Consider the following 57,671-nt stretch of genomic DNA (forward strand, 5'->3'; position numbering starts at 1 on the left):
CCCCGCAATTTTACCTACGACATCGTTGGAAATCTTGATGTTTCCTGCTTCCAGTTGTTGAATTTGCTCTGCCATGACTTATGTCCCCCTTCATCCATCCTTTATTTGTATTGTAAAGCCTCAGCCACTGCAATTGCAAACCTTGCGTATGAAAAATAACTTTCGTTTACAACCTATATCAATTTGGGTATATTAATTTAGAAAATCCATACAAGTGACAGTATTCACCAAACTTGTACATATCCTTCGATATCGAGGTGTACTTCATTGAAAAAATGGTTATCTCCCAGCTTGCTTATGGCGACCTTTGCCCTTAGCGCAGTCGCTCATTACGCCCATTGGAACGCGATCGTTCAATTCGTCATTTGCGCAATCTCTGTCGTGTTCGTAGCCGGGTTTCTCGGCAGAGCGACCGAAAGTGTAGCACATTATGCAGGCCAACGTCTGGGCGGATTTTTGAATGCCACTTTCGGCAACGCAGCCGAACTGATCATCGCCATCTTTCTCGTAAAAGAAGGTCTTTACGATATGGTGAAGGCGAGTCTGACCGGATCGATCATCGGCAATTTACTGCTTGTGCTGGGCGCAAGCCTGTTCGCCGGTGGGTTGAAATACAAAGTACAAAATTTTAATGTATCTCTGGCTGGCTTAAGCGGTTCACTGATGATTGTGGCTGTTATTGCTCTGTTTGTTCCGGCTGTATTTCTGAATACCCATGTCATTACGGATAGTGAATCGGATACGCTCAGTCTCATTGTTGCAGGCACACTGATTGTGGCATATATTGCGTGGCTTATTTTTTCCATGATTACACACAAAGACTATTTATCTGACGTAACTGAACAACAGGACGAAGAACTGCCGCATGAGCACGCCCCTGTGTGGTCCAGAAACAAATCCATCACGTACCTGGTAATCGCTACCGTTATGGTCGCCTTTGTCAGCGAATGGCTTGTAGGAACACTGGAGATATTCACGACCCAGTTCGGACTCAGCGAATTGTTCGTGGGTGCATTCCTCGTTGCCATTATCGGTAACGCGGCTGAGCACAGCGCGGCCATTTTGCTGGCGATGAAAAACAAAATCGGCGCATCAGTCGAAATCGCAGTCGGCAGCAGTCTGCAAATTGCGCTATTCGTTGCACCTGTGCTGATTTTTGTCAGCTACTTCATGGGAAGTACGATGAATATCGTTTTCACCACGATTGAGCTGGTCGCCATCGCCGTGGCTGTATTTATCGCCAAGTCTATTACCCAAGATGGCTCAACCAACTGGTATGAGGGGTTGATGCTGCTGGTTGTGTATGTTCTGTTAGGCGTATCTTTCTTCCTCGTGTAAACACCTTTCAAGGTTTTAAAATGTACACTAGGATGGTAGTGACCGCTTTTCGTTTTATTTGATCTTCTGATCACTGTTGCCCTTGAATTTTTTATGATGATATAACCCCATAATGAATTAAAATTCAAGGGCAAAGGTGAGCGCTTACGCTTCTCCAGATTCAGATGAACTGCTACGCTGCTGCTATCTCCTTTTTAAAAGACAGGTGATTCGTTCCCATTGCATATGTAAGGCATCAAAAAAAGCATGCACTCAGACTCCGCATGCTCTCATCAATTAAAACCGTCTTCCTAATTGGCCTTATTGTTCATGGCCTCATATAGAATAGCCAGGTTGCGTTCCAGCTCACTGACCAGCTGTTTACCTACCATTTCCGGAAGAAGGCCGGCGCGAACCGCAAAATCCACTTCCTTGGAAAATCCGTACATCTGAGTATCCAGCACTTCCTCATAGAGAGGGCAGTAACGGGTTGCCAGATTCTCCATCTGTACTTCAATAAGCTTCTTTATTTTATCTGCATCTTCCTGAAGCAGATTAATGGCCCTAATGTTCAATTGCTCCTGCAAATCAGATGAAGTCATGGATTCTTCCCCCCTATGTCTCAATGTCGCACAAGACGTCCTAACGTTAATATTAGACCAAATTGCAGGCTAATACAAGAACCTGACAAAAAAAGCATCCCTACAGTTACAGGTAGGGATGCTTTTGATCCAGGAATGCAGTCAGGAGGCTACCGATATGTGTAGCCCGTGCTTCTGAAACACTTCAGTGATCGCTTTCTTGGCTTCCTCCGCGTCAGGTCCGTGAACATGCAGCTCATAGCTGTGGCTGCTGACCAATGTCGTAAACAAGCCAAGTATACTTTTCACATCAATATACTTATTCTCGGAATGAAGGACGATGGAAGAAGTAAACTTGCTCGCTGTCTGTGCAATTTCAACAATCGCCGCATTATTATTTGACATAGAGATCCCTCGCTTTACTTGATTATCATGTATCATTACTCATCCATTATAATACATTGAAATCGCTTTCTCAGCAAGGAGAGATATCGTTATTTCAAGTTCTCGGGATTTAACGGCTCCAACTCGGGCAGCACAAAAATGCCATCCTTGCGGATCATAACATCGTCAAAATAAATTTCGCCGCCCCCATATTCCGGACGCTGAATCAAGACCAAATCCCAATGAATCGAAGAACGGTTGCCGTTGTCTGCTGTTTCATAGGCCTGACCCGGGGTGAAATGCAAGCTACCTGCGATTTTTTCGTCAAACAGAATATCCTTCATTGGATGCAAAATATACGGATTGAACCCAATCGCAAACTCGCCAATATAGCGTGCTCCCTCGTCGGAATCCAAAATGTCGTTCAGCCGCTTCGTATCATTACTCGTTGCTTCTACAATTTTACCATTCTCAAAGCGGAATTTTACATTTTCAAAGGTGATACCATTGTACAGCGTTTGTGCATTATAGCTAATGGTTCCGTTAACGGAATCTCGCACGGGTGCGCTATATACTTCGCCATCCGGGATATTACATTGACCGGAGCATTTGATGGCGCCGATTTGCTTAATAGAGAAATTCAGATCTGTGCCCGGTCCGCTAATCCGCACCTTATCCGTCCGGTTCATCAAGTCAGCCAGCGCGTCCTGCGCCTTATCCATTTTTGCATAATCCAGATTACACACATTGAAATAAAAATCTTCGAACGCCTCTGTGCTCGTATTCGCCAATTGCGCCATACTGTCATTCGGATAACGCAGCACTACCCATTTCGTATGCTTCACCCGCTGCTCGCTATGTACCGCATGCTGATAAATCGAATTATACAATTTCATCTTGTCTTCCGGCACGTCTGACAGATCATTGACATTTTCACCAGCGCGAATCCCGATGTAGCAATGCATTTGTTTCATCCGATTGAGGTCTATTTCAGCCCAGGTTTGCACCATTTCCTTTGTTGCATGACGAAGCATGGCACTCTGTACCTTACGATCCGTGAGCTGAACGAAAACGTTACCCCCTTTTTTGCCTACCTCATGAATAATGGCGTTAAGCAGGTCCCGCTCCGTACCGATCATTTCAACCAGCACGTTCTCACCCGGCTGTACCTCAACAGAGTAGCCTACCAGGTTTTCTGCCAGCTTTAGTATTCTGGGATCTTTCATTTGTTGTCTCTCCTTCTCTAGATCGTTCTTTTTGAACAACGGTTAATTCGAAGTCCATTGTATCATGCCCGTCCTGTTACTTGTAGCCCTCAAAAGCAACTCTGGTAATCAGAGCTTCCTCATGCCCCTCTCCATTTGCCTTCTGATGCGCAATTTTGCATTCCGACGACAACTTCAGAGGCAAGCCTGTTTGGCGGTCTATCGTCAGATGATACACAGCCTGCACCTCAGAATGCTCTAATTGGCTACTCATATCCTCACGACTCTGTGCCCATATTCGATTCAGTTTTTGCTGCACCTCTTGATTCTTCCCGTTCTGCTTCATGTGTGCTTGCAGGAGTTGAGGGTTTATGGCATCCATTTCTTTCATTAAACGCTCTTTCAACCATCGCTTGGCCGAGGACGATTCTGGCTCAATCCTCACTACCCAGGTTCCCCGCGCTGCCCCAGCCTCCATACGAATGGTCTTATTCAGTGCATTCAGTTCCTCCATCTCCTGAATGGGATTAAAACGATTTAACATCCCTACTCCATTCATAGCTATACGACCAGGCGTCACCGCAATCCATTTCCCATCCATACGAAGAAAACGCTCCTTTGTTACCCGATCCCCGGATACGCCCTGTTCGAGTGCAGCATAGCCTGACTGTTTGTTAAAAGCCGCCACAGAACCCCAATGCATGGTCAATTCATCATGATTGCTTACTTTACCATGATATGCAAATTGTTTGTTCATCAGCAATCCGTTTTTGGTTATGACACCAGCCTGTCCTTTGAACGTTAACATTTCTTTGCCCGCTATTCCTGCAACGGCTCTTTTAAAAATCTGCTCCGGCGCATTTTGCTGTTCTGTCAGTGTGCATCCACTCAACGAGTACATCACGAGCAACATACAAACTAGCATAACCCATGCTCTTTTCCAACGCATCCAATCATCCGCCCATCATGTCCTGATATAACCATTGCCCAGTAAGCAAGGGGTCGCTCTTCAGGAAAACTACGTTACTTGTACTTATCCATTCTAGTGCCGCTTATGCGACTCAGATGTCTAGATTTATTATCTTTATATCTACAATTAGGGTTTCCTGTATACAAAAGGTTATGCACAGTAAAAAAAGAGAATATTCCATTAGGAACATTCTCTATGAATTACTGACATGATCAATAACAACCCGGTTGCGCCCTTCATTTTTCGCCTCATACAGAGCCATATCCGCCCTGTAAAATAAAGATTCGATACTAATCTGCTCATCCAGCCAATTCCATTCGGCAATTCCGCAGGAGACGGTCACCTGTGGCTGGGTCTCATGTTGTACGCGATAACGAATTTTTTCCGCATATTCCAACGCCTGTTGCACCCCAAGCTGCGGCAAATAGATCGCCAGTTCCTCGCCGCCCCATCTAGCACATACATCCTCGCTGCGAGTCGCCGAACGAACAATATCGCTGACGCTTTTCAATATCTGGTCACCTGTCTGATGCCCGTATGTATCATTCACCTGTTTGAACTGATCAATGTCCACCAGAATGAGAGATCCGCAAAAATCTTTCTCCTGATGCCTCTGAATTACTTTGTCCACATAATGACGTACATACAACCCCGTTAACATGTCCATATTGGCCAGACGCCGTACCTCAGCATGCAGCATGGCATTTGTTACAGCCAAAGCGATATGGGGAGCCAGCATTTGCAGCATTTTGTAGTTATCGTACGAAAAAAAGTGAGGGAGCTTACTGGACAATAAAATAGCCCCTCTCGGCGTACCGCTGGTCTTCATAGGTACCGCCATCAAAGAATGGGAGTCGGTCATATCCATAAAATCGGAGGATACCTTCCCTTCCTTTCTGTAATCTGACACGATGACCGGCTCTCCTGTTCTGCGTATCAGCCCTGCAAACCCATCCTCACCAGAGTAACTGTGCAGCCTCAAACTTTCTACGTTGCTTGATGTGACCTTAAAGCAATTTTCCTCCTGATCGAGTTGCACAATACAGCAAAAGTCAGCCAAGAACATTTTCAATAATTCCTGCACAGCAAACTCGAATATTTCATTCAGCTTAAGGCTTTGATTCAAGCGCTGAACGAGTTCATTAATGAGGCGCAACTCATGGATGAGCACATTGGATTGCTCCAGCAGCTTTGCATTTTCAAATGCGGTGCCAGCTGTGTCTGCCATCATGGCGATCAGCTCCACATCCACTTTCTTCATGCTTTTGGCACCGGATGGAAGAATCATATGAAATACACCATATACTCCTTGCTTGCCACGTAAAGGAATGCCGATTTCGGTCATTTCTCCTTCCGTGCCTACAGGCTCATTTACAGCCATTTGACCTTTCATAAATGCACGCACACATACATCCTCGTCCCGCTCGTGCAACAACAAAGGTTTGACCTGTGGATTACGACTATGCCGATCCTGGCTCATATATAACGTGATATCCACATGCGGAAACAAGTAAGCTATGCTGCCAAATACCTCGTCCAGCACGCCTTCAACATCAATCTTGTCATGCATCCGCTTTACAATCTGAAATAAAATAGAGCGTCGCCTGCCTTCGCGGTCGCTCCGGTTCTTCATCCCGAGGATATCTTCCATAAATATATACTCAAATTTCGTATAAAAGCAGGATCTAAAATGCAAAGCTGCTGGCAATAATGCATCCTGCTCGGAAACAGAATGTTGAGCAGACAGTGTAAAACGAAGAGCAGCAAAAGCCTCATCCTTATGATGGCGGCAAAATAGAGGAACCATGTACACAAATGCAAGGCTTCCGTCCCGAAGCTTGCGTTGGCTTATTTCCATTTCTCCAGACAAGCTGCAACGTTCGACCAGCTCCAAATCCTCGTCATCATCCTCTTCCCTACCTGCAACCCGAACACCTGTAAAATTAAAAACAGCGGTATGTTCTTCATTAACCCATGATATGCCATTGCTCTGCTGCAACCAGTCTCGATATCCTTGGACAAGAAGCTGATTAATATAGGGGAAATCAAATGGTGTCATATCCATGTTTTGGAGCCAGGCAAAAGACGTATATCCTTTATCATCAAACAGCGGGGCACAGCTAGCCTGGGCTGTTTTACCGTCAAGCGTTTGCTGATCCGTTGTTGAAAAGTCCGACATATTAAGGGCGCTCCTTCACAGCAAAATTAGCTGTACCAAGACAGCGGCTATACACCACTATAGCTTATGATATGATCTATTTTACTCTTAACTTCAGAAATATGCATCCATTTTTCAGAAATTCGTCCCACTTTTTTAGTTCTAAAGCCCTATCGACAAATTCTGACGTTTTCACTCTTTTTCTCTTCTTGACATTGACCCACTATTACATATAGTATATATTAATGAAAAAGACTGTACGGCAGAACTATCTACTGTGCGGATCTTAAATTTTGGGCGTAACAGTTTGTGTCACCCTCATCTTATTTGTTGCTGACAGGACAGCGGCTGAACTTTTCTGTCAGTAGTGCGCATCACCTTGATAGGTAGCGCCGAACAAATTGGAGCGCAAAGAGAGCCCCAACTCAAATTTTAATTATGAAGGAGTTAACTCTATAATGGCACGTTACACTGGTCCTAAATTTAAATTGAGCCGTCGTCTGGGGATTTCCCTGAGCGGCACAGGTAAAGAATTGAAACGCCCTTTCCCTCCGGGACAACATGGTGCAAACCAACGGAGAAAAATCAGCAACTACGGTATGCAGCTTCAAGAAAAACAAAAGCTGCGTCACATGTACGGCTTGGGTGAAAAACAATTCCGCACTCTGTTCAACAAAGCTCAACACATGCACGGTATCGCTGGTGAGAACTTCATGTTCTTGCTGGAAAGCCGCCTGGACAACCTCGTGTTCCGTCTTGGCTTTGCTAACTCCCGTGCAGGCGCACGTCAATTGGTAGCACACGGTCACGTTACTGTGAACGGTAAAAAAGTTGACATCGCTTCTTACCAAGTAAGCCTGGGCGACGTGATCGGTCTTCGTGAAAGAAGTCGTTCCCTGTCTTCCATCAAAGAAGCTTTGGAAAACCGCAACCACTTGGCAGCTTACTTGGAGTACAATGATGCAGCTCTGGAAGGCAAATACATCCGTTTGCCTGAGCGTGGCGAATTGTCCCAAGATATCGATGAAAAACAAATCGTCGAATTCTACAACCGCTAATCCTTGTGATAGCACCGAAAAGCACCCGAACGAGGTTCGGGTGCTTTTTTTTGTGTTACTGTTGCGTGAAGCTTGCAACATTTTATTCGATCGGTATATATACCTTAATATCCAAATCTGGAAAGGAAGAATTCATCACATCGGTGATTTCAAAATCCGGTCCTTCCCTACGCTCAAAATTAGAGTTGGGAAGCCATGTGCCGTAGATATAGTTTCGTACATCCTGAACCCGGCCATTCGGACCTGAAGCGTTAAATTCGGCATACCTTCCTGATGGAATCTCCATATAGATGAAGCCCTTTGCCAAATCCTCCGCTTCTCCCTCAACTTCCTCGCCAATCACGAACGAAAATTCACCATTATCTTGAAAATAGCAAGCAATACCGTACGACATCCCCGGTGCAATTTTGTTCGGAATGCGCATAAAATGCTCATTCCTTCCAAAGTGATCATAAAATCCTGGAATCTCATTATAATGCTGCTCATGATTCAGGTTTGTTTTGTATTCATACCCTATAATCTTAATCGTATCGAGTTGCAACATCACCGGCTTATTCACATCCAAATCCCCTTTGGTGTTCTTTTGATAATCCAGAAAATTGATCTTGTGTTGTGGAGAAATATCTATATCACCGTTCCGGTATCTCCCCGGGGTGACACCAAAACTTTTTTCAAAAGCACGTGTAAACGCTTCTTGCGAACTGTACTGGTATTCAAGAGCAATATCTAATACCTTTTGATTAGACTGTTTCAGCCCTACAGCCGCCTCCGATAATCTTCTCTTCCTTATATACTGTTGAACCGTAAAGCCAGAAATCGCCTGAAAAAGCCGCTGAAAATGAAAGGCTGAAAAGCAAGCTTGCGAAGCAATTTCAGTAATTTTCAACTCCTCCCGAAGATTCATTTCAATAAACTCAATCGCACACTGTATTCTTTTAAAGTAGTCCATACGATCCTTCCCCTTACTCGTTATGGTTTGGACGTTCATCCGCCAAGCGAATTTAATAAGACTTCGTAATCCATTATGTACATTCCTGCACATGCTTGTTTGATCATTTGTGCTAAGTTTACCACGGATTTTTATTCCAATGGAGGTTGTAAAAAAGCGTTTGCCGTTGCAACAGTGATCGGAAGTTCAGCTCTCTGCACAACGTGTTTCCACCTTCTATTGAAGTCTTTCTCTGCTTTTCACGCAATTCACTTTGACCTGTTTATAACATACCGCTTTTATGAAGTGACGACACCAAAAGACAGGCTTTTTAGCATATGGGTTCATTTTGTAATTTTATGCTATAATAATGGCTGTTATAAAGGAGGAAGACTTAATGGTTGAAGAAAAAAACAATGTGTCAGAGCCAAAGCCTTCCCGCTTATGGACATACATGCGAAGGCTCGGCCGTGTCATAAAGTGGGTCGTCATCATCGGTTTTATGGGAGCGCTGTTTGCAGGAGGAGCCGCAGCCGGCTATGTAGCCTCTATTGTGAAAAGCGAGCCTGTACGCTCCAGATCCATGATTGAACAGGAAGTAGGCAAAAATGCAATTACAGGCTTCGCTTATTTCAATGACGGCTCACCTATCGGACAGCTCCGGACAGAAGAAGATCGGCGTCCTGTCACGTTTAAAGAGATTCCGCAACTCGTCATTAACGCAGTCATTGCCATTGAAGATAACCATTTTTATGAGCATAAAGGTGTCGATCTGTCGGGAACGCTTCGGGCTATAAAACAAAAAGCTTTGCATGAATCCGTACAAACCGGGGGGAGCACCCTGACCCAGCAGCTCGCCCGTCGTGTCTTTCTGAATCTGGATCGCACGGATGACCGCAAGATCAAGGAAATTTTGCTCTCTCTGCGTCTTGAGCGCTTCCTGAGCAAGCAGCAAATTATTACGGCTTATCTCAATAAAGTACCTTTTGGTAACGGGTCAAGCGGCTATAACGTCTTTGGGATCAAAGCAGCGGCCAAAGGTATTTTTAATGAGAATGATCTGAATAAGCTGAATGTGGCTCAAGCCGCCTATCTGGCAGGTCTGCCACAGCTTCCTTCCTCTTATTCGGCTTACAACGGTAAGGGCGAATTTAATGAGTCCGGCTTTAAAAGGGCAATCAACCGCCAGCACCTGGTACTCAGCCGAATGCTGGAGGAGAACAAAATCAATCAGGCACAGTATGATGAGGCGATGGCTTTTGATATCAAAAAGTCGCTCGCTCCACGCACGGTTAAAGCCTACAACACGTATCCGTATCTTATGATGGAAACGGAACGGCAAGCGGCACAGGCACTTATGTCGGTCACAAATCCGGGTCAAGCGGCCAATGCCAGTGCAGATGCCAAAACCAAGGATGATAACGACTTGCTCAAAGAAGCTGAACAGCAGCTTCGAACAGGTGGTTATATGGTATACACCACTATTGATAAAAGTATTTACAAGTCGATGCGCCAAATCGCAGAGAACAAAAATAATTTCTCATCCACAAGTAAAACTAAGGGTGACGAACAGGCAGCCGCCATTCTTATCCAGCATAGAACCGGCGCGATTCTCGGTATGATGGAAGGCCGGGATTTCCAAAAGGAACAGATGAACTATGCTACTCAAATGGTACGCCAGCCGGGATCGGCTATGAAGCCGATTGCAGCATATCTGCCTGCATTGGATAGCGGTCTTGTGCAGCCTGGCAGCATCGTGGATGATGCACCTATTATTTTGAAGGATGGCAGCAATGGGTATCACATCCCGAAAAACTCCAATAACCGCTATCAGGGGCTGGTTACGGCCCGCTATGCGCTGAATCAGTCACTAAATACGATAGCACTCAAGCTGTTTAACGAAAAAGTAGGTATCAGCAAAGCTTGGGATTTTGCCAAGAAGTTAGGTATTACCACCTTGGAACCAAGCGATAACAACGCTCAGACGGGTGTACTGGGCGGCCTGGCCCACGGGGTCACAGTCGAGGAACTGACGAATGCTTATGGTGCGATTCCAAATGGCGGTGTATTTAATGACGCCTACATGATTGAAAAGATTGTGGACTCGCAAGGCAATATTGTTTATAAGCATCAGCCTAATCCTGTACAAGCCTTTACACCACAAACCGCCTATCTGATGACGGATATGCTGCGTACAGCCGTGTCCGAAGGTACAGGCAGACTGGTCAAGCGTAATTTCAATCAAGCTGGTAAGATTCCGATTGCCGGTAAAACAGGCACTACACAATCCTATACTGATGTTTGGTTTGAGGGCTTTACGCCTGACGTCACGCTAGGTGTGTGGGTTGGTTACAAGCAACCTGTCAACAAGCTTGAAACGAAAGCACAAAAAGAGCGGGCACGCCGCCTATGGGCGCAAATCATGAACGAAGTGACCGCAAAGGATCCAGATCTGTTCCAAACTGACAGCTTCAAGCGGCCAGATGGTATTGTAACAAGAACAGCGTCCGCATATGGTTCGGATATTTACAACATTAAGTATCCACCCAAAAACAGTGAAAATGGTGTCACTCGTACCAAATATATTACCTATCAAGGTGTCAATTACATTCCACGGGACGGCACACCGGATGACATGTTGAATGAGCAGACCGTTAGTAAGCGGGAAAAACCGATTTCAGAGCTGATTAAAGAGCTCCAGCAAGCCTTTACGGTGATGAGACGACATAATTCGTTGTCCTACTATCTGCCTCAGGATGCAGATAAGGCGGCTCCTACCCGGATTGATCCGCGTAAAGACGATGGAGCCGATCCTAGTGCTCCGTCTAACGTTAGCGTAAGCTATAGTGACGGCAAAGCTATGATCAGCTTTAGCCCGAGTGGAAACAGTGATGTCGTAGGATACCGTCTATATCGTTCTACGGATGGGGGCAGCTTCCAACGGCTTGGCAAAGTCGTCATGGCTGACGGCTCCAAAGTGTTCTCTGACAGCCCGGGTAGCAGCAGCTCCAGTTACTACGTAACCGCCGTGGATGTAGGCGGACATGAGTCTGAGCCAAGCTCCCAAGCAAGTACAGCGCCTGTAGCGCCGCCTGTTGATCCTGAGAATCCAATTGTACCGGGTGAAGGAAATGGAACAGCATCGAAGCCTACGGAGCTTCCTACGGCTCCTGGGCAGCCTCAAGCTAAAGCAGCAGGCTCAGCCGTAGCACTCCAATGGAGTGCTGGAAAGCCTGCAGATGCGATTACAGGCTATAACGTGTATTACAGTGAAAGCGGTGCGGAGCCTTTTACAAACATCGGCTCCACCGCATCCACCAGCTTTCAATATAAAGCAGGCAGCAAACCGAAGGGTTGGTTCCGCATCACTTCCATGAATGCCTTGGGAGAATCAGCTCCTTCTGGAGCCGTTCGACCATAACAGCCCACAACAGAAAACAAATACTGATTATGTGTAAAAATCCACTTTATCTGCACCAACAAAAAGGGAGCCCCTCAGCCGTCACGGCTTCGGAGACTCCCTTTTTTGCATCTTTCTTGTAAAGCATTTCAATCCTCTATGGTAGACAAATCCCCTGTAGGCAGATTAAGCTCCCAGGCTTTCAACACACGTCTCATAATTTTACCCGAACGGGTTTTGGGCAGCTTTTCCTTAAACTCAATTTCACGTGGTGCAGCATGGGCAGACAGCCCTTCTTTGACAAAGCGATAAATATCCTGCTGCAAAGCCTCCGAGGGTATATAGCCTTCACGAAGTGCGATAAAAGCTTTAATGATCTCTCCCCGCACAGTATCCGGCTTTCCGATCACTCCGGCCTCCGCTACAGCGGGATGCTCCAGAAGCTTGCTCTCGACCTCAAATGGACCGATCCGCTCCCCTGAGGAATTAATGACATCATCAATTCGTCCCTGAAACCAGAAGTATCCATCCTCATCCATATAGGCAGAATCACCGGACACATACCAGCCGGAAAAACGGAAATACTCCTGAAATTTGTTCGGGTTGTTCCATATACGGTTCATCATAGACGGCCACGGCGTACGTACCGCCAAATGCCCCATTCGGTTAGGCGGCAGCACTTGCCCTCTGTCGTCCAGAATAGCGGCCTGTATGCCGGGCAATGGCTTTCCCATTGAGCCGGGTTTAATCGGCAGCTCAGGGTAATTACAGATCATTTGGCCACCCGTTTCCGTCATCCACCAGGTATCATGAATACGCTGCTTATATACCTGCCACCCCCAGCGCACTACCTCGGGATTCAGCGGCTCTCCGACGGATAGCACATGCCGCAGGCTTCCGAGATCATATTTGTCAACGATATCCTCCCCTGCGCTCATGAGCATCCGAAACGCCGTAGGAGCGCTGTACCATACAGTCACCTCATGACGCTCAATGGTTCGGTACCAGTCCTCGGGGCTAAAACGACCGCCACGAATAACATTTGTTGCCCCATTCAGCCATGGGGCAAAAATGCCATATGACGTTCCTGTAACCCAACCGGGATCGGCTGTACACCAATATACATCCTCTTCACGCAGATCCAGTACCATTTTTCCGGTATAATAGTGCTGAATCATCGCGTTTTGCACATGATACACGCCTTTAGGCTTGCCCGTTGAGCCTGACGTGTAATGAATAATCAACCCATCCTCACGACTCAGCCACTCCGGTTCAAGTTCCTCGGAGGCCGTAAGCATTTCCGATTCAAAATCAATAATCCCTTGCTCCCGTTCGTCCACATCGCCAACCACAAAAATATGCCGCAGCTCCGGAAGCTCCTCACGCTTTACGCGCGAGAGAAGTGCAGGCGTTGTCACCAGCGCCACCGCCCCGCTATCTTCCAGCCGATCCTTGACCGCCGTTTCCATAAATGCCTCAAATAAAGGTCCCACGACTGCTCCTACCTTCAAAATGCCAAGCAGACTAATGACTAGCTCAGGTGAACGCGGCATGAAGATAAAGACCCGCTCCCCTTTGCCAATTCCATATTTACGCAGCACATTACCAAACCTGTTGGAGCTGGCACGCAATTGAGTAAAGGAATAGGCTTCATGGCGGTTCGCGTCACAATACAACAACGCCGTTTTGCTGCCTCTCCCTTCCTCTACATGTCGGTCAATCGCTTCATGTGCCATATTCACTTTGCCTGATTCATACCACGTAAAATGACGCTCTGCATCTTCCCACTGAAAGCGGTTGTAAGCTTGTTCATACGGGCCCATATTGGATGTGGGAACTACAGCCTGGAGTTCTTCAATCTTCATGCGTTCAGCCTCCTCACGATATAATGAGAATAAATACAGAACAAGATAACGCTTACAAATTCAATACAAGCATGCCAATTCCTTTGTGTAACATTTGATAAAAGCGACTAATTGTGAACAATTTATGTCTAAAACAGTATATCATAGGTGAGGATGTGACGACCATCCTTTTCATTTATTTGTTTTTTTGCTATAAGTAGGGGATATGGAAACCTAGGTCATGGTAAACAAGGAGGCGCATGTATGCAGCATTTAAAACTGCACCATTTGGACACGCTGAGTCATAACGGGCAAAAGATCTTCGTAGAAGGCCCCGTATCCGTTGAACAGCTGCGTTCATTTCAAATGCATCCACAACTGGACGCCTTTCGCAAGCCAAAGGAGCAATTCGACGCGTTGGTGGATATTTCGGGACTGCCGGAAGGCAGGATTATCATCGCTCATGATGGAGGAACCATTTTCGGATACGTGACTTTTCACTATCCGGATGAGATGGAACGCTGGTCGGAAGCCGGAATGAAGGACCTGCTGGAGCTTGGAGCGATTGAGGTAGCCGACGAATATCGCGGACTGGGTCTGGGAAGCCAAATGATCCGGGTCGCCTTTGAGGATGGGCAACTGGAATCCTATATCATCTTTACGACTGAGTACTATTGGCATTGGGATTTGAAAGGCAGCGGTCTCTCCGTATGGGAATACCGTCGCATGATGGAACGTCTGATGAAAGCAGTGAATATGGTCTGGTACGCTACGGATGATCCTGAAATATGTTCCCATCCGGCGAATTGCCTAATGGTCCGAATGGGAGAGGATGTCCCCCTCACATCACGGGAACAGTTTGACCGTATCCGGTTTGTGAGAAGGTTCATGTATTAAATGTTACACCGCTAGACTTTTAACTCAAATGCTTCAGCATATACTCCACAATCCGATGGGAACGATGGGAAGATTCCACTGTGAATTCGCCAAAATTAACATGGGCAGATCCGTCTGCCTTATCAGACATAGAGCGGAGAACAATGTAAGGCACAGCGTTCATATGGGCTGTCTGAGCTACTGCTGCGCCCTCCATCTCGGTACAGGCACCGTCCAGCTCCTGATACAATGCGGCTACCAGCTCACGGCTGGCGACAAACTGGTCACCGGAAAGCACCTTGCCGATAATATAACGATCGCCGAAGGACTGACAGGCTTGCTCAGCTAGATAAACAAGATCAGGATCAGCTGCAAACTCCGAGGTATCCTGATAAGGAATGACCCCTCTGGCATAACCCAAAGGCGTTACATCCATATCATGCTGCATACACTTCGAGGAGATCACGATATCCCCAATATTTAAATCTGGATGGATCGCTCCTGCCACTCCTGTAAATATGATTTGTTCCGCTCCAAAGCTATCGATAAGGATTTGTGTCGTTACCGCAGCATTGACCTTACCTACACCAGACTTGCATACGACAACCTGTTGACCGTGAATGACTCCCTTTGTATAGGTGATTCCAGCCTTGACCGACTTACTAGCTTCAGTCATTGCAGCAAGCAGCAGCTCAATTTCTTCATCCATGGCACCAATTAGTCCATAAATTCGGCTCATCTCAAATCCCTCTTTTCTTTGTTTAATGATGTGCAATATGGACTATTTATTCACGAAAAAAGCTCCATTAAAGGAGCTTTCATCGAAATCTATCCTGTTAACAAATCTGTCTAGTCTAAATAATTAACCGATAACCGCAAAATCGTTTCATGCGGCAAAATGACGCGAGGATTTTCCACATTTTCCTTCTTCATCAGCTTGGTCAGCAAACGCATCGCTACTGCACCCAAATCGTACATCGGTTGCGCCACTGTCGTAAGCTGCGGACGAACCATGGAAGCCATACGGATATTGTCCACACTGATGACAGAAAAATCGTCCGGTACTTTCAATCCTTCATCCTGAATGCTATGAATCGCACCAATTGCCATTTCATCCGTAGCCGCAAAAATCGCACTTGGCTTCTTCTTGAGCCCCAGGAAATACTTCATTGCCTCCACACCGGACTCATAACGATAGTTCCCGATTCGCACGAGATCTTCCTGATACTCCATTCCTGCTGCTTCCAGCGCTCTCTTGTAGCCTTGGAAACGTGCATAGCCGTTCGCAGGATCCTGAAGAGTACCACTAATCATCGCGATTTGACGGTGCCCGTGGCGGATCAATGTATTCACTGCATCAAAAGCAGCGGCTTCATGGTCAATATCAACCGAAGGATAGCTGCCTTTCTCATCACTCGTAGCGCACAGAACGATAGGAACCGCAGCCGTATGAAAGGCCTGAATATGCTCGTCCGTTACTGTGCCACCCATGAACAGAAGTCCATCAACCTGCTTTTCGAGCAGCGTATTGATGACACGAATCTCTTTTTCTTTCCGCTTATCGGCATTACACAAAATAATGTTATAGTGATACATATTCGCTATATCCTCAATACCGCGCGCAATTTCTGCAAAAATTGAGTTCGATATATCCGGAATAACCACGCCAACGGTCGTTGTCTTCTTGCTAGCCAGACCTCTTGCCACCGCATTTGGGCGATATCCCAATTGTTCAATCGCTTCATATACCTTTTTGCGAGTCTGAGGCTTTACGTTAGGATTATTGTTAACTACACGGGACACTGTCGCCATTGAGACACCAGCTTCGCGAGCTACATCATAGATCGTTACCGTCAAATTCCTTCTCTCCATTGCCAATAAATTTTCAACCGAATCCTAGAACAACTAATTAGGACTATGATACGACAAAATACTACTTTATGCAACGACAGCGCTCATTCTATCTATACCAAATGATCGTGAAGCGCACGCGCAGTGATATTCGAATGGGATGTATGCCAGACAGCCTCTCCGCCCTTGATCAAAATAGCCTGCGGTGATTCATGCTGCAGATGGAGCTTGTTCGCAGCCTCATTGGACACCGGCCGGTCTTCTACTACATAAATGATACCGCATTCAATATTTTCGTTGGGAGTGCCTTGCAAATAGGACTCCAGTTCCCGATGTGCGCCAGAGCTAATCGGACAGCGCGTGCTATGTTTAAAAAGAAGCAATGCCTTGTCTGATGACGCTTCCAGCGCCGCATCTAATTGTTGAACAGTAGTCATTTTTGTCATCGTCGCCATTGGATATACATTCCTTTCCTCGTATTGTCGTATGTCCTATTCACATCCTAACAAAAAGAACATGTAAAATCCAATGGTGACCATGAAAATTTTCATTTTTTTTAGTTTTTTGTATTCATAAACACCGATTCACTGGTAAAACCGGATAATTGCACCAATCTATTCTGTACATCGTTCATCCAATCCTCATCTCCTAGACTTCTCGCATAACGATAAAGGTCCAGCAGCAGGTTGATTCGAAGCTCCATTCGCTCCTCCAAAGAGGATTGCCAATCCACATTAGGATTCCCCGCTTCCTCCAGCACCAGCTTGCGAATGATTTCAGCCAACTCGTTATTACGGGCAAAGGAAATACGCCGAGCCGTAGGCTTGCTTCCCAAATTTTGTAGCAGCTCCTTAATGTCCTTCGTCACATGCTGCAAAACCTCACTGGAGAAGCAAGAAGGGCATGAAAATACAGGAACATGTAAAATTTCAACCTTGTTCGCGTAAATCACCTTTCTCAACTCCAGCCCCATCGGTTTACCGCATTGGCATTGCTTATGCATTTAACCACCTCATTACGTAGGATCAAGCTATATGAGGATTTCATATCAGAATCCAGATATATCTATCTACTAGTCTATAAAAGATTTGTTAACTCTATAAAATTTTTCACACCCTTTTTTATTTCGACTTAGTGACCTCAAATCCTTCCACAGATTGCAGCTATGAACAAATTACCAAAGGTTTAGTGGGTTATGGAATGGTGATGCTAGTATTAAAAGAGCGAGTCAATTTATGAGAATGTGCAGAGGAATGGACTTAAGACGCTCTTTTTCTTAAGATGTATAGGTATAGATATAAAACAGCGTGTCATCAAGTGACACACGAAAGGATGGTTAGATGTCGAGACTTGCAGGAAAAAAGGTTATCGCCCTGGTAGATGAGGAATTCGAGGATCTGGAGCTATGGTACCCTGTGTACCGTGTCCGTGAAGAAGGCGCAGAAGTGCATTTGGCCGGTGCTGAAAAGGGTAAAAAATATATCGGAAAATATGGCGTACCTGCTGAAGCAGAATATGCCTTTGAGGAACTGAACAGCCGCGATTATGACGGGATTCTTGTCCCCGGAGGCTGGGCGCCGGATAAACTGCGACGCTATCCCAAGGTGATTCAACTTGTACAGGAGTTACACGCCGCCCAAAAACCCATCGGGCAAATCTGCCATGCAGGCTGGGTGCTAATCTCTGCCAAAATTTTGGACGGTTTCACCGTAACATCCACACCGGGCATTCGTGATGATATGGAAAACGCAGGAGCCATCTGGAAGGACGAAGCTGTCGTGACAGACAGACATATCGTATCTGCCCGCCGCCCGCCTGACCTTCCACCATATGGAAAAGCGTTCTGCGATCTGTTGGCAAACAACACAAAGAAATAAGGCAGTCCAATAAAATGAGCAAAAACACCTTCAAAATCACCACGTTATCCATGGTTTTGAAGGTGTTTTTTTCAAGACAGGCTTCACAGCCATTGCAACACAATTACTGCCGTCCAGGCCCGACTGAAGTACAACTGACACTAACTGCGGTCAGCTTGTCTTCGATCGCTGCGCCAGTAGACATGCTGAAGCACGCCTGGGCAACCAGCGTTGCCTCAGCTGCGGACGTGTTCAGCACACGATGCTTAACTCGCAGCAAGGACTGAGGAGACATGCTTAGCTGGTGAATTCCCAATTCCAGCCACAAGGGAATGGAGCGTTCATCTCCTGCCATTTCACCGCACACACTCACATCAATACCCGCTTGATGAGCTGCCTGTGCCGTCATACGCAGCATCCGCAGCACAGCCGGATGGTATGGATGGTACATATGGGCAATCTGCTCGTTCATACGGTCTACAGCCAGCACATACTGTACCAGATCATTCGTGCCTATACTGAAAAAATCTGTTTCAGCAGCGAGTAGATCGGCAATCATTGCTGCCGCTGGCACCTCAATCATAATCCCTTGCTGGATATGTGGATTGTAGGCAAGCCCTCTCGCATCCAAATCCGCCATAGCTTCCTTCAAGATCGCATCCGCCTGGCGGATCTCCTCCACCGATGAGATCATCGGATACATGACCTTGATATTCCCTGCCACACTGGCACGTAAAATAGCTGTCAGTTGTATCTTGAATAATTCCTTCCAATCGAGACTGATGCGTATAGCACGATAGCCGAGAAACGGGTTTTCCTCCACCGGCAGTTGAAGATAGTCCAGTGGTTTATCCCCGCCGATATCCAATGTACGGATAACAACGGAGTGGTTTCCTGCCTTTTCTGCTACCAGCCGATACACCTCATACTGCTCATCTTCATCAGGTGCAGAGTTTCGATCCATATATAAAAATTCCGTGCGGAACAGTCCAACACCCTGCGCCCCATGCTTCAATGCCGCCTCAAGTTCCTTAACAGAACTGATATTTGCTGCCAGCCTCAGTTCAGTTCCATCCTTGGTCACGGCTTCCACGGAAGCGAGCACTTGAAGCTGTTCTTTTCTGCGGCGCTGCTCCTCACGTAATGCCGTATAATGATCAATAATGGATTTCTCCGGCTTCACATAAACCTTACCCAAGTCTCCATCGACAACCATCATATCCCCAGTCTGGACAGGCAAATTGAGATTGCTCTCCAGTCCCGAAACGAGCGGGATGCCCATCGCACGGGCCATGATCGCAGAATGCGATGTTTTGCCCCCATTCATTGTCACAATTCCTAATACATAGCTTGGATTCAAGTGGGCCGATTGAGATGGAGAAAGCTCTTTGGCGACCAGAATGTAAGGCTGCGTGTCCTTCGGAAGAGTTACTTCCGGCGCACCCAGCAAATGCTTGAGCAACCGATTCCCCACATCCTTGATGTCAATCGCCCGCTCCTTCATGTATTCATCATCCAGCAGATCAAACATCGTCACAAAATGGTCAATCGCTTCCTTGACAGCCACCTCGGCTGCTTTATATTGACGCTCAATGATTCCACGAACTTCGTTCATGAATTCAGGGTCCTCCAATATAGCCAGATGCGCATCAAAAATGCTGGATTCCTCCGGTCCCACCATTTCCCGAAATTCATCCTTAATAAACTGGATTTCACTTTTGGATGTGCGTATCCCTTCATACAACCGCTCGAATTCCTTTGCGAGATCCACCGCATCCATTTTCTGCTCAGGTAAATCCCACTCCCAGCTCGGCAGGACAAAAGCCTTCCCGATTGCCACACCTGTTGCGGCGCCGATGCCTTCTATCATGTTTCTACCCCTCCAACATTCCTGTCATGCAGCACAACGGACATTACCGAGGTCTGACCTTTTTTCACTGTTTTAAACGGAGCAAAGCTCCATGACTTCACTCGATCCGGGTTCGTAATGACCATGGGGGTCACTAAAGATGGAGCTTGTTCCCGCAGCGCCTGCAAATCAAATTTGATCAGCAATTGTCCCGGTTCCACCGTATCGCCTGCTTCTACCATAGCAGTAAAATTCCCTTTTAGCTGTGAAGTATCAATCCCTATATGAAGCAGAACCTCAATTCCCTCTCGTGTAGAGATGCCCAAAGCGTGCATGGTCGGATACAGATGCATAACCGTACCATACACCGGAGACACAAGTTCACCTCGTTCGGGAACAAAAGCAACTCCGTCCCCGACCAGCTTTGTTGCAAAAATTTTGTCCGGCACCTCGTGAATCGGCAGCATTTTTCCGTGCACAGGAGCGTTGAACAACACTTGAGGTAGATCACGTTCCATAAGCTTCGCGATTTCCTCACGAATCAACTCCGAATACGTACCGAATACAACCTGTAAGTTACCCCCGCCCAGATTGATCAGTCCGGCCGAGCCCAATGCTTTTATCGCTCCGGTATCAATCAGCCGATCATTGTGGACGGTCAGACGCAACCGTGTAATGCAGGCTTCCACCCGAACAATATTTTCCTTCCCTCCAAGCGCCTCCAAAATGAGAGGAGCGCTGTAGGGAATATTGCCAGCCCAATCCTCCAGAACTGAACCTTCCTCGCGACCTGGAGTGGGAATACGGAACCTTCGAATCGCCCAGCGAAATAGCACATAATATACCAGCCCATAGGCCACCCCTAATGGAATCAACAACCAGGCGTTATGTGACAGATGGAAATTGAGTACGTAATCTATAAAACCCGCTGAATATGAAAAACCGTGATGAATATCCAGCTCAAAGGTAAGCCACATGGCTAGACCGGACATGACCGCATGAACAAGGAACAAATATGGAGCGGCAAACAAAAAGGCAAACTCGATTTGTTCCGATACACCGGTAAAAAAGCAGACCAGTGCAGCAGTCAAAAACGTCTTTTGCACCTTCGGCTTCAAGTCTTCACGCGCTTCCTGAATAATCGCCAGCGCAATGGCTGGAATCGCAAACATCATGATCGGAAACAACCCTGACATAAAATAGCCCGCCGTCGGATCGCCAGCAAAAAACCGGGGTAAATCTCCCTGCACTATGTTGCCTGACGGTGCTTTATATGTACCCAGTTGAAACCAGAATATATTATTAAGCAGATGATGAAGGCCAAAAGCCGCCAGCACCCGATACAAAATACCGTAAATAAACAATCCGAAGCCGCCCAAGTTCAATTCCAGACCTGCTATAAACTGCAATCCTCTCTGAATGAGTGGAGCCACAATCAGCATCAGTCCTGCGAACACGGCGGAGAACAAGCCAATCAGCAGTAAAACAAATCGAGTCCCTCCAAAAAATTGGAGTACCTCGGGCAGCTTAATGCTTTTGAAGCGGTTATACGCCACCCCTGAAATGACACCCAAAATGATGCCGATGAGCGTCGCGGGATGAATGAGTCCGTTTCCAAATCTCAATGTGACCTGATCATATATAGCCATACCAGCCAATGCCGCCAGTCCTGCCTGGCCTGCCTGATTCGACATGCCGAGTGCTACACCAACCGCAAACAAGTACGGCAAAAAATAAAAAATCCCACGCCCTGCTGCATTAGCCATTTCAGACACCATTGGAAATCCCCAAGCGGACCAGGGAAGGCTGCCTAGACTTAGTAATATAGCAGCAGCCGGTAACACCATCGTCGGGAGCATGACAGCCCGACCAAGCTGTTGTAAGGATCCGAGCCAATTCATGGCATTCCTCTCCTTTCTATCCCTGATGGTAAGCCGAATAAATACTTTTGTCAAAGCGATTCTCTTGCTTGATAAAAAATACTTATATACGTTTGTAGAAGTTTGAATAACTCCATTAAAATGACTTATTTAAGTTATATTTTGCTTATTTATCAGCTTGGAGCAGCGATTCCATTACCATAACCAATAAAATAAGCGAATTCACCTAGATATATCAGTATAATGGCATACATACATTATATGGATTCCTGTAAGTATAATATACGGCGCCTGACTAAACTTACCAAGCAATTGAATGAAAAAAAGCAAAGCCAAATATAGTCTAATTCCACACTAAAAACCTTCTCCCCGATGAAATACGGGGAGAAGGTTTTTCTTCATATCCAGATTATCCTTTCCGTACAGCTTGGGTTACGGAATCCTCTACCTTAATGCAGCGATCCATAATAACCGTCATTCCATGCTCCTGCGCGATGTCAGCAGCTTCCTGGCTGATAATGCCCTGTTGAAGCCACAAAACCTTGGCACCAATGGCAGCTGCCTCACGAGCAACCTCAGCGCAATACTCACTGCGACGGAATACATTGACCAATTCGACAGGCTCAGGTACTTCTTCAAGACTTGCATAGCAAGTTTCTCCTAAAATCGTTTGCCCCGCTGCCGCAGGATTAACCGGAATAATCCGGTATCCCCGCTTTTGCATAGCATAAGACACCATATACGAGGTTCGGTCTGATTTATCAGACAAGCCTACAACCGCAATGTTGCCTACCTGCTCCAAAATGCTTTTGATTTCTTCTCTTGACGGATTTTCAAAAGCCATCCTGTCTCCTCCTGTTCACTTCTAAAGCTTATTATTATTTTACCCACTCTACAGAGGCGCCAAGCGTCGTCAGATGGTCAAAATATTGCGGATATGATTTGGCAACATGATGCGCATCCTTGATCACCAGCGGTTTCTGGGCCCGTAGACCGACTACCGTCAAAGCCATAATAACACGGTGATCAAAATGCGCATTGATTTCAACGCCGCCTTCGACCCCCTCCGGTCGGCCATGTACGATAATTTCAGCCTGACGTTCCTCCACGCGAGCTCCGGCCTTGGTCAGTTCGTTCAAATAATCGGTAATGCGGTCACATTCCTTATACCGCAAATTTTCCACATTATAAAAACGGGACGTACCCTCAGCAAATACAGCAGCAGCCACCATCGCCAGCACCGCATCGGTTGCAGCATCGCCGTCAAACTCGATGGCCTTCAAACGGCCATTCCCCTTCACGACAACTGTGTCGTTCTTGTGCGTCAGCGGTACTTCCATCATACGAAGCACATCTACAATAGCACGTTCTCCCTGCTTGCTCTGCTCCTTTAGCCGATGGATGGTGACATCCGAGTTCGTTACGGCAGCCGCTGCCAGCACCGCGGCACTGCCTGGGTAATCCCCCTGCACTGTATACGTGCGCGGCTGATAAGATTGTCGTCCCGGAACACGGAAAGACATATAATCGTCACTTGCATGAATGATTATACCTGCCTCTTGGAGCACCTCCAGCGTCTGACCAATAACCACCTTGGATTTCAGATCATGCAGCACCTCGATTTCGCTGTCTTCCTCCAGTAAAGGTGTAAGGAACAGCAATGCGCTCAAATATTGTGAGCTAACCGAACCGGACACCTGTATTTTGCCGCCCTTAGCTTGACCGCCCTGGATACGAATAGGCAACTTACCTTCGCGATGGTCCACTCTCACACCCAATTGGCCCAGCGCATCAATTAGATCATCATGGGGTCGTTTACCCAATGAGTCAGGATATGTATTAACGAAGGTAACATCCGGGCATAAGGATACAACTCCCATCAAAAAACGGAGCACCGCTCCGGCATTCCCTACATTTAACTCCTTCACAGCACGAGGATGGCTACCAAAACCCGTAATGACAATTTTTTCATCATCCTCTTCCAGCACTGCCCCCAGATCAGCGATACAACGACGCATAGCATCACTGTCCTCACTGTGTGCCGGAAAATAAATGGTACTTTGCCCATCGGCGAGCGCCGCTGTGAGCAGATAACGAGTAGTGTAGTTTTTGGAGGATAAGGCCCCAATCTCTCCCTGCAGGGAAGGGGTAGGTCTAACGATAACATCCATATTGTGCATGCTCCTTTTCGATTCAAACCATCCTAGTTTACGTTAATTATACAAGCTGTAGTGTTCATTTCTCTACCAAAAAAATATACAATATTCATCTAGGTCTTTCGGAGTTTAATCCAGCAGGTCGATTCGTCTTTATCTGCCTTTAGGTTCAGCCTAATTGACAGCTTAGAGATCGCTTCGCTATCATACATAGAGAGTGTGATGTTTTGCACACGTCAATAACACACGCAGCACCCATTTTACATTAGAAAAGAGGTCCAGCCATGACGCAAATCGCCCTGATTGAACCTTCTGAGCTTCGCGCACGCCTGCAAGCAGGAGAACAACTGCAATTGATCGACGTTCGCGAGGCAGAAGAAGTAGCGGAAGGCATGATTGACGGTGCCAAGCATATTCCGCTCGGACAGATTCCGAGTCGCCTTGAGGAAATTGAACGTACCGGTGAAATTATCTTTATTTGCCGGAGCGGTTATCGCAGCGAACGAGCCTGCGAATATTTACAACAGCTCGGTTATGAAGGCTGCACTAACATGACCGGCGGTATGCTGCAATGGTCACAAGAACAGTAAAATACTGCTCACCACAAGAGACGGGATCTTCCCGTCTTTTTGTTATAACCCAAAGCTTAGACGCGGTAATGCGTTAAAATATCTTGTTCTTATCATACCACAGCGCCAAAAGATTACACAATCCTCCAGCTTCATCCTCATCCAATCAACCTTCCACGAAATCAAAAAAACGGAAGCTTCTTCTACCACAAGGGTAAAAAAAACTTCCGTTGTATTACATTTTCCATCAATTTATTAGAACCATTGGTGATGGAATACGCCTTCTTTGTCCACACGTTTGAACGTATGCGCACCGAAGTAGTCACGTTGTGCTTGCAGCAAGTTTGCTGGCAGACGCTCAGTACGATAGCTGTCATAGTATGCGAGCGCGCTGGAGAAGCCTGGCACTGGAATACCTTGAGATACAGCCACGGAAATCACCTGACGCCATGCGTTTTGGTAAGTTTCTACTACATTTTTGAAGTAGGAATCCAGCAACAGGTTTTTCAGAGCAGGATCGCGGTCATACGCATCCTTGATGTTTTGCAGGAATTGCGAACGGATAATGCAACCGCCGCGGAAGATCATAGCGATTTTTCCGTATTTCAAATCCCAATCGTATTCATCGGAAGCTGCACGCATTTGAGCAAACCCTTGAGCATAAGACACAATTTTACTTGCGAACAATGCTTTACGTACGCTTTCGATAAATTCTTTTTTGTCGCCGCTGAAGGATTCTGCATTAGGACCGCTCAGTACTTTGCTTGCTGCAATACGCTCATCTTTCATAGCTGACAGGAAGCGGGAGAATACGGATTCGGTGATCATAGACAGTGGCACGCCCAGATCCAGGGCGCTTTGGCTTGTCCATTTACCAGTACCTTTTTGACCTGCTGCATCCAGAATAACGTCTACCATTGGTTTGCCTGTTTCGGAATCATATTGGGAGAAGATGTCAGCCGTGATTTCGATCAGGTAGCTGTCCAGCTCACCTTTATTCCATTCTGTGAAGATTTCATGAAGCTCTTCAGCATTCACATTCAGGACCGATTTCAACAGGTGATAAGCCTCACCAATCAATTGCATGTCGCCGTACTCGATACCGTTATGCACCATTTTTACATAGTGACCAGCACCGTCGGGACCGATATATGTACAGCAAGGGTCGCCGTCTACTTTGGCAGAGATTGCTGTCAGAATCGGCTCTACCAGCTTGTAGGCACTTTCTTGTCCACCCGGCATAATTGCAGGACCGTTCAAGGCACCTTCTTCGCCACCGGATACGCCTGTACCAATAAAGCGGAATCCTTTTTCCTCCAGCTCCTTACTGCGGCGCTGTGTATCAGGGAAGTAGGCATTGCCTCCGTCTATAATAATGTCGCCCTTGTCCAGATGAGGCACAAGCTGCTCAATCGTGGCATCCGTTGCTTTACCAGCTTGAACCATGATCAGGATTTTACGGGGCGATTCCAGTGAGTTCACAAATTCTTCAATGGAGAAAGTACCCGTCAGTTTCTTACCTTCTGCTTCTTTGATAAGATCGTGCGTTTTTTCGGGAGAGCGGTTAAATACCGAGACGGTGAAGCCTCTGCTCTCAATATTAAGGGCCAAATTCTTACCCATTACCGCCAGGCCGATCACACCAATCTGCTGTTTTGCCATCTGGTTCCTCATCCTTTGCAACATATTTTTTATTCTATATCGCCGCTTTACCGCATTACACTTTATGTGAATCGGAACACGTGCAGTTCTATTTTAACGTTTTTGGTGTCAGAAGTGAACCCCTGTCTATTCGCAGATCAAAACACCCCATTTTCATGAGGTGTTCAGTTATACTAAATCTACATCATTATGCTTCCATCATCAGCAGTTGGCGGGATAGCGCTTGCAGGCGTTCATGGCAGCTCTTGGTTCTAATCGTATCTCTCTCTGTCATTGCCTTGAACAACTTCTCCAATTCATTATCCACTTCCATTCTGAGCAGCAGCAGTCGGGTCTCTCCCTCATTGGAAATGTACATATCCTCCATCTCCTGCGCTGACAGCACTGGTCCCTTCTGATAAATGACGCGTTGCTTAAAACCGGTAACCTCCACCAGACGAATGACCTCACCGAACAAAATATTCTCCACCAAAATATGATGGTCCTTGACTCTTTTGACAATGGCATGGCCTCGGGTGCTTCCAATCAGCTTTTCCAACCACTCAGCCAGCTTGGCATCGCGGATCACATAATCTCCGGCCAACTTGTAGTGCCCTGTACGCAATTGTTGAAAACGAAGCTTCACCAGCTTGCGCCCGGTTCTTACCGACAGCACCAGGTATGACTCATCCTCGCTCCAGTACAGCGAATACCCTTCCGATATCAAATCCTTGATCAGATTATGGATATGCCGACGGCTAAACCGGAGCTCCAGATTGCAATATTCTACCTCGCAGCCCTTGTTCACGGCATTCCCTCCTTTTTCAAGTCCGATTCAAGAAGTCCGGCTACAGCAAGCCTGCGGCTTTCCCGCTTGATCTTCCCTTGCTCTATTTTATACTTCATTTTATGTAAGGGTACTTGGTTATTTGACCTATTTTTATGAGTAACAACGCACAATCCTACTTTTGCCTTATGCGCTTGTCCCAAACCCGGCCTAAAGTCGGCCAAGCCTGCTGACGTTATGCTATAATCGGACATATTACGCCACACGAAATGGCTTAACCCAGTTACAGGAGGAAAAGGTATGACGTTCAATGGATTTACAGTAAAGGACTTTGATGTTTTTGAAATACCGGGGCTGGAGCCTCGCATGGAGGTACTGATTGAACAGGTTCGACCCAAACTGGAAGCGATTGGTGCGGATTTGGCTCCTTTCCTGACGGACTTGTGTGGCGAGCCTATGCACGTTCACGTTGCAAAGCATGCACGGCGCAAAGTAAATCCGCCCAAGGATTCCTGGGTAGCTTGGGCGGCAAACAAGCGTGGATATAAGGCGTTGCCGCATTTTGAGGTAGGGATGTTTTCTTCTCATCTGTTCATCATTTTCGCAATTATTTATGAAAGCCCGAACAAAACCACGTTTGCCCAGGCACTCAAAGCCAATCTGAGCGATGTCCGCACTAGCCTACCTGAGCATTTTTACTGGTCCATGGATCATATGGCCCCGGAAGGTACGGAGCAAAAACAAATGGATGAGAAGAATTTTCAAACGATCATTGACAAGCTGCAGCAGGTTAAAAAAGCCGAGGTCATGTGTGGTATCCGTATTGACCGGGACGACCTGCTCGTCGGTGACGGGGCTGCGCTGCTACAGACGGTGCGTTCCACTTTTGAGCGTTTGCTGCCGCTGTACCGAATGGCTTTTCCGAAAGAGTAACCAGCCTTGGCTAATCAAGCTGCTAATCAGGCTTCAGCCGTCTTTCTGCGCGGATTACGTGCCAAAGCCAGATGACAGCCGAACATGAGCAGCATTACAACTCCGCTGATGATAAATGGAGCTGTGTGTCCTGCACGGTCCCACAGCACTCCTGAAACGAGCGGACCGATGACCATACCTGAACCTTGGAGTGTCAGAAAAAAGCCCCATATCGTCGCTCGCTCGCTTTCTGGGATCAATTTGGCGAGGAACGTGTTCCATGCAGGCAAAATGAGCGCATAGCCCAAGCCAATGAGGGCTACGGATACAAACACAAGCGGAATGGATCGGATGGCGGAAAAGAAAAACAGCGTAATGCCGGCAAGTAAAAAACCGGCGTGCAGAAAGTATTCTGTTCCGAGCCGATCCACTAGCTTTCCGCAAGGAATAAGCGCCAGCACCGTCACCCCGCCGCCCGCGATCAAAAATACACTGTACAGATTCGGCGAAATGCCGAGGTCTGTCCGGGCGTACAGCGTTAATACTGGGCTGATCAGACCGATAACAAACGACTGCAAAAACAGCGCCGGGTAAATTAACGGGTTTACATCAAGTTTTGTTTTGAGAAAGTTGAGCGTTTCCTTGATTCCTACCAGTAGCTGCTGCTTTTGCTTCGCGAGACCGTCGGAGGACACCAAGGCGCTCCGTTGCAGCGCTCCTTTGTCAGCAGATTTTTTGCGTCCGGGCAGCAAAAGGGAGACCAGCAATAACACAATGCTGCATCCTGTCAAAATCATAAACACCATTCCGTAGGAATGACCATAATGTGCCATAGCGAAATTCATAACAAGCGGCCCCATTCCAGTTCCGCCCATGGACGCAATTTCCAATGTGCCCATCGCCGCACCATTGCTGTTATTTGGCCCGGACATTTCAGTCGTTCCAGTCATGACACAAGGCCAGAGCGGAGAAGTGCCCAGACCGAGCAGCAGACAGGCGACTACGAGCCACACTGGCTCTGTGAGCACGCTTAGCATGATCACCGCTACAAGTGTAAACAGCAACGCGGACGACATCGTTCCCCGGTAGCCGAGCCGTTCAGCTATCCAGCCTGCCGGTGCCCGGAACGCATTGTCGCCAAAATACTGGAGCGAAAAGGCCAGACCGATGATTCCGGCTGACAGTCCGAGCGTTTCTCCCATATATACCGGAAGGATAGCTACCAGAAGAGATCCCTTCATAAATTCAACCAGAAATACCAGTACCCATAATTCCGCAAAAAAGGGAGACCATAACCGCCGAGGATTTTTTTCTCTTCCGATTTGCTTCATCTGTCCCACATCCTCTATCTTCGTTTTTTCGTCATGAAGTCCGGGCTGCCCCCATGCTCCTCTCATTCACAAATAAAAGCACCATCAACCGCTTGCAATCCTACTTCAAACTGCTATACTCAATTTTGTTCTATTATCACTTGCCAGGATTGTCGAAATCCTGCACGAAAGGTTGTGACAACACTAATGAATCAAAGCAACACCCCGCTTTTTACTGCTTTGAAAAAGCACGCTCAGAGCAACCCGGTTCAATTTCACATCCCAGGTCATAAAAAGGGAGTGGGCGCAGATCCGGAATTTCGCGAATTTATGGGGGATAATGCCTTTTCCATAGATATGATCAACATTGCTCCATTGGACGATCTGCATCAACCTACGGGTGTCATCGAAGAAGCCCAAAAGCTTGCGGCAGAGGCCTACGGAGCAGATTATACTTACTACAGCGTACAGGGTACAAGTGGTGCTATCATTACTATGATTATGTCCATCTGCTTGCCGGGTGATAAAATTATTGTACCCCGAAATGTACACAAATCTATAATGTCTGCCATTATATTGTCTGGAGCAAAGCCTGTATTCGTATCTCCGGTCAGTGATGAAAATCTTGGTATTCACCACGGGATTACAACCAAGTCCGTACGCCGGGCACTGGAACGCCATCCTGACGCCAAGGGCGTCCTCGTCATCAACCCGACATATTACGGTGTGTGCGCCGATTTGAAAGAAATTGTTGATCTCGCTCACAGCTATAATGTGCCGGTCCTGGTCGATGAGGCCCACGGTGTACTCATTCATTTTCATCCTGATCTGCCAATGTCCGCCATGGAAGCGGGAGCAGATATGTCAGCTACAAGCGTCCACAAGCTGGGCGGTTCCTTGACACAAAGCTCCATTCTGAATGTGAATACCAAAAACGGATACGTCAATCCGCAACGTGTGCAGACGATTTTCAGTATGCTGACAACGACTTCCACTTCCTATATCCTGTTGGCTTCTCTGGACACATCACGCCGCAATCTGGCTCTTAACGGCCACGAAATAGCACAACGTGCGCTTGATTTGGCTGAATATTGCCGTGCAGAGGTCAACAAGATTGAAGGACTATATTGCTTCGGCAGTGAAATCCTTGGTACAGAGGCTACCTATGATTATGACGCGACCAAAATCACCATTCATATTCGTCATCTAGGTCTTACTGGGTACGATGTAGAAAATTGGCTGAGAGACCATTACAATATCGAGGTTGAGCTTAGCGATATGTACAATATTCTCTGTCTGGTGACCCCTGGGGATACGAAAGAGGACATTGAGATTTTGTTGAAGGCTCTGCGCGAGCTGGCCGCTATTCATTACTCTACAGGTCAGCTACATGAGCTGATTGTGAAAATACCGGAAATTCCGCAACTTTCACTCATTCCGCGAGACGCTTTTTATGGAGATACTGAAGTGGTGCCATTCAAAGAATCTGCGGGACGCATTATTGCAGAATTCATTTATGTATATCCACCAGGTATTCCGATCCTGCTGCCGGGCGAAGTGATCTCACAGGACAATATTGATTATATTGTCGATCATGTGGAAGTAGGCCTGCCTGTTAAAGGGCCTGAGGATCGAACGGTACATCAAGTGAAGGTTATCGTCGAAACGGACGCTATTTCCTAACACTCCTGAGCCGTAACAAGCTCGGAAAATCTTGTAAGCATCTTAAAAGCTTAACAAAAAAAGCCCCCGTTTGGGGGCTTTCTCATTAGCTTACAAAGTTGTAACAGCCAATAGAACCAATGCTATTCGTATTGAGCAACCAGTTCGCTGTATGCCTCTTCTACACGTTTCCATTCATCTTCGTCCTCAATATTGTAAAGCACCATTTCCTCGTTTTCTTCTTCCATACGAAGAATAATGCCGTCTGCTTCAGGATTGCCACGCTCCAGCAGGAGAGCGTAAACGTGATTTTCTACGTCAAAGGTCTCTACCAGCACCATTTCTACATCTTTGCCATTTTCATCAGTTAGCGTAAGAACCATTTCTTCATGTTCGTGGTCATGATCGTGGTTGCAGGCTTCACCGTGTTCATGTTTGTGATCACTCATGGAAATACCTACCTTCAAATTGTTTTATTTTCCCCCGTATCGTAACATGATCAAGGGTACAGGTCAATTTGTGGTATGCCTAATTTATCGCTGTAATGACTTTTTCGGACACCAGTGTATAGCTGCCGTCTTTGCTTTCTTTAATGTAGAAACCGACTCGATAATTTCCTGCTGTTTTAAAATCATACGTAAAGTCGTTTGTACGGAACCAAAAGTTATCCTTTTGTGCTCCACTGATATCCTGGGACTGAATATCTTTCACATTACCCGTTGGGTCGGTAATCGCTACCTTCACTCCGGAGATATCCGCTTTCAGCGTATCAATCTGACTGAATACATTGAATTTCACTTTGTTGCCTTTATTCACGTTGCCGAACACCGTATCCCCCTTGAACAAGAACATGTGTACATTGGGTTGGTCGAAAACAACTTTTCCACCGGACGGATCAAAACTGACAATCCCGTTAAAATCCCGAATAGGAACATATGTTTTGCCATCAATGACAACCGCGCCATCCTTCGACACCTCACCGTTAATAATCAGCTTTACTTGGTCCTTGGCGGATTCCGCCGAAATAACGGTCCCTCCCATTATCGAAAAGGCCATTACTAGGGCCATAACTTTTCTCCATTTCATCGCTAGATATCCCTCCATCATGATCTGTTAAATAACTTCTGTCTTACATTTATACCTAGCTCAGTTCCACAAGTTGCGCTAGGCATCAGAAATTGTCCAAAGTTTTTGATATGGAGTAAATCTTTAATTTCTAATCGTATAGATGGTAAGATACGACTGTAGAGGATTTATACACATTTAGCCAGGAGGGTGAAATACGAATGAGCCTGACCATACAAATGCTGGGCACAGGCAGTGCCTTTGCCAAAAAATATTACAACAATAACGCATTGCTGGACAGCGGAGAAGGCAAGCTGCTAATCGACTGTGGAACAACCGCTTCGCTGGCTCTTCACCAAATGGGCGTCCCATTGCCCGAAATTGACGCCATTCTAATCACCCATATTCACGCCGATCATGTCGGAGGTTTGGAAGAGTTTGGCTTTCAATTGAATATCCTTCATGGTCGCAAACCTGTGCTTTGTATCGCAGAGCCGCTAATTCATCTATTGTGGGAAAATACACTTAAGGGCGGGATGTCACAGCAAGGCATGATTGACAAGCTGGAGGATGTGTTTGAGGTAAATGTGCTGACGCCTGGTGAATCCACCAACCTAGTATCCGGCATCAAAGTTGAACTCATTCCTACTCGTCATATCCCCGGTAAAGAGAGCTACTCCCTGTTCATTAATGACCGTCTTTTTTATAGTGCGGATATGACCTTTGATCCAGGCCTGCTGAATCAACTGGTACACGAGCGGGGCTGTCGCAGCATTTTGCATGAGGTTCAATTACAGGGTGCAGGAGAAGTTCATACGACGTTGGACGAGCTGCTCAGCTTGCCAATCCAGCTTCAAGAGCGGATTCGTCTCATGCACTATAGTGACGATATGGAGCAATTCAAGGAAAAAGCTGGAGTCATGTCCTTTCTGGAGCAGCAGCGCGTATACAACATTGTGGAGTTGGAACGCATGGGGCAAAAATAATGCTGGATTCAAAGTGAGAAAGCAAAAAGCCGCCGGGTTTCCAACTGGAAAAGAACCTGGCGGCTTTGCCATATACTTGCGTGTAATTATGTGCTTATTGATAGAGACTTGAAATGAACGTCAGAACAAGGGTAATTGATCCAAATTATTCGTAGGATCTCCATCAGCATCGCCACGAATCCGTTTGCTTCCGTCCTTGGCTTTGAATACATTGACCCCGGCAATCGAGCCTGCTTCAATTTCATTCAGAGCCTGACTGTAATCCAAAACCCGTCCGGTAGATGTCTGAAATGACGTCAGATCACCATCACCGTTTTTACGTACTGCCGTAATTTGTTCCCGTTCTGCATTAGCCATGCTGCATCGCTCCTTATCCATAAGTGTAGTGGAGGAACTTCTACTAGCATGCACCCTATGCAGAATTATATGCATCTTTGGGCTACCAGCTAGAGCTTTTTGCGCATGCGTACATGTGGAATCCCGGCATCGTTGAAAGGTTCTTCCGAAATCGTCTCGTAACCGAGCTTCTCGTAAAACTTTTCAGCTTGACATTGAGCATCCAGTAGCGAATGCCGCAGCCCCAGCTCCCGTGCGCGTTCCTCCAGAGCCAGCAGTAATATACGTCCGTAACCTCCGGAGCGATGCTCCTTGAGAACTGCAATACGTTGCATTTTAGCTGTATCTTCCTCATAATAGGTCAAGCGTCCCGTTGCCACCATCTCACCATGATCAGAGATCAACAAATGATGTGCAGTATCCCCCAGCTTGTCAAAATGGTCAATTTCAATATCGGCAGGAACTTTCTGCTCCTCGACAAACACCTTGGTACGGATTAATATCGCTGCCTGTAGCTGTTCTTCTGTCGTCACACTAATAATTTCTGCGGCCATCATCCGCTCCCCCTTATCACTGCTTCAATTTGCAAACCCACTAAATTTGAATTATATATATAAATGGTAATGAAGTACAAGCTTATTTCTATTTTTCTACTTTACAATTATGGTTAATACATGATATTATCTAATAACCGAAGGACGGTAGCTCAGCGGGAGAGCATTATCTTGACAGGGTAAGGGTCATGGGTTCGATCCCCATCCGTCCTATACGTCAAAAGCCTTGATACTCAAGGCTTTTTTATTTGCCTGAAAATAAAAAAATCTCATAGTTAGAACTCCAAGTGACTTATTGTGTATATCCCCCTTCTCTCTTCTTCATTCACTTTATCCACCTGTTATAAAAATCTCTTCCTATCTATGAAAATGAAATAAATTCTATTCCTATCTATGAAAATGAAATAAATTCTATTCCTGATTGAAAGAGCCATTCATCTCCACAGTAGCTTTGCTGTGACAAAATTTACATTTTATAAAATTTATTGAAAATATAATGAAAATTTAATGATGTTTTCAAATAATAATGATTGAAAAACTTTTTCATTTCCATAAAATTTCTTATGTAAACACTTATATAACTATTTTTCACACAACATACTTGTTCACTTGGTTTAAAATAAGGCGTATACTGGTCCACGAATTGTTCAAGTTTTAACTAAATGTAATTTTCTAGAAAGAAGGAATTAGAAATGCGTGCTTTTCAATTGACTGAAGATGGTTCTATCGAAACCAAATTAACCGGAAAGGAATTGCTGGCTAATCCACTGCTGAATAAAGGAGTGGCTTTTACTCTTGAAGAACGGCAGCAGCTTGGACTTGACGGTCTCCTTCCTCCTACCATATTGACCATTGAGGAACAGGTTCAACGGGTTTACGAGCAATTTCAGAGCCAACCGGATGATTTGCGTAAAAATATCGCGTTAAACGATCTGTTTAACCGGAATACAGTCCTATACTATCGCTTGCTCTCCAAGCACCTAAGCGAAATGCTTCCGATTGTTTATACTCCAACGGTCGGTCAGGCTATACAGGAATACAGTCATGAATACCACAAACCCGGCGGTATGTATCTATCTATTGATAACCTTTCCGCCATTAAAGAAGCTTTTAAAAATTTGGACCTGGACCCTGAGGATATTGACCTCATCGTAGCCACGGATTCCGAAAGTATTCTGGGAATCGGGGACTGGGGAGTTGGTGGAATTAATATCTCCATCGGTAAGCTTGCTGTATATACTGCCGCTGCCGGTATTGATCCTAGCCGGGTGCTGGCAGTTGTTCTTGATGCAGGTACGAACAACGAAAAACTATTGGAAGATCCTTTATACATGGGGAACCGTCACAAGCGTGTTCGCGGAGAACAATATGACCAATTTATTGACACCTATGTTCAGACTGCACTGTCTTATTTTCCGAATGCGCTACTGCACTGGGAAGACCTGGGCAATATCAACGCCCGGAACATTATCAATAAATACGGAAGCAGTATTTTGACATTTAATGATGATATTCAAGGCACTGGTGCAGTTACGCTCGCAGGTGTTATGTCTGGTGTCAAACTGTCTGGAGTCCCACTGAGCAAGCATCGAGTTTTGGTCTTTGGTCCAGGAGCCGCTGGTATCGGTAATGCAGATCAAATTAGTGCAGCCATGATGCTGGAAGGACTATCGGAAACCGAAGCAAGAAGTAACTTCTGGGCTTATGATTACCGCGGTCTGCTTACTAATGAAACAGAAGGACTTTTCCCATTCCAGGTTCCTTATGTACGGGACGCCGCAGAATGTCGTGATTGGGAACGTGTGGAGGACGGCAAAATTCCACTTCTTGAAGTCATTCGCCGGGTGAAACCAACCATTTTGATCGGAACCTCCGGTGTTACCGGAGCATTTAGTGAGGAAATCGTTAAAGAAATGGCCAAGCATACAGAACGTCCTATTATTATGCCTATGTCTAATCCGACTCCACTGGCTGAAGCAACTCCAGAAGACTTGATCCACTGGACTGAAGGAAAAGCATTGATTGCAACAGGCAGCCCTTTTGAACCGGTAACCTATAATCATGTTAAGTTTGAAATTGGACAATCCAATAATGCTTTCGTGTTCCCCGGTCTAGGACTTGGCGCGATTGTAGTGAAATCCAAAATCATCACAGACAGCATGTTCGCCGCCGCTGCCCATGCAGTAGCCGATAGGGTCGATTTGTCTCAGCCTGGAGCTTCCCTGCTGCCGAAAATCAACGAGTTGCGTGAAGTATCTGTATCTGTAGCTGTAGCAGTTGCAAAGGCTGCGGTCCAGGATGGCGTAGCACGTCACCAGCCCGATGATATCCACCAAGCGGTTCGGGATGCAATGTGGGACTGCAAGTATAGACCGATCAAACAGAATGGCAATGCAACGGTCCTGGTTTAAGATTAGCGATCAACGACAGGTTGTACTTGCTTACAAGCAAAGTAATTATTGATTACCCGATGTCCGCCAGTCATTTGGCGGACATCTTCATTATTGGAGGCGACATCATGGCTACAGGTCATATTTTCATCATTTAGTTCCTATTTTCTTTGTCATTTTAATTGGTTATTTTGCAGGCTTGTTAAAGCATTTAACCCTGTTTCTTAGGATTATCGGCTTTTATATCGTATTGTTCGTAGGGTATCGCTTAATAGCCAAAAAAGCTCTAGCCGCATTTGCATTTGTCATCAGCTCAGCATTGTCGCTTATTTCCCTCCCCTTGCTCATTTCATTGCTTATTTAAGGGACAGAATTTTTTTCTATAAGCCTCGACGTGATGCATACATATACATGACCTTAGGGTGCCCATCCGTTACTCAACCTCTTATTTTTTAAATATTGTCCAGACAATAAAATGAATTATTCATGCCGACAAACGGTGGTTCCACAATGTTGTTTAGATGTAAGACACCGCTTTTCATTATAGATAATCCCATTTTTTCTATATGAAAATGAAAATAATATTTGTCGGTTTTTGTCACTATATTTCACTAATATGTAACTGATATTCTCCAAATTTAATAAATACCTAACATTTAGAAAGCTAATTGACGAAGTATATAAGAGATAGGTTGTAAATTAAAAATAATTTTAAATTAAAGGAGAAGAAGCACGTGAAAAATTTGAAGTGGAGCACTATGTCCTTTTTTGGCAAAAATCTATTAATTTCTTTTATCAACATCGTATTAATAGGTACTATTCTCATTACATCCAGCTACATACTCCAAAAGAATATTCTGACCACACAGTTGCAAGACCAGGTTAAGGTGTTAACCAAAAAATGGGCAAATGATGTTGACAAAGCAAAATTTCAACAAGCACTAAACGAAAAAGATTATAACGGTCCTGTTCAGCAGGAATTGCGTACATTTCTCGATTCTATTCACACACTCTATCCTAATGTTGCCCAAGCTTACATATTTGGCACAGAGCTAAAAGAAGGGAATCAAACCTCTGTTATTAGCATTCCCACAAATCTGGTTCAATCTTTCCAAGACTCAAAGCTGAATATAGGGGGAATGTACACGCTCCCTAATGAAATCACAAAAACTGTAAATGAAATGCTTCAATCCAACCTACCGGCGCTGAGCAACTTTTACACTGATGATTTTGGTACTTGGACTACCATTGCTTATCCTCTTACTGATGATAGCGGTCAAATTACAAGTGCCATTTTCTTTGACGTAGACGCAAGTTCTGTACCTGCCGGACTTCAAAAGCTGCTTATATATGGTGTTTCATTGCTCATTCTGTTCCTTGCTATTTTCTTAACCATTCAATATGTGCTGGTAAAACGTACCCTTTCCCCGATTCGCAGCTTGATGAAGGGCATTGATGAAGTGAGCGAGGGAAATCTGAATGTTAGCATCAAAACAGGCCAAGATGATCTTGGCATTATCAATCAAAAGTTTAATACCATGATCAAACGTATTAACGATACGATGGTAAAAGTACAGGATACGACGCAAGAGGTTACAGGATCAGCTCAGGAATTGCTAAGTATTAGCGAGAAAAACAGTGCGAATACGAACATCATTAACAGCAATATTCAGGAAATAACCCAAGGACTTGAATCCCAGGATCACGCTGCGCTTGAAAGCTCCCGGGCTATGAATGAAATGTCCACGGTTATCCAAACCATTGCCGAAAGCTCATCTTCCGTAGCAGATCAAGCTTATTCCATGGAAAAACGCTCGGTAGAAGGCAACCAGGTAGCCCAAAAGCTATCTACTCAAATGGATTCTATCTCCACTACAATTGAAAGAACAGTTGATTCCGTTAATGCGCTACAGAACCGATCTAACGAAATCAGTAATATTGTAAGCATCATTACAGGCATTGCCAGCCAAACCAATCTGCTCGCACTGAATGCCTCCATTGAGGCCGCCAGAGTAGGTGAGGAAGGTAAAGGTTTTGCAGTAGTAGCAGGAGAAGTGCGTAATTTGGCTGAGCAATCTCAAGAATCCGCTAGACAAATTACCGACCTTATTGGAGAAATTCAAAAGGAAATTGAACAAACAGTAGAAGGAATGAGTCTAGGCTCGAAGGAAGTTCAAATCGGGCTGGAAGTCACACGCCAGACGGGCGAAATGTTCTCGGAGATTTTGAATGCGGCCAATAATGTATCGTCACAAATTCAGGAGGTATCCAGTGCGACGGAGCAGATTTCAGCCAGCACGCAGGAAATGTCAGCAACCTCTGACGAGTTGTCTTCCACAGTAAGCAAAACAGCGGACAGCAGTAAACAAATTGAGCACACCATTGGAGAACAGGCTGAGTCGATGGCTTCTATCGTCAAAGCTTCCGACAAGCTTACCTTGATGTCCGAGGAGTTAGGAGAGCTTATTTCATTCTTCAAGGTAAATCGGAAATCCTAACGATCTACCTTCAATAAACCAACGAAAACAAAGAACCTCTATTCTGCATATTGTGCGGATTAGAGGTTCTTTGACATACTCTTACGTACTCTAGTTTATAAAGCCTTCCAGCGCTGAGGTTGGCTTACCGTCAGCCTGCCAAGCACCTTTGTTATAGCCCTGATTATAACCTGGGGTTGCAGTCGGCTCCCAATAAAATACTCCCAAGCCTTTGCCGCCCGCGATACTACGAACCTTCGTTTTGATGTCGGCAATAAATGCCTTGGAGGTTGCAGGTTCATTATATTCCATTCCGATTTCACTGATAACAATACCTTTGCCGTATTTTGCAATGAGATCATTGGCATTGGTAATCGTCTGGTTCACTTTTCCCTGCCAGTTCGAAGGAGACGGATACAGAGAAAACCCGATGAGGTCAAACTGAGCTCCATTGTCAATCAAGCCGCCAATATTCCAGGCTAAGGTGGAGCCATTATCTCCGTTTGCCAGGTGTACGATCGTTTTAGTACTGCTGCTTACCGATTTTACAGCATTATTCCCTGTATTGATGAGCCAGGCGTAGTTTTTCATGTTCACTGAGGCTTTGCCGTCTTCCCAGAGCATTCCATTGTTCGTTTCATTGCCGATTTGCACCCAATCCGGGGTTACCCCCTTGCTTTTCATCGTGTTCATAACATAAACCGTATGAGACCAGACCGCATCCATAAGTTGCGTAAATGTAAGATTTCGCCACGCATAAGGTTTGTTCTGCTGTCCGGGATCAGCCCATGAATCGCTGTAGTGCAGCGTCAGCATGACGCTCATACCCAATTTTTTAGCTCGCTGCGCCAGTTCTGCTGCCTTTTCGGCATTCATGTATCCGCTTCCATAATCTTTCATGTCAGGGTTTACCCACACCCGGATACGCACCGAATTGATCTGATAATCGTCCCGCAAAATTTGCAGTACATCTCGGCGAACCCCTTTTTTATCCTTCCAGGTCATACCTTGCGCTTCCATTCCTGCTACCCAGCTTATATCTGCTCCTTTGGCAAAAGCAGGGGCGGCCGAGACCGCACCAAATCCCGCAGAGCCAAATGGATACAAAAAGCTGGATAACAAGATCAACATCGCAAATACCATAGTCCGTTTACTTGTTTTCATAAGTCATCCCCCATCTGAATTGTGTACACCCCACTGTCTCTGACAAATCGATCCGAATCCCTCACTTGGGAAAACGACAGCCATCACACTCTATACTATTTCCGATTTGCTCCGCTCTGTCTTTAATACCTTAACAGTATAGGCATCCAATCGAACCTTTCCATCTTCCACCACATGATTTTCGAGCATATCCGCATAAATATGTCCATCCAGCCGAATCTCTTGTGGCTCATGAGTGAAATTCAGTATGAAAATATAGTCATGAACTCCATCGGTACGAATCGCCGTATTCACTCCATGCGGCAATTGAACATTGAGCGCTTTACTAATTCCTGCGCCATCAATTAAACTTTTGTAAAAATGACTGTGAAATGATCCGGTGTTGCGTGAGGCGATATAATAAGCTTTTCCCTGTCCCAAGCGATTCACCGTCAAGGCTGGGCGTCCTGCATAAAAGTCTGAACCGTATACAGCCAGTACCTCTGCCCCTTCCGTATGAATGAGATCGCACAATTCCACAGCTTCATACTCACCATGCAGATCCAACTCATTGCCTTCAACTGGCAAAATATGATTACGGTCGTGATCATGCAGCGCGTCAATCTCTTCCGACCAGATCCCAAGCGTCTTACGAAGCGGTCCCGGAAAGCCTCCAAGGAAGCACAAATCATGTTCATCCACGATACCTGACCAATAAGTTGCTACAAAAATGCCACCGCTTTCAACAAACTTTTGGATTCGTTCGCCCACACCGCTGCGCACCATATATAGCATTGGAGCTACCACAAGTTTGTATTTGGAAAAATCTGCATCCATATGAATGACATCTACAGGCACACCCTGCTCCCACAAAGCCAAATAATGTGCTTCGGCGGTATCCTCATATTTCACACCTTTATTTCGCGGCCCTTGTGAATCATTGACCGCCCAGCGGTTCTCCCAGTCAAAAATAACTGCGGTCTCCGCAGGCACTGATGTACCGATAACTTCCTCCAGTTTTTCCAGCGCAATACCGACTTCTGTCACATCCCCGAATACCCGAGTGTGCTCATGTCCAACATGATCGACGACTGCACCGTGCAGCTTTTCACTCGAACCGCGACTTTTCCGCCACTGAAAATATTGAACTGTGTCTGACCCGTGTGCCACAGCCTGTAAAGACGATAGCAGATGCATTCCCGGTCGCTTCAGCTTGCTAACATCTTGCCAGTTCGTCAAACTCGGCGTACTCTCCATTAGCATCCAAGGCTTACCTCCCTTGATTGAGCGAATAATATCATGCATCATAGCCACCTTCGCTGCTTGACGACTCTCATCACCTCCCCTATCATGCCACGTCGGATAACTGTCCCAGGATATCACATCCAGCAAATCGGCAAACTTCCAGTAATTCAGTCCTTCAAAAAACTCCATAAGATTGGTCGTAACCGGAATTTCCGGGTTGGCTGCCTTGAGCGGTACAATCTCATTTTCAATAAAATCTGCGGTCTGATCGGTCACGAAGCGTCTCCAGTCCAAATTCATAGCATGGACTTGTGTTTCACCGTGAGGGGCCGGAGACTCGATTTGGCTCCAATCCGTAACCGTGTGACTCCAGAAGGTCGACCACCATGCGTGATTAAGCTTATCCAGCGTACCGTATTTATCCTTCACCCAAACACGAAATGCCTCCTGACAATAATCACAGTGACAATCCCCCCCAAATTCATTGGAAATATGCCAACCAATGACAGCCGGATGATTTGCATAACGCTCAGCCAGCTTCGTATTCATGATACGTACTTTTTCCCGGTAGACAGGCGACGTAGAACAGTGATTATGACGAAACCCGTGCAAGTTACGGACACGGTTAGCCTCCACACGCAGTACCTCTGGATATTTTTGCGACATCCAGGCCGGTCTTGCTCCACTAGGAGTAGCCAAAAACGCATAGATCCCGTTCTCAGCAAACGAATCCAGGATACGGTCCAGCCATTCGAACGTGAATACGCCTTCCTTAGGCTCCAATGCCACCCAGGAAAAAATGCCTACGGACATCACGTTACATTTAGCCAGTTTCATCAGACGAATATCCTCTTTTAGCACCTCGGGATAATGCTGCCATTGCTCTGGGTTATAATCCGCCCCATGCAGCATACGTGGAACTCGATCACTGATTGGCGGGTATTTGATTATGTTTTGCTGTAACACTATAAATCATCTCCTTTTAACCAATGCGGTTTACTCTTTGACAGAACCAAGCGTCATACCTTTAACAAAATACTTTTGTAAAAATGGATATACAATCAGAATAGGCGCTGCACCAATAAAAATTTGCGCTGCATTCACTGTCGTTTGCGAAAGCAACTCCATCTCTTTGGGACTCATACTCATAGAACTCATATCCTTCTGAATGATTACCGTTTGCAGGAATGTGGCCAATGGATAATCCTTAGCATTGCTCAAATAAAGCAGTCCGTCAAACCATGAGTTCCAGTGAAATACCATACTAAACAAAGCAATCGTCGCAATAGATGGCAGGGATATCGGCAAAAATATACTAAACAAGGTCCGAAAATGACCTGCCCCGTCAATCAGTGCGGCCTCCTCCATCTCTTTGGGTATTCCTCTAAAAAAGTTCAACATGAGGATTACCAGAAATGTATTGACCGCTCCTGGCAAAACAAGAACCCAAAAGCTGTCCATTAGATGAATCTTTTGAATAACCATATAGAATGGAACCAGGCCACCGTTAAAAACCATACTGAATACGAATAGCCATGAATAAACGTTTCGACTACGGAACACAGATGTTTCCTTTGAAAGTGGATAAGCAGCTAAGAAGGTAATGAGTAGCGTCAAGCCAGTTCCCAGCACGGTCCGGAGAACAGAGATCCAGATAGAGTGCAGAAAAATAGGATTATTCATCGTCTTCTTGTAGGCTTCTAATGAAAATTGCACCGGCCACAGTCCAACGAGATTGGCATCTGCTGCTGATTTGGCACTAAATGATACCGCCAATACATGAATCAGCGGAACGATACACATGATGGATAAAAACACAAGCAAACAAATATTAAACACGTTGAAGATGCGATATGTCGTTGTTTTATGATACATGACTCTCCCTCTTTCAGCCTCGTGGAATCAAAATATGCGGTAGCCTGCCCATTTGTAAGCAAGTCGATAAGATACCAGAATAAGAACCATACTAATAACGGATTTGAACAACCCGATGGCGGTAGCAAAGCCCATTTCCCCATTAATTATTGCTGTCCGGTAGACGAACGTGTCAATAATATCGCCTTTTTGGTATACCAACGGATTATAAAGGTTAAAAATCTGGTCAAAACCGGCATTCAGGACATTGCCGAGTGCAAGCGTACCGACAACCACCACCATAGGAATCAGCGAAGGTACAGTAATGTGTAGCGTCTGTCTCCAGCGGCTTGCCCCATCCATCTCGGATGCTTCGTACAACGAAGGATTAATGCCCGCCAATGCGGCGAGAAATACGATGGTGTTGTAGCCAAACTCCTTCCATATATCCGACACAATGACAGTAAAGCGAAACCAGTTATTATCTCCTAGAAAAAAAATGGGCTGGATCCCGAAACTCCCGAGAATACGGTTCATAAATCCATCTGTAGCCAACAGGTCAACCAAAATCCCACCCAAGATTACCCACGACAGAAAGTGTGGCAGGTAGACCAGTGTCTGAATGGAACGCTGAAGTCCAACCTTGCGGATTTCATTGAGAAGTATAGCAAAAACAAACGGAATCAGTAGATTGAAAAACATCTTTAATACTGCGATAATGAGCGTATTCCAGACGACCTGAAGACTGTCTTCCCTTTGAAACAAAAATCGAAAATTGTCTAGTCCAACCCACTCGGAACCGGTTATGCCGAGCCAAGGCTTGTAATTTTGAAAGGCCATCACAATGCCGCCCATCGGAATGTAGCTAAATACAATTAAGAAAATGATGGCTGGCAGCAGCATAATATGAAATGGCCACGTACGTTGCAGACTTCTCATTGCAGTTCCTCCTGTAACTCTCATGTTATACTTCAATTATAGAGACGTTTCCGCTGTCCCGACAGTTCAAAAAACCAACATACATGGCACAAAAGCAATCATTTTTTAGTCTCACCATGGGAGTGAAAGTATATCTCGTATTCATAAAGATAACGCATACATTTTTAATTGATTCTGTTAATCTGTATTAAAAAGGCTGCCCGTTTGGGCAGCCTTCCTACCAGTTTTAACTGTTACTACTTTTCAATGCTTTTATACCATTCGTTCACTTCATTTGTAATTTGTTCGCCTCCGGCAGTCTTCCACGTCTGCACGAAGGTGTCAAAGGCCGAAATCGGCTGTTTACCATAAATAATTTCATTGAAGGTCTGGTTTTCGATTTTGTCCAGATAGTCCTTTTTGGCCTTCATCGTTGGTGTAGTAGGCCCCGTGAACTGATCCTTCATGGAGATGTCCTTTTGTTCCATCAACACCTTGGCAGCCGCAGGAGTACCTTTCCCGTAATTAACCATTACATCCTTCTCTAGACGGGTCTTCGCTTCCCCGCCGTTAGCCAAGCTTAACAAAGCTTTCATTTGGGCATCAGGTATACGCGCACCATCACGAACCAGCAAATAACGAACAGAGTTTACATAACCTCCTGCTATTTTGTCGATAGGCAACAGCTTTCCACTCGCATCCAAATCATAGTCGTAGCCTTTAAACATCCCGTTCGCCAAATCCCCTTCCGGTTTGACATTTGCAAAGTGATCAAACAGGTAATTTTGATAGGTGAAAAAAGCTTCAGGATGCTGCATTTGTTTGTTGATCAGTACGACACCATTGGTGTATTGCGTACCGTGCCGCATGGCTTTGTTGTCAGGCCCCACTGGGATCTTGATCGGCTTCCATACAGCGCTCTTCACATTTTTCACCGTATCCTGGAGCGGCCAGCCACTCATCCAGTATGGACCAGGAATCATACCTGCTGTTCCCGCGACTGTGGGTTCTTTCGTCTTATTCTCATCCCATAATGCTGCTTCCTGAGGGATATATCCCTTTTTAAGCCACTCGCTAAGCTTTTGTAAACCCGGCTTCATGCCAGGCTGCACGGAGCCATATTCCAGACTGCCGTTCGTACCTTTGTTCCACTGTTGCGGGAGTGTACCGTATGCCCCGAAAATCCAGGACGGGTCACCCATCCAAGTGTTCATGGACTTTTTGAAACCGATGCTGAGCGGAATAACTTTGTCCGGAGACAATCCATCCGGATTTTTGTTTTTAAAAGCATCCATCACTTTTTCCAGTTCATCCATCGTCTGAGGGGCCTTCATGCCCAGCTTGTCCAGCCAATCCTGTCGTACCCACAACACATAGTCGTGATTATAGGCGAAATCAAGTACAGGAATACCCATTTTTTTGCCATCCCGACTATACTGGTTCCATACGTTCGTATCCTGATTCATCGCTTGCTTCCAGGAATCCGAAGCATACTTATCGAATAACGGACCCGCTTCTGCAAACATGCCGGAATCGATCATATCCTGCGCCAGTTGCTCATTCTCCGTCCCCAGTACAACGACGTCCGGCATCTCCTGACCTGAGGACATAGCCAAACGCAGCTTGGTGGCAAATGCACCATTCGTATCCGTGACAGACCAGAGTGATTTAATATTAATACCGAATTTCTCTTTAGCCCATTTCGTCGCAACGTTATTTTCGATAGATTCACCATTTTTAAATTTTAAGGCGGGATCTACACCCCATACCGTGGAAATTGTGACTTCCGGATTGTATTTTTCTTTGTATACGTTTTCAGTTTTAGCTGTGCTATTGGTATCTCCACCACTCCCTGTACCAGAGCAGCCCACAAGGCCAACTCCTAATACCATAGTTGCGGCGAGCAACGACAACAGCTTTTTTTTTGAATGAACTCGCATATTGTTCCCCCTCAAAAAATCATTTTCTACTCTTTTATTATAAGAGGGCTTTACTACGCAGCCTATGTCACAAAATAAATATTTCTGCACCTTTCCCAACTGATCTTTACTATTCTCTTCTTGGTCTCATCTTTACTGGTCCCGAAATTCATGTGGAGTCATTCCGTAATGCTTTTTGAACATCTTACTGAAATATTGGGGATTCTGATAGCCCAGTTCGGTTGTAATTTCATAAATTTTTTTGTTGGAATACTTGAGTAGATAAAGAGCCCGCTCCATTCTCATTCGGATGATATAATCTCCCAGACCTTCTCCGGTTTCAGCTTTATAGATTTTCGACAAATAGACCGGATGAAGATAAACCTGATCGGCAATCGTCTTAACAGACAGCTCCTGACCTTTATCCTGGAAGATGAGCTCCTGAACCTGTTTGACCACGTAGCTTTTGGCGCTTTGCTCACTTGCAGACCATTCCGATTTCAGCTTGTTCATCATGGAGAATATCCATTCCTTCAGGTTGGAGAACGATTGAACCATTTTCTGCGCATGCAACGGGTCGAAGCCTGTTTGATCCATCTGCGTAATGAAGCGACCTTGCTTGTGTGCCGTGTACATAAAGGCGCTCGTAACCGAGATAAACAGCTCATATAAATGTTCGCGGGTATACCCTGCTTCCTCTATCTTCCCAAATACACGGTTCAGCTTCGCCTCAGCCTCCTCCCATTGCCTAGACTCCAGTAAATGAGTGAGCGTAGGAGGCATGTATAGTCCCTCCAGCGACTTGACCGACCTGTGAGACTGTTCTGTCTGCTCATCCACAAATAGCAACGTATCCGTCTCCTCCTGGTGGTTCCAGTATAAGGATCTTATCGCCGTCTGATATGCCTTAGGCAGCTCCTCCGGGAACATAAACCAACCTGTTACTGTGACGTAAATGTCCCCTTTCAAGTAATTGCTCACATTTTTCCGAAAGGTTTCGATAGTCGCCCGCAAAATACTACTATGCTCGTCCATACTAATTTCTGTTAATCGCTTCATTTCATGCTGTTCTGGGACATCATCTGATCCTTCTTCATGATCCATACCATACTTTTCCCTATTGTTATTCCAATTTGCTTCTATTAATACAATTAAGCAATCATGTGGCGCTTTACAGTGCCAGACGTGAAAATCGGGTGCGAACACTTCTTCAGCAATATTCCCAATCGCATACTCGATTAAGGATATAGAATGATAATCCATATCAGAAAAATGCTTGCCCATCTGAATGAGCAGCATACCTGCGGGGTGTCCCGTACGTAACATAATTTCGTACTGAGATAACCTATCTTCTATCATTTGTGCAGACAAATCACGTCCAAGTACCAAATCGTGCATTAAGTGGGTGCGCAGCACACCAAAATCCGTCCGGCGGTTATACTGTAATTGATGTACCTTGTTAAAAGCCTCCCATTCTTCCTTTAGCGAATCTATGGCAGCTGATACACATTTCATAAACTCTTCATCATCCACCGGTTTTAAAATATAATCAAAAGCCTTAAGCTGAAGTGCCTTTTTAGCATATTCAAAATCGGCATAGCCTGTTAGTAGCAAACATCGGATATGCGGCCATCGTTCGTTTACCTCAACAATCAACTCTAATCCTGTCATGCCCGGCATACGAATATCCGTAACCAGAATATCAATATCATACGCTTCCAGCACATCCACTGCTGCTAATGCGGAAACCGCTTGATGAACCCTCTCAATACCCAACGCCTCCCATGGAATCGTAGCTGCCAGGCTTTCTGTTACATAGCTCTCATCATCTACCAGTAATATCTGAACCATCAGATCCCTCCATTTTAACCATATTCGAATTTGACGAAGGTTTGAGCTTGATCAAGCTATTCGCCTGCTCTTCTTCTGCTAATAGCGGCCATTTTAAAACGGCACGCAGTCCTCCCAAAGGTGACAATGAGAAGCCCAGTCCGGCGTCTTCCCCAAAATGTAATCGCATTCGCTGATGCACATTCCATAAACCATAGCCGCTTTCCTCTTCCACAGGCTTGTCAAGTGCTGATCTCAGGGATGTTATGGCCTCCCCTCCCAAACCGAGTCCGTTATCATCTACAATCAAGCACATATATGGGCCGATCTGTTCCGTTGTAATGTGGATTATCCCATCCTCTGCTTGAGGTTCTATCCCATGCAGCACCGCGTTTTCTACTAGTGGTTGCACTACAAGCAGCGGAATCAGCAGACTGTTGGCCTGCGGAGAAACATGAATTGAAAATGTTAGCCGCGGCATACGCATCTGCTGAATTTTCAAATAATAATGAACAAACTCGATTTCCTCCGATAAAGGTACCAAATCCCGTTCCTGTCTTGTCGTATAACGATAATACTTGGACAAATTATGAGCCATTGCCACGACCGCCTCATGATTACGCAGCTTCGCCATACTTGTAATAAAAGAAAAACAATTATAGAAAAAGTGTGGATTGATTTGTGACTGGAGCTGCTTTAGACGCGCTTCCTTCACATGTAGCTTCTCAACATATACCTTTTCAAACAGCTCCTGAATCTGTCCGACCATCAAATTAAATTGACGAGCTAGAAAAGCAAACTCATGACTTCCCTTCGGACTCAATCGGACAGCATAGTCCCCATCCTTTAATCTCCGAAATGCCCGCACTAGCTGAAGAATTGGCACTTGCACCTGTGAATGAAGCAGATAAGCACCAATGAAGCCTACCAGCAGCAAGCCAACAACGGTTATATAAAATAGTCGGTTAGATGTGTAAATCGGAGACATCATATCGGACAGAGGCATGTAGTCAATCAAATACCAGCCCGTCGTTTGTGAAAGAACGGCGTGAACAAGGTAACTCTCTTCTCCAACTTTCACGGTCAGATTATCAACTTCATGCAGTCCCATCTTCTCCAGTTTCGTAATCAGCTTACCTGACAGCTCTTCATTGGCAGTACGATTATAGATCACTCCCACGCCTTTTTTATAATAAAAAGGCTCCTTCCGTCCATCACCTTTGAAGCGGTCAAGCATGTCCTGAATATTGCTGCTGTCAAATTCGACCTTAATAATCGTATTAGCGCTATCCAGATTACCAAGTGAAGAAAACGGGGACAATGTATACAATGAAAATATAAACTGATCCTTCCCATATATCTTTTTTTTAGATACCTGCCAGCCGTTTTTAATCACTTGCGTTAATTCTTTCTGATCATAAAAACTGGCTCCTTTTTCTGATACAACACGTCCAAGCGAAGGTGAATAAATATTCAGACTCGTTCTCCAATTCGATGAGCTTTCTTGAAGTCCAAGCTTGGTTTGGATCCGTTTGACAAGGTTAATGCCATCCAGGTTGAGGGTCTTGTCCTTTAAAAAAATCGCTTGAAAACTGGCTACATCAGGATCATGAATCAGCAGATGCGGCCAGGAGGATATCATTTCAATATTCGTATTTACCTGATTTTGAAAAAAAGTCAACTGATTATAATTAGACTGATTCAGTTCCTTACGCAACACGTCTGTCGTTGTCTGGTTCGAATAGACATATAGGATTAGCACAGGAATAAGCAATACGATAACGATAGAGACGATTTTAGTATAAAAATTAAATTTTAACATGTGGTCTATACACATCCTCTGCACAAAAAACAGGCATACTTAAATGGTATGCCAGAGCCCTGACCTTCGTTGCCGTCAGTACATACTATACATTATAAATGGTTGGCGGTGATAAAATGTTTGATGCTAAGCAAATGGAATGGTTCAATCAATTATCCGCTGAAGATCTGGCTATTTTAGGTGCCGGCTTTACTACACTAGGTGATTTTTTTGCTTTTTTGGCATTGATTAGAGCCAAGCAGGAGCCTGCTAAGGATAATAATTTTGTGGCTCTGGTTAGGACCAAACAGGAGCCTACTAAGGGAAAAAAAAAGTAACGATACGATCTCATAAGATTATTATTTGACGACAAATTTTACGCGAGTTCCATCCTCAAACTCATCCAGTTGGTGACTGACCCATGATCCTGCCCCACGATTATCCTTAGGAGCTATGTATTTGACATTTGCACCTTTGCCACCTTCTGCGCACATAGCCATCGGCCATTCGTCACGATCGTATCCTTTACGAGTGGGAACTCCTGCAAGCGAATGCTTGCGATTTTGCTCGGCTCCTTCGCGGTCAATTGTGCATATGGATGATTTCCCCGCCTGAATGGCTTCCTTGATATGCTGCGCCGTTTCAGGATAACGACCTGACGGAAATTGCAGCGTAACCTGAGACGATGAAGGCGGGTTCACTCCTGTCGTTTTCGTAAGAAGATTGCCACCTTCAAACCAATACACGCCAGCAGCTAGCAGCACTAGAGTTATAAAACTTAACAGCTTTTTCTTCAATTCCCCTCTTCCCTCCAAGCTATTCCAGTGGATAACCTTCAATCAAGGAAATCCCCGAACTTTATTTTTCTATAGCATACCCGACTCAATGAGATATCCAGCGGACAAATCCGAAGAAGGCACACCACAGGAGAAGACTGATCAATATTCCCCAAAATAAACCTTTAAAAAGCTTCATACCGCACTGACAACCTTTCCGACTGGGCTTTGCTCTAGTATAACATGTCAGAAAGACTGTTGTCGCAACATGCCCCGCATATAGCTTAATCATAAATATTTTAATTTTAAAATATAATAATTTGAAGATAAATCGGAAGCATTCCGGAAATTAGTCCCATCTCCATTGGAAATGACAATTATGATATAAAAAAAATCACATTTTAATCAAAATTTAATGAAAATTTTCCGAAAATGATGTATAATTATTGACATAATAAAACGTACGAGGTGATCATCATGGCATTATTAAACAGAGTACAGGAGTTAAAATTGCAACTGCCTAGCGAGCATCATAGTATTTCACATTACGTGGAGCATGCGCTGCATTCAATTGACAGTTTTGTTGAGCAACATCGTCAATTTATAGCCGCTCAGGCTTTGTATGGTGAAAAAATTAACGGCACGGAAGAAAGACTGTTCCGAGATACCATTTCCGAGATTAAAGCTCAACTGGTGGCCACGCTGGAAAAGACGGTTGAAGACTTCTCACACAAAGGCGACAAACACTGGAAGAACCATTATCAGGACGGCGTAGAATAAGTTGAAAAATAACCCCTGGTCATTGATTATCGACCGGGGTTATTTTTGCATAAGCGATATGCGCAATATATGAAGACTATTTTAACACTCTGACAGAGGTGGCTACAGTCTTACCGTTAAAAACCACTTTAATACTGGAATTTCCGTAAGCCAATGCCTTCACCTGTCCCCCGCTAACCTGTACGATAGAAGGCATGGAGGAAGTCCATACCGCTGAACTTGTCACATTGGTAATTGCGCCTGTGTCATAAACCGCATTAACACTCAGCACTTGAGAGGAACCGTTCGGAAGCTTCAAGTTCTTGTTACTCAATACCAGCTTGAGCAGCTTAGGTGTAACCTTGATCTCAATGTTAAACGACTTATTCTGGTATGTGCCCGTAATCGTCGCTGTTCCAATCCCTACCGCTTTGATGGCTGAACCTTTTACAATCACCACGGAAGCATTGGATGTAGTCCATTTCACTTTGTTACTGAGCGTCACTTTTTTACCATCTGTATATGCACCGATGACCTTGACGGATTGGCTTCCCTTCAAATTCATGTCAGCGCTTGAAAGGCTTGGCGTCAACGTAGAAATAGTTCCTTCTACGATGACAGGCACTTTCACATATTTATTCAAATACATAGCCTTAATTCCAGAGTTACCACCACTTACTGCTTTTACCTTGCCATTTCCCACTGTTACGGCCGCAGTAGTACCCACCCAGCTTACCTGATTCGTAACATCGAGCGTACCACCACCAGCCATTTGAGCTTTTACCGTGGGAACACTCACTTCTTGTCCGGCTACCAGCACATACTTTTTCTCGGAAGCGGTCAGCTTGAGAACTTTGTATTGCACGGTTACCGGAATATCCAGCTTGATGGCACCCAATGTAGCTGTCAATGTCGCGCTACCCGGGCTCACTGCAACCAGCTTACCGTCTGCGATTTTGACAACACTTTCATTGCTCAGGCTCCATTTTACATCAGATTGTACTGCTTTTTTGGCTCCATTGACCAAGTAAGCAGATATGCTCGGAAGAGCCGTTTTGCTTCCTGTTTCGAGAGATAAGCTTGCTTTGCTAGATATCAGTTTTTCAATGGTCGGCAATACGCTGACCTTCACGGTCTTACTCAAACCGTGATAGGACACAGTAATTACCGAATTTCCTGCGTCCATTGGGCTAATTTTCCCTTGCTCCACTGTGGCAACCAGCGGATTGGAGGAAGTCCATTCAGCCGTACTGGTGACATCCGTTTTACCTCCGGTAAGGTTCACATCGGTCGCATTGACCTGAATTGGTGAACTACCCAGGAAGACCGATTGGGAAGCGGATGGACTCAATATTAATGCCTGGGAAGAGGAACGTACATACACGATCGTTTGTGCTTTGAGTTCATCTTTGCTTGCTTTAATGTAAGTCATGCCCTTGGCAAGCGGTCGAACCAGACCATCTTCCACTGTAGCCACGGACGGATTCGTGGATGTCCATTCCACATCGGATACTTTTTCTGTACCGCCCGCCGTAAGCGTACCTTGGACGATCAATTTCTTCGAATCTCCGCCCACCACCAGATTTAAGGGACCGGATGGATCTATTTGCAGCTTGCTGTAAGGCGATTTAACCGTAATCGTTGTGCTTACCGTTTGCTGTTCATATGTGGCAACAACCTTAATCTGCCCTTTTGATACTGGAGTAATGAGTCCCTTATCTACCTTTAATATGCTTGAGTCTCCAGAGATCCATGCTGCCTTTTGGGTAACATCCTCTTTATCAGACTCTGTCACATTCCACACTTTTAATTGGGCAGGGCTTCCACCCAGATTCAATGTAGTCGTATTTTGACTGTCCCACTGTACCGTAGAGGTCTTGCTCTCCTCTGCCGCCTGGATCAAACCCGCTGGCAATGCTGCAAATAAAAACATCAGCACAGCAAGTAAGAAGGTACTCCGTTTGCTCATACGTTTCATACGTTCCATTCGTTTCTCTCCCTTAGTTTCAGCTCTATAAAATAGGATATAATTAACAATCCCATTACCTTTATCGGTAAACAGCTACTTAATTTGAACCCTTAGGAAGAAAAAAGGTGGATTATAACAGTTAAAGTTCTCCGTGTAGCGACCTGACCACGAACAAATGATCCTCCTTGGACAAGGTTTGTCCATCATCCAGAACGACATCACAATCCGTGTGACTGGTCAATTTTGTGTTGTAGGCAATCAGATGGTCTTCTTTCCAAACAGTCACCGCCGATTGAAAAAGAATGGCATTATCGAACTGCAATGGAACGCTCATCACATAACCGATAGAATTTAGCTTCGCCGGATGACGGCTTCTGCGCTCACGCCCAGGAGGGAGCATCGAAATATACGTAATATTTTCAAAAGGAATAGACAACATCTTCGGGCCTAAAATAACGCACTTGTGCGTGTCATCCCATTTTTCAATCGTGCCGCGCATCTTTTGGGTATGACCGTTGTTGCCGTGATATAAAATGACCTGACGTCCCTTCCATTGACGCATGTCCTCACCTCCAGTGCTAGCGGTTAGGAATCTCCCACCGAATCGCTTCCATTCCATGCTCCAGCAAAAATGCATTGGTTTGCGAAAAAGGCTTGCTGCCGAAAAAGCCCCTATGAGCCGCCAAAGGACTCGGATGGACGGATTTTAAAACCAAATGCTTGCTCGTATTCACAAAGCTTGCTTTCTTCTGAGCATGGCTTCCCCACAAAATGAACACTACTGGCTGCTCACGTTCATTAATCGCCTCAATAACGGCATCCGTGAAACGTTCCCAGCCTATTCCCTGATGAGATTGCGGTTGTCCTTCACGCACGGTCAGCACATTGTTCAGCAGCAGCACTCCCTGCTCTGCCCAAGGAACCAGGTAGCCCTGATTGGGAATGGGAGTGCCGATATCATCACGCAACTCTTTATATATATTTTGCAGAGACGGCGGTGTACGCACACCTGGTCTTACGGAAAAGCTCAAGCCGTGGGCTTGTCCCTCTCCATGATAGGGGTCCTGTCCCAATATAACCGCTTTGGTAAGATGATATGGTGTTAATTTGAGTGCAGAAAACAAATCTTCCTTTGGAGGGTAGACTTTATGTATCTTGTATTCGCGTGCTAATGTATACCTCAATTCATTGAAATAAGGCTTTTCTACCTCTTCTCGCAAAACTTCATCCCAATCATTACCAAACATAACTCCCGTCTCCTCTCGATATATGGGTCCCGAAATGTTTAAACTGTTTATTCACAAAAAAATAAGCTGGTCTCCCTCATCCGGAGCCAGCCTATTTATTCGTTACCTGTGTTACATGCCGAAGGACCAGGATAGAAACCATACGATAATCAGCTACCGTTGGTTCTAAATTCGATTTCCTTATTATAGCATTAACGATAATGGTGTCAAGTAACTGTAAGCCCAAATCCACACGGCACCTCATAAAAATCAAGAGGTTGGCCCAGCATAGTCGGTTAAGCCTTATGAGCTTTTAGATATTCCAGTGCGTTATACAACATAACGGCTGCTTCCGCACGTGTAATCTCGCTTTTTGGATTAAATTTTTTACTTGCATCCAGGGTATTAACCTTGTATATCAGCGAACGCTGGATGCTGCCTTGATACGATGGCTCCAACTTGCTATCATCGGCAATCGTTACAGGTGCAATTTTGATCATCGGCAGGCTACCTGCTTTTTCCATGCCCTGAATCAGCATATGGGTGAACTCTTCCTTGGTCAGCGTTTTTGAAGGATCGATATCTTTAGGAATCTCTACGCCATTATAATGCGCGTTGATAAAGGCTTCGGCATACCATGCGGTATCCTTAACATGGGTGAACAGTCCGCTGGCCTGTGGCGCCTTATTAAAATCAATAGCAGCCAAACTGAGCTGAAACCCGCCGGAGATCAACTGAATGCCTTGGGCAGCAGTCACTCTAGAGGCGGGGAGAAACTGCGTATCAGAGACCCCTGTGAGCAAACCCTGATTTTGAAGGGAAATGATTTTGTCTTTGCCGCTTATGCTGTCCAAATCCCTGAACGGATTGCCCGCCGCAAACATTTGACCTCCAAAAGAGAAGGAAAGAAGCAATACTGTGGTCATGGCTGCGAATGCGCTTTTTCTCATATTCATGTAAGTTCCACCTTGTAGTTGAATTAGGCCGCCTGGCCATTAACAACCTCTTTGACGTAGTTCAGGATGGAAAGGTTGCAAGCGATCTAACAGAGATTCGGATGAAGATTGCGGAACGCTCAATTCTTATCTTTCACGCCAATCACGATGACATCCCCCTCAAAATTATGCATATCAATAACCGTTACATTGTCCTGAAACGCTACCGAAGCTGCTGCAAATCGGCGGTATTCCAGGTCGAGAATCGTAAAGTCATATTCTCTGAGATCAGCGTCTAGCTTCAGGACCGTGTTCACCGGCACATAAATAGCAATTTTTTCGAAGCCTCTGGTTGAGGCAACTCGAATCTCTTCCGTGTTCTTAAGTACTATGTTCCAAGGCTGCAAATCTACCAGTCCGTATATCTGGAACAGCCACTTCGCGAATCCATAATCCCACGCTCCCTCAAATTTAAGGGCAGCCTGCCATTCATAGGGGCTATCAAAACCTTCCCCGGTAACTCCAAAGCGCTTCCCTTTTTTGTGCCAGCTCCATATTCCATGTGCTCCGTAGGTTACGCCGGCTCCCGCACCGGACAAAAGACTTTGCCATGCAGCTTTACGCACGTCGGCACGGCCGAAACGACCGTATTCTCTCCGGCTGTATCCCATCATCTCGTAGCAAGGTTCCGAGTTTAGCACAGGCCGTGTTACCCGCTTGTTGTAGAAGTCCAACGCCAAGGTGTAGGCCTTGGACTGAAACTGCGAATTGTGACCTGATTGGTACATGTAAAAGTCCAAATTAGGATCGTTAATGAACTCATCCGGCAAATCCGCCAGTCTACCCTGAATGTGCAGAGTAGTCAAGCACTCTGGACTATGTGTCTTCACAACGTGAAGTGCGGTGCGGTAATACTCGTTCGCTCGCTCTGACGGGAAGTCAGTATCCCCGCTCACGATATAGATAGGGTGATACTTTGAGAATCGGTCTGCCGCGTAACGCACATACGGTTCTACCGCCTCCAGAGGCATCTTTTTCTCATCACGAAGCTTGGCCGCCCATGTATCCGGGATGTAATTGCACCAAAGCAAAACAAGCGCGGGTACAAATCCCTTGCTCACCGCCATCTCGACCATTGTCTCCGCCCTGTCAAAATAGTCTGGATTCAGCGAATAAAAATCGTAGCTCCCGTCCTCAATCCGTTCGAACGGTTCGTAATCCAAATCACTGCCGCTGGCATCCCACTGACGCAGCAAATTGATTTGCAGAACATTAAACCCCTGGCTACTTCTGTAGTCAAGATAATCAGCCCATTCCTCCAGTGAGATGTTGGTAAATGCGCTCCATACGGTATCCGCCAGATAAAAAAATGGAACTCCTTCATTGACAAAGTAACGTTTGTTCTCCGCTATGCCAAGCTTTATCATACGGCATCCTCCTTATTGCTGTAATGACAGAAAACGGCGAACAGTTCGCCGCTTTCCCTTTTATTGCTCATTTATGAAGTAACGATACTAGCTTGGGCTCCAGCCGTTCCCTCCTGCTCTGACTTCTCCTGTGCTTCGCGTTCCCTGTTCAACGCTTGTTTATCAAGCGTTCTAAAGAACGGATAGTAAATCAACATACAAACGGGAATGAGCAAAAGCTGTGCAGCTGCAAGTCTCCAGCTCCCCTCAATAAAGCCCAGAGCAAAAATAGGAGTGCCAAATGCCGGGTAAATTCCGATGGGTGCAGGCAGCAAGCCCGCAGTTGTCGCAAAATAACCGAGGACGGCGCAGACGATAGGAGCAACGATAAACGGAATAGCCAGGAGCGGATTCAAAACAACTGGAATTCCGAAAATGAGTGGCTCGTGAATCGAGAAGAAAGTCCCCGGAAGGCCGAGCTTGCCAATCGTGCGTAATTGCTTGCTCTTGGCCAAGAAGACCAGCAGGAGAGCGAAGCCCAGCATCGGCGCATAGTTTGAGAAGATATACCAGAAAGCCAGCCCGATAATGTTCGGTAGCGGAGCTCCCGCCTGGAAAGCGTCGAGATTGGCAAGATCCAGGCTCATCCAGATCGGTTTGACAATGGCAAGCGTTACAATTGCGCCGTGGATTCCGAACATCCAGAGCACCTGCATAATGATGAGGGCGACAATCATAGCCCCCAGTGATCCACCCAGTCCTTCCAGTGGCACTTGCAGATAGGTATAAATAAACTCATGGACCGTACCGAATGACGTATGCATGAACAGACCGGAAACGATAACGAATGCCATAGCTACGAGTATCGCTGGAATTAATCCTGAGAAT

The 57,671-nt window shown here is 45.6% G+C and carries 50 protein-coding genes and 1 tRNA gene (2 of these 51 cut by a window edge); 14 read left to right on the top strand and 37 right to left on the bottom strand.

The features are described from left to right. On the bottom strand, positions 1 to 75 hold the 5' portion of the coding sequence (locus C1I60_RS22090; RefSeq protein WP_137063633.1) for an Asp23/Gls24 family envelope stress response protein. The gene continues 291 nt to the left of window position 1, outside the view; the window shows 75 of its 366 coding nt (coding positions 1-75); its start codon is at positions 73 to 75; its stop codon lies beyond the left edge, outside the window. Positions 76 to 267: 192 nt separating this feature from the next. Between C1I60_RS22090 and cax the strand changes: the two genes are divergently transcribed. Next, positions 268 to 1,338 (top strand): calcium/proton exchanger, encoded by a 1,071-nt coding sequence (cax, locus tag C1I60_RS22095; protein ID WP_137063634.1) that lies wholly within the window; start codon positions 268 to 270, stop codon positions 1,336 to 1,338. A gap of 290 nt (positions 1,339 to 1,628) precedes the next feature. On the opposite strand, the gene C1I60_RS22100 is transcribed toward cax, so the two are convergent. The 5 genes from C1I60_RS22100 to C1I60_RS22120 form a co-directional block, all read right to left on the bottom strand. Continuing rightward, positions 1,629 to 1,919, bottom strand: coding sequence for an Fpa/YlaN family protein (locus tag C1I60_RS22100; RefSeq protein WP_137063635.1), 291 nt, complete (start codon positions 1,917 to 1,919; stop codon positions 1,629 to 1,631). A gap of 141 nt (positions 1,920 to 2,060) precedes the next feature. Then, positions 2,061 to 2,303, bottom strand: a complete 243-nt coding sequence (locus C1I60_RS22105) for an HPr family phosphocarrier protein (RefSeq protein WP_137063636.1) — start codon at positions 2,301 to 2,303, stop codon at positions 2,061 to 2,063. Positions 2,304 to 2,392: 89 nt separating this feature from the next. After that, positions 2,393 to 3,508 (bottom strand): aminopeptidase, encoded by a 1,116-nt coding sequence (locus C1I60_RS22110; RefSeq protein WP_137063637.1) that lies wholly within the window; start codon positions 3,506 to 3,508, stop codon positions 2,393 to 2,395. 76 nt (positions 3,509 to 3,584) lie between these two features. Continuing rightward, a complete protein-coding gene (locus C1I60_RS22115) occupies positions 3,585 to 4,436 on the bottom strand; it encodes a hypothetical protein (RefSeq protein ID WP_137063638.1) in 852 nt (283 codons plus the stop codon). Between the two features lie 214 nt (positions 4,437 to 4,650). After that, positions 4,651 to 6,636, bottom strand: a complete 1,986-nt coding sequence (locus C1I60_RS22120) for a sensor domain-containing diguanylate cyclase (protein WP_137063639.1) — start codon at positions 6,634 to 6,636, stop codon at positions 4,651 to 4,653. A gap of 437 nt (positions 6,637 to 7,073) precedes the next feature. Between C1I60_RS22120 and rpsD the strand changes: the two genes are divergently transcribed. Continuing rightward, positions 7,074 to 7,673, top strand: a complete 600-nt coding sequence (rpsD, locus tag C1I60_RS22125; RefSeq protein WP_025684247.1) for a 30S ribosomal protein S4 — start codon at positions 7,074 to 7,076, stop codon at positions 7,671 to 7,673. Positions 7,674 to 7,755: 82 nt separating this feature from the next. On the opposite strand, the gene C1I60_RS22130 is transcribed toward rpsD, so the two are convergent. Next, the gene (locus C1I60_RS22130) at positions 7,756 to 8,622 is read right to left on the bottom strand and encodes an AraC family transcriptional regulator (protein WP_137063640.1); all 867 of its coding nucleotides are present in this window, start codon (positions 8,620 to 8,622) and stop codon (positions 7,756 to 7,758) included. A 376-nt stretch (positions 8,623 to 8,998) separates the two neighbouring features. On the opposite strand from C1I60_RS22130, the gene C1I60_RS22135 reads away from it, so the two are divergent. Further along, positions 8,999 to 12,022, top strand: coding sequence for a penicillin-binding protein 1A (locus C1I60_RS22135; protein ID WP_137063641.1), 3,024 nt, complete (start codon positions 8,999 to 9,001; stop codon positions 12,020 to 12,022). 128 nt (positions 12,023 to 12,150) lie between these two features. Here C1I60_RS22135 and acsA read toward each other — a convergent pair whose 3' ends face one another. Further along, a complete protein-coding gene (acsA, locus tag C1I60_RS22140) occupies positions 12,151 to 13,866 on the bottom strand; it encodes an acetate--CoA ligase (protein ID WP_137063642.1) in 1,716 nt (571 codons plus the stop codon). Positions 13,867 to 14,109: 243 nt separating this feature from the next. Between acsA and C1I60_RS22145 the strand changes: the two genes are divergently transcribed. Further along, complete coding sequence (locus C1I60_RS22145; RefSeq protein WP_137063643.1) at positions 14,110 to 14,742, top strand: GNAT family N-acetyltransferase; 633 nt, start codon at positions 14,110 to 14,112, stop codon at positions 14,740 to 14,742. A 19-nt stretch (positions 14,743 to 14,761) separates the two neighbouring features. Here C1I60_RS22145 and C1I60_RS22150 read toward each other — a convergent pair whose 3' ends face one another. From C1I60_RS22150 to C1I60_RS22165, 4 genes are all read right to left on the bottom strand, one after another. Beyond that, entirely contained in the window at positions 14,762 to 15,460 is a 699-nt protein-coding gene (locus tag C1I60_RS22150; RefSeq protein WP_137063644.1) for a 5'-methylthioadenosine/adenosylhomocysteine nucleosidase, read from the bottom strand. Between the two features lie 110 nt (positions 15,461 to 15,570). Continuing rightward, on the bottom strand, positions 15,571 to 16,578 hold the full coding sequence (gene ccpA, locus C1I60_RS22155; protein ID WP_044648625.1) for a catabolite control protein A: 1,008 nt from the start codon (positions 16,576 to 16,578) through the stop codon (positions 15,571 to 15,573). A 107-nt stretch (positions 16,579 to 16,685) separates the two neighbouring features. Next, positions 16,686 to 17,027 carry a bacillithiol system redox-active protein YtxJ gene (gene ytxJ, locus C1I60_RS22160; protein WP_137063645.1) on the bottom strand — a complete coding sequence of 114 codons (342 nt, stop codon included), beginning with the start codon at positions 17,025 to 17,027 and terminating at the stop codon, positions 16,686 to 16,688. 101 nt (positions 17,028 to 17,128) lie between these two features. Next, the gene (locus C1I60_RS22165; protein ID WP_137063646.1) at positions 17,129 to 17,575 is read right to left on the bottom strand and encodes a hypothetical protein; all 447 of its coding nucleotides are present in this window, start codon (positions 17,573 to 17,575) and stop codon (positions 17,129 to 17,131) included. A 337-nt stretch (positions 17,576 to 17,912) separates the two neighbouring features. Here C1I60_RS22165 and C1I60_RS22170 point away from each other — a divergent pair, with 337 nt between their 5' ends. Further along, complete coding sequence (locus tag C1I60_RS22170) at positions 17,913 to 18,449, top strand: type 1 glutamine amidotransferase domain-containing protein (RefSeq protein WP_137063647.1); 537 nt, start codon at positions 17,913 to 17,915, stop codon at positions 18,447 to 18,449. A gap of 103 nt (positions 18,450 to 18,552) precedes the next feature. Here C1I60_RS22170 and ptsP read toward each other — a convergent pair whose 3' ends face one another. From ptsP to aroA, 4 genes are all read right to left on the bottom strand, one after another. Next, positions 18,553 to 20,298 carry a phosphoenolpyruvate--protein phosphotransferase gene (ptsP, locus tag C1I60_RS22175; RefSeq protein ID WP_137063648.1) on the bottom strand — a complete coding sequence of 582 codons (1,746 nt, stop codon included), beginning with the start codon at positions 20,296 to 20,298 and terminating at the stop codon, positions 18,553 to 18,555. Continuing rightward, the gene (locus tag C1I60_RS22180; RefSeq protein WP_137063649.1) at positions 20,295 to 22,178 is read right to left on the bottom strand and encodes a glucose PTS transporter subunit IIA; all 1,884 of its coding nucleotides are present in this window, start codon (positions 22,176 to 22,178) and stop codon (positions 20,295 to 20,297) included. Before C1I60_RS22180 ends, ptsP begins: the two co-directional genes overlap by 4 nt. A 388-nt stretch (positions 22,179 to 22,566) precedes the next feature. Continuing rightward, complete coding sequence (locus tag C1I60_RS22185; protein WP_044648631.1) at positions 22,567 to 23,001, bottom strand: CoA-binding protein; 435 nt, start codon at positions 22,999 to 23,001, stop codon at positions 22,567 to 22,569. Between the two features lie 34 nt (positions 23,002 to 23,035). Next, positions 23,036 to 24,328: a 3-phosphoshikimate 1-carboxyvinyltransferase gene (gene aroA / locus C1I60_RS22190; RefSeq protein ID WP_137063650.1), complete on the bottom strand. Its 1,293-nt coding sequence runs from the start codon at positions 24,326 to 24,328 to the stop codon at positions 23,036 to 23,038. Positions 24,329 to 24,597: 269 nt separating this feature from the next. Here aroA and C1I60_RS22195 point away from each other — a divergent pair, with 269 nt between their 5' ends. Continuing rightward, positions 24,598 to 24,903: a rhodanese-like domain-containing protein gene (locus C1I60_RS22195; protein WP_014282339.1), complete on the top strand. Its 306-nt coding sequence runs from the start codon at positions 24,598 to 24,600 to the stop codon at positions 24,901 to 24,903. Between the two features lie 234 nt (positions 24,904 to 25,137). On the opposite strand, the gene gnd is transcribed toward C1I60_RS22195, so the two are convergent. Beyond that, positions 25,138 to 26,544 (bottom strand): NADP-dependent phosphogluconate dehydrogenase, encoded by a 1,407-nt coding sequence (gene gnd / locus C1I60_RS22200; RefSeq protein WP_137063651.1) that lies wholly within the window; start codon positions 26,542 to 26,544, stop codon positions 25,138 to 25,140. Between the two features lie 187 nt (positions 26,545 to 26,731). Beyond that, on the bottom strand, positions 26,732 to 27,331 hold the full coding sequence (locus tag C1I60_RS22205; RefSeq protein ID WP_137063652.1) for a YkzI domain-containing protein: 600 nt from the start codon (positions 27,329 to 27,331) through the stop codon (positions 26,732 to 26,734). A 279-nt stretch (positions 27,332 to 27,610) separates the two neighbouring features. Between C1I60_RS22205 and C1I60_RS22215 the strand changes: the two genes are divergently transcribed. Beyond that, positions 27,611 to 28,243, top strand: a complete 633-nt coding sequence (locus tag C1I60_RS22215; protein ID WP_137063654.1) for a YktB family protein — start codon at positions 27,611 to 27,613, stop codon at positions 28,241 to 28,243. Between the two features lie 26 nt (positions 28,244 to 28,269). Here the strand turns inward: C1I60_RS22215 and C1I60_RS22220 are convergent, their stop codons facing one another. After that, entirely contained in the window at positions 28,270 to 29,553 is a 1,284-nt protein-coding gene (locus C1I60_RS22220) for an MFS transporter (RefSeq protein ID WP_137063885.1), read from the bottom strand. Positions 29,554 to 29,739: 186 nt separating this feature from the next. Between C1I60_RS22220 and C1I60_RS22225 the strand changes: the two genes are divergently transcribed. After that, entirely contained in the window at positions 29,740 to 31,215 is a 1,476-nt protein-coding gene (locus C1I60_RS22225) for an aminotransferase class I/II-fold pyridoxal phosphate-dependent enzyme (RefSeq protein WP_137063655.1), read from the top strand. A gap of 122 nt (positions 31,216 to 31,337) precedes the next feature. On the opposite strand, the gene C1I60_RS22230 is transcribed toward C1I60_RS22225, so the two are convergent. Both C1I60_RS22230 and C1I60_RS22235 read right to left on the bottom strand, forming a co-directional pair. Next, entirely contained in the window at positions 31,338 to 31,643 is a 306-nt protein-coding gene (locus tag C1I60_RS22230; protein WP_025684269.1) for a DUF1292 domain-containing protein, read from the bottom strand. A gap of 79 nt (positions 31,644 to 31,722) precedes the next feature. Then, positions 31,723 to 32,280, bottom strand: a complete 558-nt coding sequence (locus C1I60_RS22235) for a copper amine oxidase (protein WP_137063656.1) — start codon at positions 32,278 to 32,280, stop codon at positions 31,723 to 31,725. A gap of 200 nt (positions 32,281 to 32,480) precedes the next feature. On the opposite strand from C1I60_RS22235, the gene C1I60_RS22240 reads away from it, so the two are divergent. Continuing rightward, positions 32,481 to 33,245 carry an MBL fold metallo-hydrolase gene (locus C1I60_RS22240; protein ID WP_137063657.1) on the top strand — a complete coding sequence of 255 codons (765 nt, stop codon included), beginning with the start codon at positions 32,481 to 32,483 and terminating at the stop codon, positions 33,243 to 33,245. A 120-nt stretch (positions 33,246 to 33,365) separates the two neighbouring features. Here C1I60_RS22240 and C1I60_RS22245 read toward each other — a convergent pair whose 3' ends face one another. Both C1I60_RS22245 and C1I60_RS22250 read right to left on the bottom strand, forming a co-directional pair. Beyond that, on the bottom strand, positions 33,366 to 33,602 hold the full coding sequence (locus C1I60_RS22245; protein WP_137063658.1) for a DUF3892 domain-containing protein: 237 nt from the start codon (positions 33,600 to 33,602) through the stop codon (positions 33,366 to 33,368). 89 nt (positions 33,603 to 33,691) lie between these two features. Next, on the bottom strand, positions 33,692 to 34,135 hold the full coding sequence (locus C1I60_RS22250) for a GNAT family N-acetyltransferase (RefSeq protein ID WP_137063659.1): 444 nt from the start codon (positions 34,133 to 34,135) through the stop codon (positions 33,692 to 33,694). 141 nt (positions 34,136 to 34,276) lie between these two features. On the opposite strand from C1I60_RS22250, the gene C1I60_RS22255 reads away from it, so the two are divergent. The 3 genes from C1I60_RS22255 to C1I60_RS22265 all read left to right on the top strand — a co-directional run bounded on the left by C1I60_RS22255 (position 34,277) and on the right by C1I60_RS22265 (position 39,023). After that, positions 34,277 to 34,348: transfer RNA gene (locus C1I60_RS22255), tRNA-Val, on the top strand. A gap of 479 nt (positions 34,349 to 34,827) precedes the next feature. Further along, entirely contained in the window at positions 34,828 to 36,546 is a 1,719-nt protein-coding gene (locus C1I60_RS22260; protein WP_137063660.1) for an NAD-dependent malic enzyme, read from the top strand. 713 nt (positions 36,547 to 37,259) lie between these two features. Beyond that, positions 37,260 to 39,023 (top strand): methyl-accepting chemotaxis protein, encoded by a 1,764-nt coding sequence (locus C1I60_RS22265; RefSeq protein ID WP_137063661.1) that lies wholly within the window; start codon positions 37,260 to 37,262, stop codon positions 39,021 to 39,023. Between the two features lie 90 nt (positions 39,024 to 39,113). On the opposite strand, the gene C1I60_RS22270 is transcribed toward C1I60_RS22265, so the two are convergent. From C1I60_RS22270 to C1I60_RS22300, 7 genes are all read right to left on the bottom strand, one after another. Then, on the bottom strand, positions 39,114 to 40,166 hold the full coding sequence (locus C1I60_RS22270) for a glycoside hydrolase family 53 protein (RefSeq protein ID WP_137063662.1): 1,053 nt from the start codon (positions 40,164 to 40,166) through the stop codon (positions 39,114 to 39,116). 90 nt (positions 40,167 to 40,256) lie between these two features. Beyond that, positions 40,257 to 42,302 (bottom strand): beta-galactosidase, encoded by a 2,046-nt coding sequence (locus tag C1I60_RS22275; protein WP_170970886.1) that lies wholly within the window; start codon positions 42,300 to 42,302, stop codon positions 40,257 to 40,259. 84 nt (positions 42,303 to 42,386) lie between these two features. Beyond that, positions 42,387 to 43,265, bottom strand: a complete 879-nt coding sequence (locus C1I60_RS22280) for a carbohydrate ABC transporter permease (protein WP_137063664.1) — start codon at positions 43,263 to 43,265, stop codon at positions 42,387 to 42,389. 27 nt (positions 43,266 to 43,292) lie between these two features. Further along, positions 43,293 to 44,183 (bottom strand): ABC transporter permease, encoded by an 891-nt coding sequence (locus C1I60_RS22285; RefSeq protein WP_137063665.1) that lies wholly within the window; start codon positions 44,181 to 44,183, stop codon positions 43,293 to 43,295. 236 nt (positions 44,184 to 44,419) lie between these two features. Then, positions 44,420 to 46,102 (bottom strand): type 2 periplasmic-binding domain-containing protein, encoded by a 1,683-nt coding sequence (locus C1I60_RS22290; RefSeq protein ID WP_137063666.1) that lies wholly within the window; start codon positions 46,100 to 46,102, stop codon positions 44,420 to 44,422. Between the two features lie 132 nt (positions 46,103 to 46,234). Beyond that, a complete protein-coding gene (locus tag C1I60_RS22295) occupies positions 46,235 to 47,932 on the bottom strand; it encodes a response regulator transcription factor (protein ID WP_137063667.1) in 1,698 nt (565 codons plus the stop codon). After that, on the bottom strand, positions 47,907 to 49,733 hold the full coding sequence (locus C1I60_RS22300; protein WP_137063668.1) for a sensor histidine kinase: 1,827 nt from the start codon (positions 49,731 to 49,733) through the stop codon (positions 47,907 to 47,909). The genes C1I60_RS22295 and C1I60_RS22300 overlap by 26 nt, the downstream gene beginning before the upstream one ends. 116 nt (positions 49,734 to 49,849) lie before the next feature. Here C1I60_RS22300 and C1I60_RS22305 point away from each other — a divergent pair, with 116 nt between their 5' ends. After that, positions 49,850 to 50,050 (top strand): hypothetical protein, encoded by a 201-nt coding sequence (locus tag C1I60_RS22305; RefSeq protein WP_013310961.1) that lies wholly within the window; start codon positions 49,850 to 49,852, stop codon positions 50,048 to 50,050. A 21-nt stretch (positions 50,051 to 50,071) separates the two neighbouring features. On the opposite strand, the gene C1I60_RS22310 is transcribed toward C1I60_RS22305, so the two are convergent. Then, entirely contained in the window at positions 50,072 to 50,509 is a 438-nt protein-coding gene (locus tag C1I60_RS22310) for a NucA/NucB deoxyribonuclease domain-containing protein (protein WP_137063669.1), read from the bottom strand. Positions 50,510 to 50,965: 456 nt separating this feature from the next. Between C1I60_RS22310 and C1I60_RS22315 the strand changes: the two genes are divergently transcribed. Then, positions 50,966 to 51,268, top strand: coding sequence for a hypothetical protein (locus C1I60_RS22315; RefSeq protein WP_137063670.1), 303 nt, complete (start codon positions 50,966 to 50,968; stop codon positions 51,266 to 51,268). A gap of 76 nt (positions 51,269 to 51,344) precedes the next feature. Here the strand turns inward: C1I60_RS22315 and C1I60_RS22320 are convergent, their stop codons facing one another. The 6 genes from C1I60_RS22320 to C1I60_RS22345 form a co-directional block, all read right to left on the bottom strand. Continuing rightward, entirely contained in the window at positions 51,345 to 53,234 is a 1,890-nt protein-coding gene (locus C1I60_RS22320) for an Ig-like domain-containing protein (RefSeq protein ID WP_137063671.1), read from the bottom strand. A 121-nt stretch (positions 53,235 to 53,355) separates the two neighbouring features. Then, the gene (locus tag C1I60_RS22325) at positions 53,356 to 53,778 is read right to left on the bottom strand and encodes a YolD-like family protein (RefSeq protein WP_137063672.1); all 423 of its coding nucleotides are present in this window, start codon (positions 53,776 to 53,778) and stop codon (positions 53,356 to 53,358) included. Between the two features lie 16 nt (positions 53,779 to 53,794). Further along, positions 53,795 to 54,463: a uracil-DNA glycosylase gene (locus C1I60_RS22330; protein WP_137063673.1), complete on the bottom strand. Its 669-nt coding sequence runs from the start codon at positions 54,461 to 54,463 to the stop codon at positions 53,795 to 53,797. 275 nt (positions 54,464 to 54,738) lie between these two features. After that, positions 54,739 to 55,398, bottom strand: a complete 660-nt coding sequence (locus tag C1I60_RS22335; protein WP_137063674.1) for an S-layer homology domain-containing protein — start codon at positions 55,396 to 55,398, stop codon at positions 54,739 to 54,741. A gap of 119 nt (positions 55,399 to 55,517) precedes the next feature. Then, positions 55,518 to 56,804, bottom strand: a complete 1,287-nt coding sequence (locus tag C1I60_RS22340; protein WP_137063675.1) for a glycoside hydrolase family 140 protein — start codon at positions 56,802 to 56,804, stop codon at positions 55,518 to 55,520. Between the two features lie 71 nt (positions 56,805 to 56,875). Continuing rightward, positions 56,876 to 57,671, bottom strand: partial view of a PTS sugar transporter subunit IIC gene (locus C1I60_RS22345; protein ID WP_137063676.1) — the 3' portion only. 509 nt of this gene lie beyond the right edge of the window; only the last 796 of its 1,305 coding nucleotides appear in the window; the start codon falls outside the window, past its right edge; it ends in the stop codon at positions 56,876 to 56,878.

The sequence above is a fragment of the Paenibacillus terrae genome, from assembly GCF_005217525.1.
Taxonomy (GTDB): Bacteria; Bacillota; Bacilli; order Paenibacillales; family Paenibacillaceae; genus Paenibacillus; species Paenibacillus terrae_C.

Excerpts from the sequence above, each read along its gene's own strand:
- C1I60_RS22220 (WP_137063885.1), bottom strand. The coding sequence starts at position 29,553 with ATGAAGCAAATCGGAAGAGAAAAAAATCCTCGGCGGTTATGGTCTCCC.
- C1I60_RS22120 (WP_137063639.1), bottom strand. The coding sequence starts at position 6,636 with ATGTCGGACTTTTCAACAACGGATCAGCAAACGCTTGACGGTAAAACA.
- C1I60_RS22100 (WP_137063635.1), bottom strand. The coding sequence starts at position 1,919 with ATGACTTCATCTGATTTGCAGGAGCAATTGAACATTAGGGCCATTAAT.
- C1I60_RS22230 (WP_025684269.1), bottom strand. The coding sequence starts at position 31,643 with ATGAGTGATCACAAACATGAACACGGTGAAGCCTGCAACCACGATCAT.
- C1I60_RS22300 (WP_137063668.1), bottom strand. The coding sequence starts at position 49,733 with ATGTTAAAATTTAATTTTTATACTAAAATCGTCTCTATCGTTATCGTA.
- C1I60_RS22180 (WP_137063649.1), bottom strand. The coding sequence starts at position 22,178 with ATGAATTGGCTCGGATCCTTACAACAGCTTGGTCGGGCTGTCATGCTC.
- C1I60_RS22245 (WP_137063658.1), bottom strand. The coding sequence starts at position 33,602 with ATGGCTAATGCAGAACGGGAACAAATTACGGCAGTACGTAAAAACGGT.
- ytxJ (WP_137063645.1), bottom strand. The coding sequence starts at position 17,027 with ATGGCGACGATGACAAAAATGACTACTGTTCAACAATTAGATGCGGCG.
- ptsP (WP_137063648.1), bottom strand. The coding sequence starts at position 20,298 with ATGATAGAAGGCATCGGCGCCGCAACAGGTGTGGCAATCGGGAAGGCT.
- gnd (WP_137063651.1), bottom strand. The coding sequence starts at position 26,544 with ATGGCAAAACAGCAGATTGGTGTGATCGGCCTGGCGGTAATGGGTAAG.
- C1I60_RS22330 (WP_137063673.1), bottom strand. The coding sequence starts at position 54,463 with ATGTTTGGTAATGATTGGGATGAAGTTTTGCGAGAAGAGGTAGAAAAG.
- C1I60_RS22290 (WP_137063666.1), bottom strand. The coding sequence starts at position 46,102 with ATGCGAGTTCATTCAAAAAAAAAGCTGTTGTCGTTGCTCGCCGCAACT.
- C1I60_RS22270 (WP_137063662.1), bottom strand. The coding sequence starts at position 40,166 with ATGAAAACAAGTAAACGGACTATGGTATTTGCGATGTTGATCTTGTTA.
- C1I60_RS22325 (WP_137063672.1), bottom strand. The coding sequence starts at position 53,778 with ATGCGTCAATGGAAGGGACGTCAGGTCATTTTATATCACGGCAACAAC.
- C1I60_RS22235 (WP_137063656.1), bottom strand. The coding sequence starts at position 32,280 with ATGAAATGGAGAAAAGTTATGGCCCTAGTAATGGCCTTTTCGATAATG.
- C1I60_RS22295 (WP_137063667.1), bottom strand. The coding sequence starts at position 47,932 with ATGGTTCAGATATTACTGGTAGATGATGAGAGCTATGTAACAGAAAGC.
- C1I60_RS22135 (WP_137063641.1), top strand. The coding sequence starts at position 8,999 with ATGGTTGAAGAAAAAAACAATGTGTCAGAGCCAAAGCCTTCCCGCTTA.
- rpsD (WP_025684247.1), top strand. The coding sequence starts at position 7,074 with ATGGCACGTTACACTGGTCCTAAATTTAAATTGAGCCGTCGTCTGGGG.
- C1I60_RS22185 (WP_044648631.1), bottom strand. The coding sequence starts at position 23,001 with ATGGCTTTTGAAAATCCGTCAAGAGAAGAAATCAAAAGCATTTTGGAG.
- C1I60_RS22170 (WP_137063647.1), top strand. The coding sequence starts at position 17,913 with ATGTCGAGACTTGCAGGAAAAAAGGTTATCGCCCTGGTAGATGAGGAA.
- C1I60_RS22225 (WP_137063655.1), top strand. The coding sequence starts at position 29,740 with ATGAATCAAAGCAACACCCCGCTTTTTACTGCTTTGAAAAAGCACGCT.
- C1I60_RS22260 (WP_137063660.1), top strand. The coding sequence starts at position 34,828 with ATGCGTGCTTTTCAATTGACTGAAGATGGTTCTATCGAAACCAAATTA.
- C1I60_RS22110 (WP_137063637.1), bottom strand. The coding sequence starts at position 3,508 with ATGAAAGATCCCAGAATACTAAAGCTGGCAGAAAACCTGGTAGGCTAC.
- aroA (WP_137063650.1), bottom strand. The coding sequence starts at position 24,328 with ATGGATGTTATCGTTAGACCTACCCCTTCCCTGCAGGGAGAGATTGGG.
- C1I60_RS22275 (WP_170970886.1), bottom strand. The coding sequence starts at position 42,302 with ATGCTGCATGGGGCGGATTATAACCCAGAGCAATGGCAGCATTATCCC.
- C1I60_RS22165 (WP_137063646.1), bottom strand. The coding sequence starts at position 17,575 with ATGCATAAGCAATGCCAATGCGGTAAACCGATGGGGCTGGAGTTGAGA.
- C1I60_RS22240 (WP_137063657.1), top strand. The coding sequence starts at position 32,481 with ATGAGCCTGACCATACAAATGCTGGGCACAGGCAGTGCCTTTGCCAAA.
- C1I60_RS22250 (WP_137063659.1), bottom strand. The coding sequence starts at position 34,135 with ATGGCCGCAGAAATTATTAGTGTGACGACAGAAGAACAGCTACAGGCA.
- C1I60_RS22340 (WP_137063675.1), bottom strand. The coding sequence starts at position 56,804 with ATGATAAAGCTTGGCATAGCGGAGAACAAACGTTACTTTGTCAATGAA.
- acsA (WP_137063642.1), bottom strand. The coding sequence starts at position 13,866 with ATGAAGATTGAAGAACTCCAGGCTGTAGTTCCCACATCCAATATGGGC.
- C1I60_RS22315 (WP_137063670.1), top strand. The coding sequence starts at position 50,966 with ATGGCATTATTAAACAGAGTACAGGAGTTAAAATTGCAACTGCCTAGC.
- C1I60_RS22115 (WP_137063638.1), bottom strand. The coding sequence starts at position 4,436 with ATGCGTTGGAAAAGAGCATGGGTTATGCTAGTTTGTATGTTGCTCGTG.
- C1I60_RS22280 (WP_137063664.1), bottom strand. The coding sequence starts at position 43,265 with ATGTATCATAAAACAACGACATATCGCATCTTCAACGTGTTTAATATT.
- C1I60_RS22215 (WP_137063654.1), top strand. The coding sequence starts at position 27,611 with ATGACGTTCAATGGATTTACAGTAAAGGACTTTGATGTTTTTGAAATA.
- C1I60_RS22150 (WP_137063644.1), bottom strand. The coding sequence starts at position 15,460 with ATGAGCCGAATTTATGGACTAATTGGTGCCATGGATGAAGAAATTGAG.
- C1I60_RS22335 (WP_137063674.1), bottom strand. The coding sequence starts at position 55,398 with ATGAATATGAGAAAAAGCGCATTCGCAGCCATGACCACAGTATTGCTT.
- C1I60_RS22105 (WP_137063636.1), bottom strand. The coding sequence starts at position 2,303 with ATGTCAAATAATAATGCGGCGATTGTTGAAATTGCACAGACAGCGAGC.
- C1I60_RS22130 (WP_137063640.1), bottom strand. The coding sequence starts at position 8,622 with ATGGACTACTTTAAAAGAATACAGTGTGCGATTGAGTTTATTGAAATG.
- C1I60_RS22285 (WP_137063665.1), bottom strand. The coding sequence starts at position 44,183 with ATGAGAAGTCTGCAACGTACGTGGCCATTTCATATTATGCTGCTGCCA.
- C1I60_RS22305 (WP_013310961.1), top strand. The coding sequence starts at position 49,850 with ATGTTTGATGCTAAGCAAATGGAATGGTTCAATCAATTATCCGCTGAA.
- C1I60_RS22320 (WP_137063671.1), bottom strand. The coding sequence starts at position 53,234 with ATGGAACGTATGAAACGTATGAGCAAACGGAGTACCTTCTTACTTGCT.
- C1I60_RS22195 (WP_014282339.1), top strand. The coding sequence starts at position 24,598 with ATGACGCAAATCGCCCTGATTGAACCTTCTGAGCTTCGCGCACGCCTG.
- C1I60_RS22145 (WP_137063643.1), top strand. The coding sequence starts at position 14,110 with ATGCAGCATTTAAAACTGCACCATTTGGACACGCTGAGTCATAACGGG.